The following is a 42154-nucleotide window of genomic DNA, read 5'->3' as shown; positions in this document are numbered from 1 at the left end:
CCCGGGCGGCCCTGGCGGAGTGGCGGGTCCCGGCGGTGCGGCCGGTGCGATACCCGGCGGTCCCAGTGGAGTTGCCGGCCCCGGTGGCGCGGCGGGCTGCATCCCCGGCGTCGGCTGCGGCGCCGTCCCAGCGGGCTAGGACGTCACGGCTCGCGGACCTCGCTGGGGTTCAGCGGCGGTCCGCTGATCGCGCAGTGCCGGCATTCGTCGATCCGGAACCGATCATCGGCGATCGGAGGACGGGTGCGACGAATGCCGGCCGCCGCGATCACCGCGGCCAGCACCATCAGGCCCGCGGAAATGCTCACGGCGACATGGAATCCCGCGTTGAATGCGACAGCGTCGGCGTAGTCGGCGCCACTGATACCGGCGAGGCCCGGCAGGACCGCGACGGCCAGTAGGCCCCCGACGCGGGCCACCGCATTGTTCACCCCGGACGCTGCTCCCGCCATGGTGGGTGGCGCTGCATCGAGGACCGCCGTGGTCAGCGGTGCCACCACGAGCACCATGCCGGCGCCGAAGGTCAGGGCCGCGGGCAGCACGTCACCCACCCAGGTGGCACCCGGCCCGATGCGTGTCATCAGCAGCAAGCCCGCTGAAGACAGCAACGGGCCCACGGTCATCGGGACACGCGGCCCGATACGAGCCGCCAGCGCCCCCGCCCGTGCGGAGAAGATCAACATCACCACGGTGAACGGCAGCAGCGCGGTCCCTGCCGCGACGGGACTGAATCCGGCGACCGTCTGCAGCTGCAACACCAGGAGCAGGAACGCGGCGCCCAACGCGCCGTAGATCAGCAGTGTGATGACGTTGGTGACTCGGAAAATCCTGTCGGAGTACAGCCGTGGTGGGATCAACGGGTGCGGTGAGCGACGTTCCACGACGACGAAGGCGGCCAGCGCCAGCACTCCGACGCAGATCGTCACCGCCGCCGGGACATCGGCGTCATCATTGCCCACCCGGGTCAAGCCGTAGGTGAGCGTCCCCAGACCCAGTGCCGCAAGCAGGGCGCCGGCGATGTCGAGACCCTCCGGCGCAGCGTCGTCCCTGCTTTCGGGCACATGCAGCAGCGTCACCACGATCACCACCGCTGCCAGGGGAACGTTCAGCCAGAAGACGGCACGCCAACTCCACTCCACGAGGAAGCCGCCGACGAACGGTCCGATCGCGCCCGCGATGCCTCCCAGGCCCGACCAGGCGCCGATCGCGGCCGCCCGGTCGGCGCCCTGGAACGAGGCCGATATCAAGGCCAGGCTTCCGGGAGTCAACAGCGCGCCTCCGATGCCCTGCAATGCCCGCGCGCCGATCAGCCATTCGGTGGTCGGCGCCAGGCCACACGCGACCGATGCGAGCGCGAACCACGTGACACCGACAAGGAACACCCGGCGCCTGCCGAAATGGTCGCCGAACGAACCACCCAGCAAAATCAGCGACGCCAGCGACAGCGTGTAGGCGTTGACGACCCACTGCAGCCCACCGAAACCGGAACCGAGGTCGGCGCCGATGTGTGGGAGAGCGACATTGACCACGGTGCCGTCGATCATCACGATGCCCGAGCCGAGAACCGTGGCCAGTAACACCCAGCGCGCGGAGGGAGGTCCGCTCTGGGGCACGCTCAGGACAGTACGCGGCGCAGCGCTCCCTTCGCGACCTCTTCCGGCCGGTACTGCTCGCTCGCGTAGGCACCGATGGCCACCAGCGCACCGGTGGCGGCTGGAACCACCCACTGCAGGGCCTTGAGCTGCTTCTGCGCGGACGCCACCTCAGGGGGCGTCGACGGCGCCGGGGAGGTCGCATCCGCCGCCGGCACCGCGTCATGCGCGGAGACCTTGGCCCCGAGTGCGCGGCTGTAGGCGGTGACCCCCAGGGCGAGGACCGTCAGCCCCGTCTTCACCGCGGCCATGCTCGGCACACCGCTCTGCGCCTTCATGCGGCCGGTATCGTGCTTGACCAGACCGGCCGATCCGATCAGGTGGGCGCCGATCGCGGCGGCGTTGACCGGGGTCCACCGGTCCCAGCCCTCGTTGGCGACGGCGCCGACGTTGCGGTCGGACCCGGCCGACGATGCGGCCCGGTTCAGCGTGACGGCGTTGGCGAGCGTGCCGCCGAACCAGGCGGCCAGACCGACGTCGTGCAGTTGATGGAACAGCGTTGCGCGAGCCATGGTTTCTCCTTCGACTGTGGGGGACCCTCGCCGTGCTACCCCGCGCCGGCATCGGCAAACGTCGTGCCACACCCGGCCGCAAGGATCCGAAGACGTAAGAATTTGCCTGCCCGCGTTCCGGTTTCGACCGCCGGCCACGGTGTATGCCCGTGCCATGCAGCAGCGGCGACGCATCCTCATCACCGGCGCTTCCGGCAATGTCGGCGCCGGCGTGCTGCGTGAGCTGCGCCGCCATGTTCCGCAGGCCGAACTCGTCGGCGTGTGTCGGCGCCCGCCGACGCGTGGTCAGATCTACGATGGCGTCGACTGGTGTCCCGTCGATCTCTCCGCAGCAGATGCGACCACCCGATTGACGGCGGCGATGCGTGGTGTCGACGCGGTGATCCACCTCGCTCTGGCCGTATACCCGGTCGACGACGAGGACTACTTGTATCGTGTCAATGTCGTTGGCACACAGGCGGTTCTCGCGGCGATGACGCTCACCGGGGTGTCGCATCTGATCTACGCCTCGAGCCTGGGCGTCTACGCCCCCAGCGATTCCACGGCACCGGTCCCCGAGACGTATCCGGCGACGGGCCAATCGACGTCGGTGTACAGCAGACACAAGGTCGCCGTGGAGTCCATGCTCGACCAGTATGAACGCGACCATCCCGACGTCGTCGTGTCGCGCTTCCGGCCCACGGTGGTCGTCGCCCGCCACGCTGCCTTCGAGATCCGGTCGCTGTACGTGGGATCGGTGATCCCGCGGGCGGCTTTCACCGTGGCACAGCGTCGCAGGTTGCCCCTGCTGCCGCTGCCTCGCGGGCTCGCACTGCAGTTCGTCCACGCCGACGACGTCGGCGACGCGGTGGTGCAGCTCCTGCGGCGGCGGATGGGTGGCTCGTTCAACGTGGCCTCCGACGTTCTGTCGGGCTCCGCGCTGGCAGGTTTGGTCGGAGCGCGTCCGGTGCGGGTCAACCCGGCGGCGATGCGGTCGGTCGTCATCGCCCTCCATCGGCTGGGTCTGCTGGCCGTCACCCCCGGCTGGTACGACGTCGCGACCCGCTCTCCGGTGATGGACACCACCAAGGCACGCCAGGAATTGCAGTGGCAGCCAAGGCATTCGTCGACCGACGCGGCCAGGGAGCTCATCGACGGACTCGCTGACGGAGCGACGGGCACGAGTCCCGCTCTGGGCGCGATCGATGACGACGCGCCGAGCCGGGAAGCAGCGCTGTCGTCGACGCATGACGTCACGTTGACGCTCTGGTGGGCGATGGCGGTCGCGGCCGCGGCCCGCGGCCGACGACCCGGCGCGATCCACCGCAGTGTCGTTGCGGCGAACCTGGTGTCGGGCACACCAGCTGCGCTGCAACGCCTTCGACAACGTCGCCGCGATCCGGTGGCGGTGCTCGCCCCCGTCACCGTCGCAGCGGCAGTGCTGGCGACGCGACGCGGAGGGTGGCTCGCCGCTGCAGCCACCACCGTGCTCGGCGGCATGGGATGGGCTGAGCGCAGACGACGGAGAGGCCGAGGATGAGTGCACGAGTCGTGGTGATCACCGGGGCGTCGAGCGGTATCGGACGGGAGACGGCGCTGCGGTATGCCGCTCGCGGGGCCCGCCTGGTGCTAGCGGCTCGTTCCGAACGCGATCTGGACGACGTCGCCGAACAGTGCCGCCGGGCGGGCGCGGACGGTGTGCTCGTCGCGCCCACCGACATCGCCGACGCCGACCAGGTCCAGAAGACCTTCGAGCGCGCGAGCGAAACCTTCGGCGGCGTCGACGTGGCGGCCCAATGCGCCGCGATCACCGCGTTCGGTCGCTTCGAAGACATCCCTGCCGAGGTCTTCGACGCGATCATCGCCACCAACTTGATCGGCGCCGCGAACGTCGCCCGCTGCGCACTGGCTCACTTCCAGCCACGCGGTCGCGGTCAGCTCGTGCTGGTCGGCTCACTTCTCGGCGTGACTGCCGTTCCCTACCAATCCGCCTATGTGGCAAGCAAATTCGCACTCTGCGGACTGGTCCGAGCCCTGCGCCAGGAGAATCGGCACCTTCCCGGGGTTCGGATACACGGCATCTATCCCGGGCCGGTGAACACGCCGGTCTATGCGTCGGCGGCCAATTTCCTGGACCAGCAGAGCCCACGGGTGCCGCCGACCTCCGACGCCCCGGGCACGATCGCAGCCGCCATCGTGCGTGCCGCCGAGAAGACGACGTCCACCGAACGTCAGATCGGCTGGTTCAACCGACCGGCGATCGCGACCTACCGCGTGGTCCCGTTCTTGTTCGACGCCCTGGTCGGACCGGTCGTCCGCCGGATGATGTTCACCTCCGAGGCCTCCCCCAACTCCCAGGCGGCATCCACCGGCAACGTGTTCGAGCCACCGCCGGCCGCACTGCGACGGTGACCGCGACGTCCGGCGGCGCGCGCCACGAAATTCGTGCTTGAACTGCGCTTCGGCAACGGAATTCCTAGGATGCGTGAATGCCATCCGGAACGGCGGTGTCGAGACCAGGCGCCGATCCCCTCGACGACGCGGCCGTTCCCCAGATCGAGCTCGTCGGCGTCCGCAAAGAGTTCGGCGATCCGCGGCACCCCGTGGTGGCCGTCGCGGACGCTGATCTGACCATCGCCGACGGGGAGCTGTTCGCGATTCTCGGACCGTCCGGATCGGGCAAGACCACGCTGTTGCGGATGATCGCAGGCTTCGAGGCCCCGACGGCCGGCACGATCAGACTCGGTGGTCGCGACGTCACCCGGCTGCCTCCGGCGCGCCGCGACACGAACACCGTGTTCCAGCAGTACGCCCTGTTCCCGCACATGACGGTCGCGCAGAACGTCGAGTACGGGCTGCGGGTGCGTGGCGTCGACAAGCAGGAGCGCCGCCGCCGTGCCGGGGAGGCGCTCGAGATGGTCAGGCTCTCGGGGCAGTCCGCACGCAAGCCCGCCGAGCTCTCCGGCGGCCAACAGCAGCGGGTCGCGTTGGCGCGTGCGCTCGTCGGTCGACCCCGCGTGCTGTTGCTCGACGAACCGCTCGGCGCGCTCGACCTGAAGTTGCGCGAACAGATGCAGGTGGAGCTCAAGGCCATTCAGCGCGAGGTCGGCATCACGTTCGTGATCGTCACCCACGATCAGGACGAGGCGCTGACGCTGTGCGACCGGCTCGTGGTCCTAAACGAGGGCCGCATCGAACAGGTCGGCGCGGCCCGGCAGGTGTACGAACATCCTGCGAACCGCTTCGTCGCGGACTTCGTCGGAACGTCGAACGTGCTCGACGCCGACAGCGCGCAGGCGGTGCTGGGCCGGCCGGGCACATTCGCGATCCGCCCGGAACGTATCGCGGTGCTCGATCCGGACGCCGCCGCCCCGGCCGGCCAGCCCAGCGTTGCGGCGCGGATCGCCGAGGTCGTCTACGCCGGCCCGATCACGCGCATCGCGGCCACGGTCACCGACCACGACATCCGGCTCACGGCCACCCTGCTCTCAGCGGAGGCCTCGACCGCCCTGACCCACGGCAGCCTCGTCGTTCTCACCTGGCCCCAGGCCGCCGTCCGCGATCTCACCGACCTGTCGACCCATCCCGAGGAGGAGTCATGAAGAATCCGCTGCGCCGCCTGGGCGTCGTGCTTGCCGTAGGTGGCGTGCTGCTCGCCGGCTGTTCGAGCTCCGGGGATTCCGGCGGCACCGCAGAAGGCCCCCCGTCGATGGAACCCGCGGCATCGGTCGGCGCCGGTGAGGGCCAGCTCAACCTGATCGCCTGGCCCGGATACGCCGAGAACGGCTCGAACGACCCTGCAGTCAACTGGGTCACGCCGTTCGAGCAGCAGACCGGGTGCAAGGTCAACGTGAAGATCGGCAACACCTCCGATGAGATGGTGCAGCTGATGCGCACCGGCCAGTACGACGGGGTGTCAGCGTCGGGCGATGCGACGCTGCGGCTGATCTACGCCGGCGACGTCGCACCGGTGAACACCGACCTGGTGCCGAATTATGCGACCGTGGTGCCGTTCCTCAAGGACAAGCCGTGGAACTCGGTGAACGGCCAGATGTACGGCATCCCGCACGGGTGGGGCGCCAACCTGCTGATGTACAACTCCGACGTCGTCAAGAACAACCCGGACAGCTGGGGCGCGGTCTTCCCCGGCGCACCGGAGCTCAAGGGCAAGGTGACCGCCTACGACTCCCCCATCTACATCGCCGACGCCGCGCTGTACCTGTCCAAGACGAAGCCCGATCTGGGGATCAAGGATCCCTACTCGCTGACCACCGAACAACTCGACGCCGCAGTCGATCTGCTCAAGCAGCAGAAGGAGAACATCGGCGAGTACTGGTCCGACTACACCAAGGAAGTGCAGGCGTTCGAATCCGGCACCACGGTGATCGGCACCAGCTGGCAGGTCATCGCCAACACCATCAAGGCCGACAACAAGGTTCCGGTCGCGACGGTGCTGCCGAAGGAGGGTGCCACCGGCTGGTCGGACACCTGGATGCTGTCGGCGAAAGCCGCGCACCCCAACTGCATGTACAAGTGGATGGATTACATCATCTCGCCGAAGGCCAACGCCGAAGTCGCCGAATACTTCGGTGAGGCACCGGCACAGACCAAATCGTGCGACCTCACCTCCGACAAGGCGCACTGCGCGACCTATCACGCCACCGACGAGCAGTACGCGTCGCAGATCCATTACTGGACCACGCCGCAGACGACGTGCGTGGACGGCAGCGGGGACAACTGCACCAGTTATGACCAGTGGGTGGACAAGTGGCAGGAGATCAAGGGCTGATGCTCGCCGCCCCGCGGCTGCGGCAGCGGGTGACGCTGGCCTTCCTGCTCGTTCCGCCGCTGGCCTGGCTGATCGTCGCCTACCTCGGTTCGCTTGCGGTCCTGCTGGTTTCGGCTTTCTGGAGCCGCAGCAGCTTCACCGGCGCGGTGGTGCGCACGTTCACCACCGACAATCTGGTGAGGGTGGCGACCTCCGAGGTGTTCCGGACGACCACGTTGCGCACAGTCGGGGTAGCGTTGACGGTGACCGTGGTGTGCGCGGCGCTCGCGGTGCCGTTGGCGCTCTACATGGCCAAGGTGGCCTCGCCGGCCAAGCGGGTCGCCCTCGTCGTCGCGGTCACCACCCCGCTGTGGGCCAGCTACCTGGTGAAGGCGTACGCGTGGCGGATGCTGCTGTCCCCCGAGGGGCCGATGGACTGGGCGGTCGGCTACTCACCGGGCTACGGGCTGACGGCCACGGTCATCACGCTGACGTATCTCTGGTTGCCGTACATGGTGATTCCGGTGTTCGCCGCCTTCCAACGCGTCCCGGATTCACTCGTCGACGCCAGCTCCGACCTGGGTGCCTCGGATCTGACCACGCTGCGGCTGGTCGTCGCACCGATGGTGTTCCCCGGCATCGCCGCGGGCTCCATCTTCACGTTCTCGCTGTCGCTCGGCGACTACATCGCGGTCACCATCGTCGGCGGCAAGACACAGCTGCTGGGCAACGTGATCTACGGACAGCTCGTCACGGCCAACAATCAGCCGATGGCCGCGGCGCTGTCGCTGATCCCGATGGCCGCGATCCTGCTGTACCTGTTCGCGATGCGACGCACCGGAGCATTGGAGAACGTGTAGATGCTCTCGTCACGCATGCGGGGCGCCACCCGCTTCTGGACGGTGCTGGTGCTGGTCTTCATCTACGCGCCGCTGGCGCTGGTGGTGGTGAATGCGTTCAACGCGTCGAAGACCTTCGCGTTCCCGCCGAGCGGTTTCACGCTGCAGTGGTGGCGAACCGCGCTGGCCAGTGACGGGATGTGGACGGCGCTGGGCAATTCGGTGGTCGTCGGTCTGGCCGCCACGGCGCTGGCTCTGGTGCTCGGCACGATGGCCGCGTTCGCGGTGCAGCGGTACGAGTTCTTCGGCAAGCAGACGGTGAACCTGCTCATCGTCCTTCCGATCACGTTGCCCGGCATCGTCACCGGTATCGCGTTGAATGCGACGTTCACCTCCGCGCTGGGTATCACGTTGGGCATGGCGACGGTGATCGTCGGACACGCCACGTTCTGCATCGTGATCGTGTTCAACAACACCCAGGCACGGTTGCGCCGGCTCGGGACCAGTCTCGAGGACGCCTCAGCCGACCTGGGGGCGTCGTCGTGGCAGACGTTCCGGTTCGTGACGCTGCCGATGATGCGCGGTGCGCTGGTGGCCGGAGCGATTCTGGCGTTCGCACTGAGCTTCGACGAGATCGTCGTGACGACGTTCACCGCCGGCCCCACGGTGCAGACGCTGCCCATCTGGATCTTCGGAAATCTGTTCCGCCCCAATCAGGCGCCCGTGATCAACGTGGTCGCGGCCGCGCTGACGATCATCGCGATCGTGCCGGTGTGGCTGACCCAGCGCATCGGCGGAGACCCCGCAGGGACGCGCATCTGAGCGGTTAGGGTGGCCCCGTGACCGACCTCTTCGATCTCACGGGCCATGTCAGCGTCGTCACCGGCGGCGGGTCAGGCATCGGGTTGGGCATGGCCGACGGGTTGGCACGCGCCGGCGCGTCGGTCGCCATCATCGGCCGTGGTGTCGCGCGCCTGGAGGCGGCGGCAGAGTCGTTGCGCGTCCACGGCAATCCGGTACTTGCCTTGCCGTGCGATGTCACCGACGAAGCGGCGATCACCGCGGCGATGGCCCGCGTCCGCGACGAATGGGGTTCGCTGGATTCGTGTTTCGCCAACGCCGGGGTGGGCGGCCGGTTCACCCCGACGCTGGAGACTTCGCTGGCGGAGTTCCGGTCGATCACCGCGGTCGATCTCGACGGTGTGTTCGTCACCCTGCGGGAGGCGGCCCGGCAGATGGTCGACGCCGGGCGTGGCGGCAGCCTGGTCGGCGTCTCCAGTCTCGGCGCCTTCCAGGGCATGCCCCGTCAGCCCGCCTACGCCGCGTCGAAGGGCGGGGTGATCTCGCTGATCGACAGCATGGCTGTGGAACTGGCGCGCCACGGTATCCGCGCCAACACCATCGCGCCCGGATGGTTCGACACCGAGATGACGGCGGCCGGCCTCGCCGACGAGCGGTTCCGATCCCGGGTGCTGCCGCGGGTGCCCGTGCGGCGGTGGGGAGCCGGGGACGACGTGGCCGGTGTCGCGGTCTACTTGGCCAGCGGGGCGAGCAGGTACCACACCGGGGACGTGTTGAGGATCGACGGCGGCTATCTGAAGTTCTAGTGTGACGCCATGAGCGAGAAGACCACCTGTGTGGTCGTCGGTGGCGGGCCGGCCGGCATGGTGCTCGGCCTGCTCCTCGCCCGCGCGGGTGTGGCGGTCACGGTGCTCGAGAAGCACGGCGATTTCCTGCGCGACTTTCGCGGCGACACCGTACATCCCAGCACGCTGCGACTGCTCGACGATCTCGGGCTGTTCCCTGCCTTCGACCGGTTGCCGCAGAGCAGGCTGCACCACTTCACCGTCGATGCCGTCCCGGGGCACCCGGTCACCGTCGTGGACTTCGATCGGCTTCGACTCCCCCACCGGTACGTGGCGATGGTGCCCCAGTGGGATCTGTTGAACCTGCTGGCGGAGGCCGGCGAGGCAGAACCGTCCTTCACCCTGCGGCTGGATCACGACGTCACCGGACTGATTCGAGAGTCCGGCCGCGTCGTCGGGGTGCGCTACGAAACCCCAACTGGCGCAGGGGAATTGCGTGCGGATCTGACGGTCGGATGCGACGGCCGCAGCTCAGTGGTCCGACAAGCCGCCGGGCTGGCGGTGCGCGAGTACCCGGTGAGCTTCGACGCCTGGTGGTTTCGGCTGCCCCGGAACTCCGCGACCGCTGACTTCAGCCTGTTCCCCCGCATCGGGCGGGGCAAGGCCATCATCGTGATTCCGCGCGAGGGGTATCTGCAGATCGCCCTGCTGATCCGCAAGGGAGCCGACGCTCAGCTGCGCCGCCGGGGATTGGCCGCTTTCCACGCCGACGTCCTCGAACTCCTGCCCGAGGCCGGGGACTCCGTGTCCGCTATCACCTCGCTCGATGACGTCAAGTGTCTGGACGTGAAGTTGAATCGTCTGCGGCGCTGGCACACTGACGGATTGCTGTGCATCGGCGATGCCGCCCACGCCATGTCCCCGGCCGGCGGGGTCGGCATCAACATGGCCGTTCAGGACGGCGTGGCCAGCGCGCGGCTGCTCGCCGGCCCGCTGCGTCGCGGTGCGGTGACCGAGCGGGACCTGGAGAAAGTGCGACGGCGCCGGATCGTCGCCACCGCGCTGACCCAGGCCCTACAGCGTCAGCTCGACGCGCGGCTGCTGGGTCCGGTCGTGCGGGGCGAAGAGGGCGCGACCGGTCCGCCGGCGGGACTGCTGCGGGCGCTGCAACGGGCGCCCTGGTTGTCGGTGATCCCGGCCTACCTGGTCGGCGTGGGTGTGCGCCCGGAGCGCGCTCCATCGTTCGCGCGCCGACGGGCCGGTCAGCGGTAGTAGACCTCGTCGCCGGTCGGGTAACCGCCGCCGTGTGTGGTGATGTGCACGTGGTCGTAGTGCCCGTAGCCGCCGGCGCGTCCGCCGCCCGGGGTGTAGTAGACGCCGCGCCAGATGCAGTCCTGAAGACCGAACCGCTCGGCGTTCTTGAGGGCGAACGCGACGATCTGGTTGCCCAGCGCGATCCCTTCGGCACTGCTCGCATTCGGGATCATCACGTCGATGGCCAGTCCGTTGGGATGCCATGGCAGCGGGTCTTGTCGAACCCCGCCGATGCTGTGGATCTCGGGGAAGATCGCACTGACTGCGCGGGCGACCAGGATCGTCTTCACCTGCAGGCCCTGCTCGGGGGCCCGTCCGACGGGCAAAATCTGAGGTTGGCGAACGGCCGCGCGGGAGCTGGCCACCCACTGCACCCGGCTGCCGGTCGGCCCGCTGTTCGATGCGAATCCCGTCGGCGGCGCGGCCACCAGCTCCATGCAGCACGGCGGTGCCTCTGCAACAGCCGGCTCGACCGGTGGGGTGATCGGGCGTTGCACGTCGGCACCGGCCACGAGCAATGCTGCCGCGGGAAGGCCGAGGGCAGTCAGCACTCGCGCGCGCGAACGCCGCTGTCGAACCTGGGAGTGCCTGCCCACGCATTGCACACTAAGTGGGGACATCACGAAATCACAGACGCATGGCAAACTTTCAATAACAAAGTGCCACGCTGGCACCATCAGCATCATCGGCCACAGGATTCACCGCGCCGATCAGGCGACCTGGTTGTCGGGTGGTGCGGGTCCGCCGGGTTCTGATGGGTCGGCCGATTCCTGGGTGGGCTTCTCGTCCTCGGGTGGGCGCAGCAGGCGTTCGGGGGTGTGGTGGGTGTTGACTTTCGTCTGGCCGGTGTCGAGCTTCGGCGGTGGGGTCCACTCGACTTCGTGGCGGGTGTTCATGGACGTGCTCCAGCCGCCCTCTTTCACCGAGCGGTTGTCGGGTGGGCAGGCCAGGCCGAGGTCGTCGACGTTGGTCAGTCCGCCGTCGGCCCAATCCTGGGTGACGTGGTGGACCTGGCAGCCGTAGGCCCCTACGGGGCAGCCGGGTTTGGTGCAGCCTCCGTCGCGGGCGATCAGCATGATCCGCTGCGCCGCCGAGGCCGCCCTGCGGGTGCGGAACAGGTCCAGGGCGGCGCCGGTGGCCCGGTCGAAGATTGCGAGGTAGTGGCTGGAGTGCGCCCCCATCCGAATCACGTCTTTGATGGGCAACTTTGTGCCGCCGCCGGTGGTGCCGATCCCGGCCCGGGATTCCAGGTCCTGCAGAGTGGTCCGCACGATCACCGTCACCGGCAACCCATTCAGCTGACCCAACTCACCGCTCATCAACGCGATCCGCCCGACTGCGACCAGCGCGTCGTGCTGGCGTTGGGCCAGGCTGCGGTGATCACTGTCGATCTGCGCCTGGGTGGGCGTCCCCGACGTGCACGGCTCGTCATCGTCGGGGTTACACATCCCCGGGGCGGCGTATTTCGCGAAGATCGCCTCCCATATCGCCGCCGCTTCTGGGGTCAGATCCGCCCGCCACGGCGTCATCCCATCGCGCCCCTGCCGCCCCTTACTCAGGGAACGTTTGCGGGTGCGTTCAGTGTCGTCGGGTTCGGGTCCGTCCTGATCCAATAAAAACAGTTCCAGCTCGGCGGCGTCGTGGGTGGCTTTCGGGCCGGCACCGGCGGCGATACGCACGACATCGGCTTCGAACTGCTCCCGAGTTGTCACGTCGACGAAGCCGGGCAGCTTGTCGACAACCTTGCGGATCACCTCGACATGCTCCGGGGTGATCCGCCCCTCGGCCTGCGCCGTCGCGGTCGCCGGCAGGGCTGGCGGGAGGGGTTCTCCGGTCATCGACTGTCGTGGGGCGAGCAGCGCGGCTTCGGTCAGGCGACGGTGCGCTTCGGAGCCGCTGATCCGGTAGCGGATCGCCAGCACGTCTTTCCAGTTTTTGGCGCCCATCTTCTGTGGGGTGGTCTCGACCTGCAGCCGGGCCAGGGCGCGATGTCCGGCGGCGGGCAGCCGGCAGCTCGCGGTTTGCAGCTCATCGAGCAGCTCCACGACCTCGGCGGCGGTGGACAGGTCGAGATCGGCGGCGAGCACGGCATCCACGGCAGCCCGTAGCCCCGCCACCGCCTCCCGCGCCTCCGACATTCCTCGAACATACATTCGATGTCCGACAAACTCAGTCGGGCTGCCACAGATCTCGGATCACGCGACGCGGCGCACAGTCCGCACTAAGGTGACTCCAGCAGTGCGGTCGGCAGTTTTCTGTGAACACGAGTTGCCGATCGGAAAAATTTCTGAAAAATGCTCAGAGGCTCGGACAAGTCTTGGATTTCGGGCCACCCGACCGAGGGGAACACTGTGAACACCGCACGTTCGGTTCGACATGGACTCGCGCTCGTCTGCATCATCGTGCTGGCCGCCTTCGGCGTGGCCGCATGCGGCAACGACAGCGGATCGGGTGGCGGCTCCGGCGGAGGGGGCGGCGGAGACATCACCGTCGCGCTGACGTCGTTCCCTGATTACGTCGACCCCCAGCTGTCCTACACGGTCGAAGGCTGGGAGATCCTGTGGAACGTCTACACGCCCCTGCTGACCTACAAGCACTCCAAGGGCAAGGACGGCACCGAGATCGTGCCGGGGCTCGCCGAGGCGATGCCGGACATCTCCCCGGACGGCACGACCTACAGGCTGAAGCTTCGCAAGAACATGAAGTACTCCGACGGCACCCCGATCAAAGCCTCCGACTTCACCTATGCCGTCCAGCGCCTGTTCAAGGCGGACTCGGGCGGATCGGTGTTCTATGACGTGATCGTCGGCGCCAAGGAGTACGCCGACGGCAAGGCCGACACGATCACCGGCATCACCACCGACGACAACACCGGCGACATCACCATCAAGCTGACCGGCCCCAACGGCACCTTCGAGAACCTGCTGGCGTTGATGTTCGCCGCCCCGGTGCCGCCCACGACCAAGCTGGACGGCGACACCACCAACACGCCGCCGCCCGCGAGTGGTCCGTTCATGATCAGCAACGTCGATGCGCCGCGGACGCTGACCATGGAGCGCAACCCGCAGTTCACGACCGTCAAGGACGCCGGCGCATCCGAGGTCGCCGACGCCAACGTCGACAAGATCACGGTGGTCGAGAACAAGAACCAGAGCGCGCAGGTCACCGACATCGCGCAGAACAAGGTCGATTTCATGGTCGACCCGGTGCCCTCGGACCGGCTGCAGGAGGTCAAGACCCGCTACGCCGATCGCTTCCGGATGGAGGAATCGATCAACACCTACTACTTCTTCATGAACACCCAGAAAGCCCCGTTCAACGACGTCAAGGTGCGCCAGGCCATCAACTACGCCGTCGACCCGGAGGCGCTGAACCGCATCTTCGGTGGCCGTCTGCACCCGACCCAGCAGGTCCTCCCACCGGGCATGCCGGGCTACCAGGAGTACAAGCTCTACCCCGGTCCCGACATGAACAAGGCCAAGCAGTTGCTCGCCGAGGCCAACCCGGCCGACCGTGACATCACGGTGTGGACCGACGACGAGCCGGACCGCAAGCGCATCGGGGAGTACTACCACGACCTGCTGACCCAGCTCGGCTTCAACGCGACGCTGAAAGTGATTGCCGGAGACGTCTATTGGACCACGATCGGCAACCAGTCCACCCCTGACGTGGACACCGGATTCGCCGACTGGTTCCAGGACTTCCCGCACCCGGACGACTTCTTCCGTCCTCTGCTCAACGGCGCCAGCATCCTGCCGACCAACGGCAACAATCTTTCCCGGGCCAACCTGCCAGAGCTCGACGCGAAGATGAACGAGCTGCTGACCAAGCAGATCACCGACCCCGGCGTCGAACAGCAGTACGCCGATCTCGACAAGGCCTACATGGAGCAGGCGGTGTGGGCGCCCTACGGCAACGAGCAGTTCACCACGTTCCTGTCCGAGCGCATGGACTTCGACAAGTCGTATCAGCATCTGTTGTTCAAGCAGGACTTCACCTCGTTCGCGGTGAAGTAGTCGATGGTCGCCTCTGTCCCTGACGTCGACGCCCCCGACGAGCCGCCGCTGCCCGTCGGGGTGCCCAAAGAGCAGATCCAGGGCCGTAATCCGTGGTACCTGGCGTGGCTTCGACTGCGCCGCAACAAGGTTGCCCTGGCCTGCGGTGTGCTGTTCATCCTGATCGTGCTGTTCTGCCTGGCCGCACCCCTGTGGGCGCACTACGTCGCGCAGACCGGACCGAACGACAACCACATCACCGACACGGTCAGCATCAACGGCGTCGACACGGACGTCGTCGCGCCGGACGGCACCCCGCTCGGGCCGGGTCTGCACGGTCGATACCTGCTCGGCGCCGATCAGAATGGCCGAGATGTCATGGTGCGTCTCATGTACGGCGGGCGGACCTCGATCTACATCGGGCTCGCGGCCGCGGCAGTGACCACGGTGCTCGCGGTCGTCGTCGCGTTGCTCGCCGGGTACTACCGCGGGTGGATCGACGCGGTGCTGTCCCGCATCCTCGACGTGATCTGGGCCTTCCCGGTGTTGCTGCTGGGAATCGCGCTGGGCACGGCGCTGGCCATCGGAGGCCTCAAACTGGGCGTCCTGCAGATCGCGGGCGATTCGATCTGGATCCCCATCCTGATCATCGGCCTGGTGTACGTGCCCTACATGGCCAGGCCGCTGCGCGGGGAGATCCTGGCCCTGCGCGAGAAGGAATTCGTCGAAGCCGCCGTCGCGCAAGGGATGGGTCCGCTGCGGATCATGGTCGGCGAGCTGCTCCCGAACATCATCTCCACGATCATCGTGTTCTTCACACTGAACATCGCCAACAACATGCTGCTGGAGTCGGCGCTGTCGTTCCTCGGCGCCGGGGTTCGGCCACCCAACGCCTCCTGGGGCACGATGATCGCCGACGGCTACCAATTGATCTACACCGCACCGCATCTGACGATCGTGCCGGGTCTGCTGATCGTGATCACGGTCCTGGCGCTCAACGTCTTCGGGGACGGCTTGCGCGACGCGTTGGACCCGAAGGCACGTCTGAGGTTGGAGCACTGATGGCACGGTTCGTCCTGCGCCGGGTGCTCGGCATGGTCGCCGTGCTGTTCGCGATCTCGGTGATCGTCTTCCTGATCTTCAACGTGGTGCCGAACTCGGATCCGGCGGCACGGATCGCCGGCAAGAACGCCGATCCAGAGCTCATCGCCCGGGTCAACGCCGACCTCGGACTCGACCGGCCCCTGCCCGTGCAATACCTGACCATGATGAAACAGATCTTCACCGGTGAACTCACGTCCTATGCGAGCGATCGCAATGTGGGCGAACAGATCTGGCACGGGTTACCGGCGACGTTCTCACTGTGCATCGGCGCGGCAGTGATCTGGATGACGCTGGCGGTGCTGTTCGGTTACCTCAGCGCCGTGCACGCCGGCAAGTTCGGTGACCGCGCGCTGAGCATCCTGTCCCTGGTCGGCATCTCGATGCCGGTGTTCTGGCTGGCGGCCATCCTGCTGTACTTCTTCACCTACAAGGTCCAGTTGTTCCCGACGGGCAGTTACGTTCCGCTGACCGAGGATCCCCTGGACTGGGCTTACCACCTCGTGCTGCCGTGGTTCACCCTGGCGGTGTTGTTCATCGGCTTCTATAGCCGGGTGCTGCGGTCGAACATGCTCGACGCGATGAACGAGGACTACGTGCGCACGGCACGGGCGAAGGGCCTGACCGAACGTCAGGTCCGGATTCGACATGTGCTGCGCAACTCCATGATTCCGATTGTCACACTGTTCGGCCTGGATTTCGGCATGGTCGTCGGTGGAGGGGCGATTCTGACCGAGACGGTGTACAACCTCGACGGTGTGGGTCTGTATGCCGGCGAGGCGATCCGCAGCCTCGATCTACCGCCGCTCATGGCGGTGACGATGTTCGGCGCGTTCTTCATCGTGCTGTTCAACACGATCGTCGACATCGCCTACGCCGTGCTGGATCCGCGAATCCGACTGGGACAGGCGGCACCGGCATGAGCGACGCTTGCGAGCGAATCGACAAACCCATGAGCCAAGAACTGCTGGCGGTTGACGACCTACGGGTCAGCTTCGCCACCGAGGACGGTGTGGTGCAGGCGGTCGACGGGGTGTCCTTCTCCCTGGCCCCCGGTGAGATCCTGGCCATCGTCGGTGAATCGGGCTCGGGCAAGAGCGTGACCGCCCAGACACTGACGGGGCTCACGCGGTCGCCGAACAGCCGGATCACCGGATCGGTCACCTACCGCGGGCGGGAACTCGTCGGCCTCGATGACGACGGCTTGAGGGACATCCGCGGCGAGGAGATCGCCATGGTGTTCCAGGATCCGATGTCGTCGCTCAACCCGGTGTACCGGGTCGGCGATCAGATCGTCGAGATGATTCGTGCACACCGCGACGTGCCGAAGTCCGAGGCCGCCCGTCAGGCCGCCGAACTGCTTGCCGCGGTGGGCATCCCGAATGCCAAGGAGCGTCTGCGCAGCTATCCGCACGAGTTCTCGGGCGGCATGCGACAACGCGTGATGATCGCGATGTCACTGGCTCTGGAGCCCGCCGTGCTGATCGCCGATGAACCGACCACCGCCCTCGACGTGACGGTGCAGGCGCAGATCCTGCGGCTGCTGGCGCGACTGAACGCCGAACGCGGCCTGGCCGTGGTACTGATCACCCACGATCTCGGCGTGGTGGCCGAGATCGCCGACCGGGTCGCGGTGATGTACGCGGGGCAGATCGTCGAGGACGGCAGCCTGGACGACATCTTCTACTCCCCACAGCATCCCTACACCTGGGGGTTGCTCGGCTCGTTGGCGCGGTTGGACCGACCACGCTCGGAGCGCCTCGAGCAGATCCCCGGCCAGCCACCGTCACTGCTGGCCCCGCCGCCGGGGTGCCGGTTCGCGCCCCGGTGTGCGTTCGAATTCGACCGCTGCGCGCAGCCGCCCGACCTGGCGGCCACGCAGAGCGGGTCGCATCTGGACCGCTGCTGGCTCGACCTCGAGGAGAAGGCCCGGGTGCGCGCATGACCGAACCGCTGCTCGAAGTCACCGATGTGACCAAGCACTACCCCATCCGCTCGGGTCTGGTCATCGAGCGCGAAGTCGGTACGGTGCGCGCCGTCGACGGGGTGAGCCTGACGTTGAACGAAGGCGAAACCCTGGGTCTGGTCGGCGAATCGGGCTGCGGCAAGTCGACGCTGTGCCGGGCGATCCTGCAGCTGATCCCGCCGACCTCGGGGTCGGTCAAGTTCCTCGGGCAGGAACTGGTCGGGTTGTCGCGACGAGAGCTGCGACCGCTGCGCCGACAGATGCAGATGATCTTCCAGGATCCCTACGCGTCACTGAATCCACGCAAGCGCGTCGGGCAGATCGTCGGCGATCCGATGGATCTGCACGGTCTCGCAAGCGGCGCCGAACTGAAGCGGCGGGTGCAGGACCTGCTGGACCGTGTGGGCCTGCGGCCCGAGCACTACAACCGGTTCCCCCACGAGTTCTCGGGCGGTCAACGGCAGCGCATCGGTATCGCCCGCGCGCTGGCGCTGCAACCGAAGCTGATCGTGGCCGACGAACCGGTGTCCGCTCTCGACGTCTCGGTTCAGGCGCAGATCGTGAACCTGCTCAAGGACTTGCAGGCTGAGTTCGGGCTGTCGTATCTGTTCGTCGCCCACGATCTGGGGGTGGTCCGACACGTCTCAGACCGCGTCGCGGTGATGTATCTGGGCAAGGTCATGGAGAACTCGGACACCGACAGCCTCTACGACCGCCCCGTGCATCCCTATTCGAATGCCTTGCTGTCGGCTGTTCCCATCCCCGATCCGCGCCTCAACGCGGCTCGTGAACGCGTGGTTCTCGAGGGTGACGTCCCGAGCCCGAGTGATCCGCCGTCGGGATGCCGGTTCCACACCCGCTGCCCGTGGGCGACGGAGATCTGCTCCGCCGAGGAGCCGGCATTGGTGCCCTACGAGGCCGGTCACGCGGCCGCGTGCCACCATCCGCGCAATGTAGAGAGGATGCCGGTCTGACGCCGGCCTGGTCCTGAATGACAAACGACCCGATCGGCTGTCCCCTCCGCAGCCGATCGAGTCGATCGTGGTCAAGCTAAGCCGACGCGCGGGCCGCAGCCAATCGGGGAAACCCCTATATCTGCGTGCTCAGGGCTGCGCGGGAACCTGTATCGGAATAGGCACCGGCACGAACGGCACGGTGAGGTAGCTCGTCGTCGTCACCGCTTGCGTGGTCGTCGGCGGTCGCGTCGTCGTCGGTGCGGTGGTGGTGGGGACCGTGGTGGTGGGGACGGTCGTGGTCGTGGTCGGCACCGTCGTCGTGGTGGTCGTGGTCGTCGACGGCGTGGTGGTCGTCGTGGTCGTTGTCGTCGTCGTCGTGGTCGTCGTGGTCGTCGTGGTCGTGGTGGTTGTCGTGGTGGTCGTCGTCGGCACCGTGGTACTCGGCGCCGGTGCCGTGGTCGTGACCACCGGGGCCGGCGGCGGCGCCGCGCTGGTGGGCGGCGCGGCAGGTTGCCCCGGCACTGTGATCGTCTGCCCGGCCGGGTTCGTCGGGGTCAGCTCCCTGCTCAACGGCGCGGTCCCGGGCTTCGGCTTGTCGGGGTCCGAACCTTGCACACTGGTCAGGGCGATCGCGACGCCGCCGACGGCCACCAGAGCGATGGCCGCGACCACACCGAGCAGGGACAGCGGCAGCCGCCGCCACCCGGTGGCCTCGGCGGCGACGCGCTGGTCCTGCGCATCATCGAGGCGATACGGGTTCGGCCGTTGGGCCCTCCCGGTGGCACTGTCGTCGTAGTCGTCGACGACGTAGGTGTCCTCGCCGGCATAGGGCACCACGTCGTCGGCGGACGCATCGTCCTGCGACCACGCGAGCGCATACGTGGAGTCGGTCCCAGCGTCGGCCCCGGCGTCGATTCCGACGGGAGGGGCAGCGGCAGGCGCTGCGCGCGTTGCGGTCTCGGCGGCGCCGCCGAAAGCCGCGAACAGTGCCGCACCGGCGGCCGCATCCAGCGCCGGCCGCGGGGACCACAGCACCCGGCCGAAGTGGGCGGAAAAACGCTGGCGCACAGCCGGAATGGCCGACCCGCCTCCGACCAACACGATCGCCGAGACGCTGGATGCGGCGCTGTTGTTGCGCTGCAGCGTGTCTCGCAGCGCCTCGACCGCATCCTCGAGCGGGCGGGCCAGCAGCGACTCGAGATCGGCGCGCGTGACGACGATGGCGCCGCGATAGCCCGGGACGTCGACATCGATGCTGGCCTCGGTCTGCGCCGAGAGCGTTTCCTTCGCGGCGCGGCACTGTTCCCGCAGCCGCGCGAGCGAACCGACCGCGGCGGTGGCGCCGGTGTCCTCGCCGCTGTGAGGCACCCGCTCGAGGACGTGGGTGAGCAGCGCCTGGTCGATCTGGTCCCCGGCGAACTCGGCGAACCGTTCGGTGCGACCGATCAGCTCCAACGAGCCGGCCGCGGCGAGGCTGATACTGGTCCCGCTGCCGCCGATGTCGACGACAGCAAGCACGCCGCGGCGTTCCAGGCCGGGGTCGGCCACCATCGCCGTCAGCGCAGCCACCGCGTCCGGGACCAGCCGCGGCGGCGGGCCGCCGGGTGCCAGCGGCCCGCTGGCGGTCAGCGCGGCGCGCAGTGCGTCGACCTGCGCCGGCCCCCAATACGCCGGCACCGCGATCGCCACGTCGGTCGGGGAGGCGGAGCCGGCCAGCGCGGCGATGGCTTCCAGTGCCTCGACGACGAGCTGATCGGCCAAGTAGCGCGTTCCGTCGTCGCCGACCAGCGGAACCGGGTCACCGACGCGCTCGACGAAGCCGCTCAGCGTCACCCCGTCGCCACGCCCCGGGGGCAGGCCCACATCCGGCGCGGTGTGGCCGTACACCGTCAGCGCGGAGCGGCGCAGCACCGGCGGCCGCCCCACCCCGGCCGCCACCAGATTGGTGGCACCGACGGACAACCCCAACGCATCGCTCATGACGGGCCACACCTTAATCGTCGGTGCCGCTGCGGCCCATCAGACACTCTGCCGCGCCGAACTGTGCTGCAATGACGCCATGGGTGACATCGACGAGATCAAGACGGTCAAATACCGCTACCTGCGCACGCTCGACACCAAGCACTGGGACGAGTTCGCCGACACCCTCACCGAGGACGTGATCGGTCACTACGGCGAGTCGGTCGGCGAGGAACACCACTTCGCCAACCGCGACGAGCTGGTCGAGTTCATGCGGAACTCGCTGGGCCCGGACATCATCACCGAGCACCGCGTCACCCATCCCGAGATCACCATCGACGGTGACGAGGCGACCGCCACCTGGTATCTGCAGGACCGGGTCATCGCGCCCGCGTTCAACTTCATGCTGATCGGCGCGGGTTTCTACCACGACCGCTATCGCCGCACCGACTCCGGCTGGAAGATCAGCGAGACCGGGTACGACCGCACCTACGACGCCTCGATGTCGGTGGAAACGCTGGGATTCAAGGTCAAGGCCGGGCGAGCCGTCAAACAGTAGACGCGGCAGAGGTGACGGCGATCATGGCGCCGGGACGCAGCCACCGCATGATCTTGACCAGCGTCGCATCGTCGATCGCCACACAGCCGGCCGTCGCTCCGCCGTCGGTGCTGTGTACGAAGAACGCCCCGCCTTTACCGGGGATCCGCTCCTTGTTGACGCCCATCACGATGGCGTGGGCGTACTGCGGAATGGCGAGGTTCTCGGTGCCCGAGCTCGGCGCGGTGTCGAAGCGGCAGTTCTGCTTGTCGCACACCTGCATGGTGTTGTAGGTGGGGCTCTTCATGTCCCCGTCCCACCAGTGGTTGGGCCCGACCCTGATGTAGCGCAGGCCGCCACCGGGGTCGGGTTGGGTGCCGAACGAGAAGTCGAGGGTGTAGATCCCCTCGGGGGTCATCATCGATCCGTCGAAGTGGTTGGGCGACATACCTTTCGCGCCGATCTTGGCGGGAACGCCGACACCTCCGGCGACTGGTTGCCACCCGGTGGCGGTGCGCTGCCAGACGTCGAGGGTGGCGTCGGAGCCACCGGTGCCGGTCACCGCGAGCACCTGGGTGGCCCGCCCCACCGACGCGGAGAACCACGGATTCAGCGCGGCGCGAGCGGTGGCGGGTGCCGTGCCGGCGAGGAGGGTCGCCGCGCACAGCATGGTGAGCAGTCGGCGCATGGGCTTCGATCGTGGCCGCCCGACGCTGCATTCGCGGTCAAGATTCGGACACGATCGGGTCGCAGTACGCGAGGTTTGCGGTTGGGGTCTCTCGGCTACGTTGGCGTGATGGATCTTCTGCCCGCGCGTCTGCGGCGTCCGCGACACCGAGGAATCAGCCAGATCGGCAAGGGGCTGGGCACTCTCGACCGCGAGGTGTTCGAGGCGATCGCGGAGTCGCCCAGCCCCCTCATCGATGCGGTCATGCCGCGGCTGACCAGGGCGGCCGACCATTCCAAGCTGTGGTTCGCGATCGCTGCCGGCCTGGCCGCATTCGGCAATCCCTCGGTCAAACGCGGTGCGATGCGCGGTGTGCTGACCCTGGGGGTGACGAGCCTGGTCACGAATCAAGGTGCCAAGCGGGTGTGGCGACGGGACCGGCCGAACCGGTTGTCGGTGCCGCTGGCCCGTCAGATGCGGCGGGCGCCGACGTCGAACTCCCTTCCGTCGGGGCATTCGGCCAGCGCCGCGGCGTTCGCGGTGGGAGTCGGTCTGGAGAACGCGCCGGTGGGCCTGGGGCTGGCACTGCTCGCCGGGATGGTCGGTATGTCGCGGATCGCGGTCGGTGCGCACTACCCCGGTGACGTGCTGGCGGGACTGGGTCTCGGCGCGGGGATCGCCGTGCTGGGGGCCCGCGTGGTGCCGCCGATCGTGGAGGAGCGGCTGCCCGGGGCGGCGCCTCTGACGGTCGACGCCCCGGTCCGGCCGCGCGGCGCGGGGGTGACCGTGGTGGTGAACCCGGCGTCGGGCAGCGGTACGGGGGCCCGGGTGCTCGACGAGGTGCGCGAGGCGCTGCCGGAGGCGGAGATCGTCGAACTGGGTGAAGACGACGATGTGCCCGCGGTGTTCCGGTCGGCCGCGCAGCGTGCGGAGGTACTCGCCGTCGGCGGTGGGGACGGCACGGTGGCGGTGGCGGCGAGCATCGCGCTGGAGGAGGGAGTACCGCTGGCGGTACTCCCGGCGGGCACGTTCAACCACTTCGCCAAAGACATCGGCTGCGACACCACGGCCAAGACTGTGTCTGCCATCCAGGACGGGCGCGTGTCCTGCGTGGACGTGGTGTGCCTCAACGAGAAGCAGATGGTGGTGAACACCGCGAGCATCGGGGCCTACCCGCAGTTCGTCCGCACACGTGAGAAGTTGGAGCACAAGATCGGCAAACCGCTGGCCGGTATCTACGCCATGTTCCACACACTGCGCCGCGACCAGCCCGTGCGCATCCGGTACGACAACCAGACGTTGCAGACGTCGCTGTTCTTCCTCGGCAATTCGATCTACCTGCCGTCCGGTTTCGCGCCGGCGCGGCGGACACGGATGGACGACGGGCTCATCGACATCCGCATCCTGGAGACGGGCCGGCCGCTCGCGAAGTGGCGAATCCTCGTCGCGCTGTTGTTCGGACGCCTGACGCGCAGCCCGCTCTACCGCGAACTCCGGGTGCCCGAGTTCGCTTTCGAGTCCGTCGACGGACCGACGGTGCTCGCGCTCGACGGGGAGGTCGGCACCGAGGTGACCAAGGCCAGCTTCAGCGTGCGGTACCGCTCACTTCCGGTATTTCGACCGGCTCCCTGACAGGGCGCACCGGCCCCGCCACCAGTAGGCAGAACACCACATAGGCGTAGCCGAGCGCCCACCCGGCGATCACGTCGGACGGATGGTGCACGTTGAGGACTACGCGGCCCACCCCGATCGAGACGACCACCGCGACCCCGACCGCGATCAACCACGGCCGTCGAGCGGCGGGCACGAGCGGTAGCGACACCGTGAGCAGCGCGATCACTGCGACCATGACACCCAACGCGTGCCCGGACGGGAACGACGACGATGCGGCGTGCACCAGCGCGGTGGATGGTCGTGGCCGGTCGACCAGCCTCTTGGCGACCTCGATGACCAGGCCGGACAGCTCGACGCTGACGATCAGGAACACGGCGACCGTCAGCCGTCGACGCGCGAAGGCGATGGCGATCACCACCAGGGTCACCAGACGGAAGGCCGTCGGACCGAGCAGTGTGCAATACACGTCCCAGAACGTGACCCAGCCGGGGTGCCGTTCGCCGATCCGCAAGGTGGCGTCCAGTGCGGCGTCGTCGACGCGCGTCAGCGGTGCCCAGCCGAGGCGGTATCCGAGCAGCATCGCGACGAAGACACCGAGCGCGACCACGGCCGATCCGGCCAGCAGCCCTCTGCGCACGTCCATCCGACCACAAGTACCACGCGTCGCCGGATATCCACTGAGCTACCGTGCGTGCATGGCCGTGTTCCTGCGCAAGTTGCTTCGCATCGGCAAGCTTCCGCGGGAGCTGCGCACCGAGGTCGAGGCCGAGGGGATCGTGTTCATCGCCGAGTACGTGGCGGTGACGCGGCGGTTCCGGGGTGCCGTGCCCGGCCTGCGTTCGGCGGGCAGCATCGCCAGCTACGTCGGGTCGTTGGTGTTGACCGAGCAGAGGGCGCTGGCAACTCTGTCGTCGGTCCCCAAGCTGGCCGGACGCACGATGGATCTGCGCTGGGACGCGCCGCAGACCGGCGCGGTCACCGCGACCTTCGACGAACACGGATTGACCCTCGATGTCGACGTGGCCGCGGTCGATGCGCGTTGCTCGGGTGAGCTGTCGCTGCACTACAAGGAAGACCTGCCCGCCGACGTGCTGGCGCGGTTGCCCCGCCGGTCACTGGCCTACGACGTGCCGCCGGAGTTCGTGTTCCGGGCGGTCGGCGTGCCGTACGACCCGTAGCCCTCAGCCGTCGATGTGCATCGGCGGGTCGTTGAACGCCGGGTCTCCACCGGGGCGACCGGGGCCCATGACCGCGCACTGCTTCACCGGGACCAGATGCGTGCCGAAGCCGCTGGGCACCACCGAGGCGATCCCGACGCATCGCTGCCAGCTACCGTCCGGCTGGAGGGGTTCGTCGCACTTGCTGATGTATCCGCCGCCGTAGATGCAGCCGGCACTGGCCGGCGCAGACGTCGCCACTCCCAGACACGACAACGACGCGCTCAGAAGTCCGGTCGTCACCGCAACGATCGTCGCTCTCATGGACGTCTCCCCTCACCGCCTCCCGACGCTACCGCGTGGCCATCTCGTTCTCGGGGTTTTGTCGTTACCGTTGGCGCGGACGGCGCGTGGGAGCGGATCTCGAGAGGATGCAGTTGTGAGTGAAGGCCGGCGGGACAACGTTCTGCTCGTGCACTGGCATGATCTGGGCCGGTATCTCGGCAGTTACGGGCACTCGGATGTGTCCAGCCCGTGCCTCGACGCGCTGGCCCGCGACGGGATCCTGTTCACCGACGCCTACGCCACCGCCCCGCTGTGCTCACCCTCGCGGGGTTCGCTGTTCACCGGCAGGTATCCGCAGAGCAACGGTTTGGTCGGGCTGGCCCACCACGGCTGGGAGTACCGGCCGGGGGTGCGCACCCTGCCGCAGATTCTGTCCGAAAGTGGTTACTGCAGCGCGCTTTTCGGTATGCAGCATGAGACATCGTTCCCGTCGCGGCTCGGATTCGACGAGTTCGACGTGTCGAACTCGTACTGCGAGTACGTCGTGGAGAAGGCGATCGAATGGCTGGCCGATCCGCCGGACGAGCCGTTCCTGCTCACCACGGGGTTCTTCGAGACCCACCGGCCCTACCCCCACGATCGCTATGACCCCGCCGATCCGAGTTCGGTGACGGTTCCGGAGTACCTGCCCGACACCGCAGCGGTGCGTCAGGATCTGGCGGATTTCTACGGTTCCATCGCGGTCGCCGATGCAGCTGTCGGCCGACTCCTGGACGCCCTCACCGCAACCGGTCTCGACCGGACCACGTGGGTGGTGTTCGTCACCGATCACGGACCGGCTCTGCCCCGCGCGAAGTCCACCCTGTACGGCGCCGGGACCGGCATCGCGCTGATCATGCGTCCGCCCCGGGACGCGAACCTGCCGCCGCGAGTCTATGACGAGTTGTTCAGCGGGGTCGACCTGCTGCCCACGGTGCTGGAGCTCCTCGATGTCGGTATCCCACCCGAGGTCGAAGGATGTTCGCACGCACCACATCTGGTGACGAACAGACAGCACCCCCATCCCGTGCGCACCGCGGTCTACACGACGAAGACGTACCACGACTCCTTCGATCCGATCCGCGCCGTCCGGACCAAGCGCTTCAGCTATATCGAAAACTACGCATCGCGAGCACTTTTGGACCTGCCATGGGACATCGCCGACAGTGCACCGGGTCGGGCCGTCCAACCGCTGATCGATTCACCACGGCCGCAGCGCGAGCTGTACGACCTCGCAGCCGATCCAGGAGAATCCCACAATCTGCTCGTCGCACATCCGACGGACGAGGCGGAGGCCGTCGGCACCGAGCTGGCACTGCTGCTCAACGACTGGCGCCAGAGCGTCGGCGACGTCATCCCCTCCGACTTCGCGGGTACGCGCATCGCCGCGCGCTACACGGAGACCTATCTGCTGGTACAGGATGTTCAATTGCCAAGCCGCGCAGCGGTTGCCGCCGAGCGCGGCATTGCAGAGGACGAGCAGACAGGACAAGACTTAAGCTCACCGTGATCCTTTGCGCAGGTGGTTTCACCTGCGACGATGACGGCTAAGCTCACGGCCATGTCCGCCCCGACCGCCTACCTGGTGCTGGCCTCCCAGCGCAGTGGCAGCACCTTGCTCGTCGAATCGCTGCGTGCGACCGGCGTCGCCGGCGAGCCGGGTGAGTTCTTCCAGTACCTGCCGACCACCAGCCAATCGCCGCAGCCGCGGCAATGGTTCGAGGGCGTGACAGACGAGTCGATCCTGCGCCTGCTCGACCCGCTCGACGAAGGCAAGCCCGATCTGGCACCGCCAGAAATCTGGCGCGACTACATCCGCACGGTCGGGCGCACGCCGAACGGCATCTGGGGTGGCAAGCTCATGTGGAATCAGACGCCGCTGCTGTTGCACCGCGCCGAGGGTCTGCCCGATCGGTCGGGCACCGGGCTGCTCGCGGCGCTGCGCGACGTGATCGGCACCGATCCCGTCCTCATTCACGTCTACCGGCCGGACGTCGTGTCACAGGCGGTGTCCTTCTGGCGAGCGGTGCAGACCAGGGTGTGGCGGGGCCAGCCCGACCCGGTGCGCGACGCGCGCGCCGAATACCACGCCGGCGCGATCGCGCATGTGGTGACGATGCTGCGCGCCCAGGAGGAGGGCTGGCGATCCTGGTTCGCCGAGGAGGGCATCGCGCCGATGGACGTGTCCTATCCGGTGCTGTGGCGCAACCTCACCCAGGTGGTGGCCGCAGTACTGGAGGCGGTCGGACAGGACCCGCGCCTGGCACCGCCACCGGTGTTGGAGCGCCAAGCCGATCAGCGCTCCGACGAGTGGGTGGACCGCTACCGCGCCGACGCGGAGAAGAACGGTCTGCCGACATGAGCACCGCCGACACCTACGACACCGTGCACGTCGATGAGCTGAGGCTGCTGGAAGCCGAGGCTGTGCACATCATCCGCGAGGTGGTGGCCGAGCTCGAGCGTCCGGTCCTCCTGTTCTCCGCGGGCAAGGACTCGATAGTGCTGTTGCGGTTGGCGGAGAAGGCTTTTCGACCTGGTTCGCTGCCGTTTCCGGTGATGCACGTCGACACGGGGCACAATTTCGACGAGGTCATCGAGTTCCGGGATCGGCGCGTCACGGGCCAGGGTCACAAGCTGATCGTGGCCTCGGTCCAGGAATCGATCGACGCGGGTCGAGTACCCGATCCGGGTCCTGGCGCCTCACGGAACCGCCAGCAGACCCGCACACTGCTCGATGCATTGGAGGCGGGTGGCTTCGACGCAGCGTTCGGTGGAGCGCGGCGCGACGAGGAACGTGCCCGCGCCAAGGAGCGCATTCTGAGTTTCCGCGACGAGTTCGGGCAATGGGATCCCCGAGCACAACGACCGGAACCGTGGTCGCTCTACAACGGCAGGATCCGCCGGGGCGAGCAGGTGCGTGTGTTCCCGCTGAGCAACTGGACGGAACTCGACATCTGGCGCTACATCGCGCTGGAGGATCTCGAGCTCCCGTCGATCTACTTCGCGCACGAACGCGAGGTGTTCGAACGCGACGGAATCCTGCTGGCGGTCTCTGACTACGCCCGTCCCGCCGACGGTGAGACCGCCGCGCTCGAGTGGGTGCGCTACCGCACGGTAGGCGACCTGACGATCACCGGTGCCGTCCGATCCCATGCGACCACGATCGACGGGGTGATCGGCGAAATCTCCGCAGCCACTGTCTCCGAGCGGGGCGAGACCCGGGCGGACGACAGGACGTCGGCCGCGGCGATGGAAGACCGCAAGCGCGAGGGGTATTTCTGATGGGCAAGACTCGGCAGCTGCTGCGGATCACCACCGCGGGATCGGTCGACGACGGCAAGAGCACCCTGATCGGCAGGCTCCTGCACGACACGGACAGCCTGCCGCTGGATCATCTCGAGGCGGTCACCGACGAGGAGGGTGTGGCCGACCTGGCGGCGCTGTCCGACGGGCTGCGCGCCGAGCGCGAGCAGGGCATCACGATCGACGTCGCCTACCGGTTCTTCTCGACCGATACCCGCAGCTACATCCTCGCCGACACCCCCGGCCACGAGCGCTACACCCGCAACATGTTCACCGGGGCCTCCAACGCCCATGTCGCGGTGTTGCTGGTCGACGCCAGGGCCGGGGTGCTGCGGCAGACCAATCGGCACGCACGCATCGCAAACCTGTTGGGCATCAGACACTTCGTGGCCGCAGTGAACAAGATCGATCTCGTGGATTTCGACCGGGAACGCTTCGGAGAGGTCGACCGCCAGCTGCGTACGGTGACGGCGCGACTGGGCGGCGCTGATCTGACCGTGATCCCGATCGCCGCCAAGCACGGCGACAACGTCGTGCACCACTCGGACCGCACCGGCTGGTACGAGGGGCCCACGCTGCTCGAGTACCTCGAATCGGTGGAACTGTCGGCGCCGCAACCGGAATCGCGCAAGCTGCGGCTACCTGTGCAATGGGTGTCGCGGCCCACGGCCGAGCAACGCCGCCGCTACACTGGCCGGCTCTCGGGCGGCACCCTCCAGGTGGGTGACTCGATCGTCAGCCTGCCGGCCGGCACGCGGTCCACCGTGACCGTGGTCGACACCCTCGACGATGATCGTCCTGTTGCGGTTGCGCCGCTCTCGGTGTCGATCGAGCTGGCCGATGACATCGACGTCGGTCGCGGCGATGTCTTCGTCAGCGGCGACGACGACGCGGTGGTGCCCGTCCTGGCCCGAGAACTCGACGCCACGATCTGCTGGTTCCGCGACGCCCCGATGCGGGCCGGTGACCGTTTTGCGTTGAAGCAGGGCACCCGCACCGTCCGCGCCACGGTGCAGGCTCTGCATTCACGGCTCGACCCCGAGACCCTGGACGATCTCGACAACCCGGTGGAGTTGGCGCTCAACGACATCGGGGCGGTCACCCTGCGCACCAGCTCCGTGGTGGTCGCCGACAGCTACACCGACAACCGGGACAGCGGCGCGTTCATCCTGATCGACGAGACCACCAACGACACGGTGGGCGCAGGCACCGTCACCGAGCCGCGCGAAGTGAAGCCGGGCGAGCAGACGCGTAACGACATCCGTTGGCATCCCTCATCGTTGGAGAGGGAGTACCGCCGGGCGGCCACCGGGCAACGCGGTGCGACGATCTGGTTCACCGGGCTCCCCGCCTCGGGCAAGTCGACCATCGCGGTCGCCGTCGAACGAGCGCTCGTCGATGCCGGGCAGGTCGCCTACCTGCTCGACGGCGACAACATCCGCCATGGACTCTCGGACGACCTGGGTTTCTCGGCGGGTGACCGGGCCGAGAACATCCGCCGCGTGGGTCATCTCACCCGACTGTTCGCCGACGCCGGCGTGGTCGCGCTGGCATCGCTGGTCTCCCCGTTGAAGTCCGATCGGGAGATCGCACGAGCGCTCAACGACGCGGCGAAGCTGCCGTTCATCGAGGTCTACGTCGCGACTCCGCGGGAGGAGTGCGAGAAGCGGGACCCCAAGGGGTTGTACGCGAGGGCCCGCGCCGGCGAACTGAAGGGTCTGACCGGCGTGGATGCCCCGTACGAGCCGCCCGAGGACGCCGACCTGGTGCTGGACACGACCGGCGCGGATATCGACGCCCTGGTCGCGCAGGTCATCGCCCTGCTGGATCAGCGCCGCTGACCCACCTGCGCCACCACGAAGATCCGCCGGAACGGGAAAAACGTGGTGCCGTCAGCCCGCTGCGGATAGGCCTCGGCGAGCACCGGCGCCAATTCGGAGCGGAACTGCTCCCACTGCCCGCCGCTCAGCGCGCTGCGCACCGGCCGCAGCGCGGTGCCGTGAATCCATTCCAGCACCGGATGCTCACCGGTCAGCTCGTGGACGTAGGTGGTCTCCCAGGCATCCGTCGTGGTGGCGCCTGCATCGCGCAGCAGAGCAGCATAAGTCTGCGGTGACTCGACCACCTCAGCACTCCGAAACGGAAAGTCACGCAACAGTTCTGCCCACTGCGGCTGGGCGGCGAGGTCACGGACCGCGCGATGCGACGGCGCGTCGAAGTTGCCGGGCACCTGAAACGCGAGCCACGCGCCGCGCGGCAGGTGAGCGGCCCACCGCACGATCAACTCGGGGTGTTCGGGCACCCACTGCAGCGTCGCGTTGCTGATGAGGACGTCGGTGTCAGGGGCCGGCGCCCAATCCCGCACGTCACCGACCTCGGCGGCCACCCCTCGCTCGCGTGCTGCGGCGACCATCTCCGGCGACGAGTCCCACGCTTCGATCGTCGCGCCGGGCCAGCGAGTGGTCAGTGTCTGCGTCAGATTCCCCGGACCGCAGCCCAGGTCGACCACTCGCCGCGGCGCCGTCGCGGCCACGCGCGAGGTCAGATCGTAGAACGGCCGGCCCCGGTGGTCGGCGTAGGCCAGATAGACCTCGGGATTCCACATGTGGCCAGTCTGGCAGGCGCGGGCGGCTAGATTGGCAACCGTGGAATCCGTCGTCGCGACCGAGGAGCCCGACGAGTTACCGCTACCGGTGCCCGATGTGCCTGGCTCCGACGCCACGGCGCGCGGCCTGCCCCGCCGAATGGACCTCACGCTGCGGCAGCGGCTGATCGTCGATTCCTCCGCGGTCGCCGACCTCGCCCTGCGGACCTCGATCGCGTCGCTGCTCAGTGTGACCATGACGCCGTCGGTTGTCGGCGCGCTACGGGGGGCACGCTCGGCGGCCGAACAGGAACAGCTGGAGTTCTACGCCGAGCTCGCCGCGATGCAGGACCCGACCGTCGCGTTCCCGGCCCCGGAGTCACCGCCGCGGGTGTCGTCCCGGCCGGCCAATCCGGTGGCGGAATGGGTGGCCCACGGCAACGTCCGCAACATCCGATTCGCCAGCAGCTTCACCGCCGTCAACCCCGCGCTGCGCGAGCAGTGTGCCGGTTTCACCCGCAACAACGTCGTCCATGCACAGCACTGGCGCCACGACGACGGCCCCCGCCCGACTCTCTGTCTGATCCACGGGTTCATGGGGTCGGCCTACCTGTTCAATGGGCTCTTCTTCGCACTTCCGTGGTTCTACCGTTCCGGCTACGACGTCATGCTGTACACACTGCCGTTCCACGGCCGCCGCGCCGAGCAGTACTCACCGTTCAGCGGACACGGCTACTTCGCACACGGGTTCTCCGGCTTCTGCGAGGCGATGGCCCAGGCGGTCCACGACTTCCGGTCGATACTGGACTATCTCGAGTACACCGGTGTCGATCGCATCGCGTTGACGGGCATGTCGCTCGGTGGGTACACCTCGGCGCTGATCGCCAGCGTCGATGACCGCATCCAGGCCGTGATCCCCAACGTTCCCGTGGTGACGCCCGATCGCACGGTCGACGAGTGGTTCCCGGCGAACAAGGTGGTCGCACTGCGGAATTGGCTCTCCGGCGCGGACAGCGGGTTGATCGACGCGGCGACCATGTACTCCTCGCCACTGAACTACCGCCCCCTCCCGGCCAAGGAACGACGACTGATCATCGCCGGCCTCGGCGACCGGCTCGCACCTCCGGAGCAGGCCGAGATGCTGTGGAACCACTGGGACCGCTGCGATTTCCACTGGTTCCCCGGCAACCACGTGTTGCACGTCAGCCAGCCGGACTACCTGCGGCGCATGACGCGCTTCCTCGGCCCGGTCATGTTCGACTGACCAGACCTCAGACCAGCGGCCGTCCCGTTCGGATGCGCCAGTCGACATCGGCGAGCAACAGGTTGAACGGGAATTCCCGCACGACGCGGGGCGAGCAGATGTTGGCCACCCGCAGTACCCGGATGATTCGGTCGAACCGCTTCTGCTGCTTGGCATCCCAGCTCAACTGCATCTCGTCGCGGAATCGTTGCGGCAGGAAGCCGGTGGTGATCAGCAACGCCGCCTGCTCGGCCAGGCGCTGCAGCGGCCCGGGCAGCCGGACCCCGCGCACCCGGGACACCGCGATCGGGTAAAGGTACTCGCGAACGGTGTCGTCGATGTGCACCTTGTCCAGCGACTCCTGCCAGTACCGATCGAAGGCCGCCGGATCGGCCGGCCACATGTCCTCGGGCACCTGCAGCATCGTGCCGAGTTTGCGGCCCTGCTCGAAGAGTCTCGCCTCGGTCTCGGCGTCCATGTCGCCGACGAAGAGGCGGTACACGTCGACCACACCCTTGTACAGGCAGGCCCCCACCCACAGCTGGAGGTCCTTGTCGAAGGCGTTGTAGGCGACCGGGCTGTCCTCGAGCGAATAGACCTGCGCGTGAGCACGGTTCACCGCACGCCGGAACGCATCCTTCTGCGCCTCGGTGCCATTGGTGGAGACCGCCAGATACGTGAACGTGGTCCTGGCTCGCTTGAACGGGTGCAGGTCGACCCGACCACTCTCGACGCGGCTCTCCAGGACGCCGTAGCCGACGCCCGGCCGGGCCAATTGCATGATCACGTTCGCGGGGCCGGCCAGCAACCCCAGCCCCAGCATCCCCTCGTCGGGCTTCGTGCTTCCCGCCGCACTACCCGACGACGACGCTGCCGGTGAGTCCTGTACCGCCATGGACCGCTCCTCTCGCGCCGCCGCCCAAAGTTGCGAACGTGCGTTTCCTGATTGTGTTGCCGAGCCGAGCGGGTGTCAAGATGGGGTATGGCTCAGGTCCGTCCGTATCGCGGCGTCGACGCGTCGCAACGGATGGCCCAGCGACGCCGCCGTCTCCTCGAAGCGGGTCTCGACCTGCTCGGCGGCACACCTGTGCCGGCCGAGCTCACGGTGCGTGCCCTGTGCGCCCGCTCCGGGCTCGCGGCCCGGTACTTCTACGAGAGCTTCGCCGACAAGGACGCCTTCGTCGCCGCACTGTTCGACCAGGTCGTCGCCGACATCGCCAGCACCACCGAGGCAGCGATGGCGGCCGCGGTGCCCACAGAACAGACCCACGCCGCGATGGCGAACATCGTCCGGGTGGTGTCCGAGGATGCCCGGGTGGGGCGCCTGCTGTTCAGCGTCCACCTGACCAATCCCGTGGTGGTACGCAAGCGAGCGGAGTCCGGCGCACTGTTCGCCCTGCTCTCCGGCAGGCATGCGCGGGCCGCGTTACAGCTGGATGACAACGAAAGAATCGCCACGGCAGCGCATTTCGTGGTCGGCGGGGTGGCACAGACATTGAGCGCATGGCTGTTCGGAGAGTTGCGGATCACTCCCGCCGAACTGGCGGCGCAGCTCGGCGCGTTGATCGATCAGCTCGGCGACCCGCGTCTGTATCGCTCGGACGGCTGATCTTCCGGCTAGCGGTAATCATGCTGGCGGGCAGCTTCCATGACAGAAGCCGTCTCATCGGTGACAGTAGGTGTCGCACGCTCACCGACGCAGGAGGACACCATCATGAGCACCCTTCCAGGAGTGGCACCGTTCACCACATCGCTGCACGACGGGGAGATCGTCGAGGAGAACGACTTCGGCTCCATGCGGCGGGTCACCGCAGACAACCTCCCTGTGCTCGAGAATCTCTCGATCAAGCGGGTGGTGCTCGCGCCGGGTGCGATGCGCACTCCGCACTGGCACGCCAACGCGAACGAACTCACCTACTGCGTCGCGGGCACAGCGCTGGTCTCCGTTCTCGACGACCACAGCCGGTTCGCCAACTTCATCGTCACCGCCGGCCAGATGTTCCACATCGACTCCGGCGCACTGCATCACATCGAGAACATCGGCGAGGAGACCGCGGAGTTCATCATCGCGTTCCGGAGTGAGCGCCCCGAGGACTTCGGCCTCGGAGCGACCTTCGGGGCGTTCACCGATGCCGTGCTGGGCAACACGTACGACCTGCCCGCCGCGGACTTCTCGGCACTCCGGCGCAGCACCGTCGACCACAAGCTCGCCGGCCGCACCGGCGACCCGGAGATCCCCGCCTCGGCGTACTTCAGTGATCCACACAAGTTCGACGTCGAGGCGCAGGCTCCCGGGCTGAACTACGCCAGCGGCAACGCACGCTTTGCTCGCGATCAATTCTGGCCGGCTCTGAAGGACATCTCGATGTACAGCCTGCGCGTCACCGAAGACGGTATGCGCGAACCACACTGGCACCCGGTGACCGCCGAGATGGGGTACGTGCGGCACGGCAAGGCCCGGATGACGATGATGACCCCCGATGGCCGCCTCAACACGTGGACGATGTCCGCCGGCGACATGTACTTCATCCCGCGCGCCTACCCGCACCATATCGAGAACATCGGCACCGACCCGTGGCACTTCCTGATCTTCTTCGACCAGCCCTTCCCCGCCGACATCGGCTACAAAGCCTCCGCGAGCGCCTACAGCCGCGAGGTGCTGGCCGCGACGTTCCAGACCCACGTCGACGACCTCCCAAAGTTCCCCTTCACCCCGGCCGATCCGCTGATCGTCAGCCGCGTGAATCCCGTCGACGCCTGAGAGCTCATCACGCCGGTCTGATCACAGGGTTGCGCACGTGTTCGAAGACCACCTCGCTGCGGACGCCGGCCACCTCACGGCGTCCGGTCAGCGAGTCGAGCACGAAGTCGCGCAACGCTTCGGTCGACGCCACGGCGACGTGGACGATGAGATCCTCGGCGCCGGTGGTGACGAACACCTGCAGTGTCTCGGGCAACTGCCGGACGAAATCACGGAAGCCCTGCACGACCTGGCGGGACTGCGGGCGCAACCGCACGGTGATCATCGCCTGTACCGGCCGGCCCAGCGCAGCCAGGTCGACGGTGTAGTGCACGCCACTGAGGACGCCGCGCTCGCGCAGCGCGCGCACCCGCTCGAGCGTGGTCGACGGGGACAGCCCGATCTGGGCCGCCAAGTCCCGATTGCTGCGCCGACCATCTGCCTGCAGCGCGGCCACGATCGCCGAATCCCATTCGTCCACGACCGGATTATCGCACCATAATTCGCACGACGTTCGGGCAAAGCACCGTTAGACGCCCACGATCATTAACTTCGAGGGCTATGACCGAACTTATGGAATCCGGCATCGCACCGGCACGAACCCGTCACGAGACCAAGATCGCCGTCGTTCTACTCGACACCTTGCCGACATGGCAGAAGCTCAACGTCACCGCGTTCCTGGCCAGTGGCATCGCGGCGACCGCCGGCGAATCGATCGGGTTGACCTATCGCGACGCAGACGGCACCCCCTATTCCCCCATGTTCGGTCAGCCCGTGTTGGTGTTCGCGGCGACACAGGCACGGTTGAACCGCGCATTCGACAGGGCGATCGCGCGGGGCGTCACGCCGGCCATCTTCTCGGACGTGTTGTTCTCCACCGGAGACGACGAGACGAACAGGGCGCAGGTGTCGGCGAGGACCAGAGACCAGCTCGACCTGGTCGGTATCGCGGTGAGGGCCGAGCGCAAGGTGGTCGACAAGATCGTCGACGGGCTCTCACTGCACCGCTGAAACCCGTAGGCTCGATCCGTGCCCGAAACCAAGATCACGGTCGTCTACGACAACCCGACAGATCCGACGGAGTTCGAATCCGCCTATCCGGAACAGCAATTGGAGGCCGCCAAACGCATTCCGGGGTGGGTCCGGATGGAGACCTCGCGCGTCTGGCCGAAGGAGGACGGCAGCCCGACACCCGCCTACCGGATGATCGATCTGTACTACCCCGACTACGACGCCGCGAGCGCTGCAGTCACGACGCCTGAGGCAGCCGCGTTCTTCGAGGCCATGGCGCGGGTGTCCACCGGCGGTGTGCGAGTCCTGTTCTCCGACATCGAGATCGCGCAGCACTAGGGGCGGGCACCGTGGCGCCGATCAAGGTTCTGGCGCACTTCGTCCCGGGTGAGCGGGTAGCGGCTTTCGTTGCTCCGCACAGCGATTGGCTCGACGTCACGTTCTGCGCGGAGGACGACGACGAGACGTTCTATCGCCTGCTTCCCGAGGCCGAGGTGCTCTGGCATGTGTTGCGGCCGCTGTCGGCACGCGATATCGCGCTGGGCGACAGGTTGCGCCTGGTCCACAAACTGGGAGCAGGGGTGAACACGATCGCCGTCGACGCCGCCACCGAACGCGGCATCGCCGTGGCCAACATGCCGGGTGCGAATGCACCCTCGGTCGCCGAGGGCACCCTGTTGCTGATGCTCGCCGCGCTGCGCAGGCTGCCCGAGCTCGACGCCGCCACCCGTGCCGGCAGGGGCTGGCCGCCGGACCCCGGCCTCGGCGACACCGTGCGCGACATCGGCGGCTGCACCGTCGGGCTGGTCGGCTACGGCAACGTGGCCACCAGCGTCGAGCGCATCGTCTCGGCGATGGGCGCCCGGGTCGTGCACACCAGTACGCGCGACGACGGGACGCCCGGCTGGCGCACATTGACCGACCTGCTGGCCGAAAGCGACATCGTGTCGTTGCACCTGCCACTGACCGATGCCACGCGCGGCCTGCTCGGCCGCGAAGCGCTGGCGGCGACGAAGCCGGGCGCGGTGCTGGTCAACACGTCTCGGGGGCCGATCGTCGACGAGTCCGCACTGGCCGACGTGTTGCGATCGGGACACCTGGCGGCTGCCGGTCTCGACGTCTTCGGAGTCGAACCGGTGCCGCCGGACAATCCGCTGCTGACGCTGCGCAATGTCGTACTCACCCCGCACGTCACCTGGTACACCGCGGACACCATGCGCCGCTACCTCGAGGTGGCTCTCGACAACTGCGAACGGCTCCGTGACGGGAGGGACCTAGCCAACCTGGTGAACCAGGTCCCGGGGTAACCTCGACCCAACCAACCGGTTAGCCAGCCCAACGGAGGGTTCTCCCCATGCCCATCGCCATTCTTGAAGAACACAACGACCTGGCCGATTCGGTGCGGTCCTTCGTCGCGCGCGTCGCGCCGTCGGAGGCATTGCACGAAGCGCTGGAAACCCCGATCGCGAACCCGCCGTCCTTCTGGCGTGCCGCCGCGGAGCAGGGCCTGCAGGGCGTCCACCTCTCCGAAGACGTCGGCGGACAGGGCTTCGGCATCCTCGAACTGGCGATCGTCGCGGCCGAGTTCGGCTACGGCGCCGTTCCCGGCCCGTTCGTGCCGTCGGCCATCGCGAGCGCACTCATCGCCGCGCACGACCCCAAGGCCGAGGTGCTCGGCGGCCTCGCCGCCGGCGAGGTGATCGCCGCCTACGCCATCGACTCGGGGCTGACCGCCACCCGGCAGGGCAGCGGCCTGGTGGTCCGCGGCGAGGTGCGTGCAGTGCCCGCCGCCGCGCAGGCGTCGGTGCTCGTGCTGCCGGTGGCGATCGAGTCCGGCGAAGAGTGGGTCGTGCTCGACGCCGCCTCCCTCGAGATCGAACCGGTGCCCTCCGTCGACCCCCTTCGTCCCATCGCCCACGTCCGCGCCAACGCCGTCGAGGTCAGCGACGACCGGGTGCTCAGCACTGTGAGCCGGGATCTCGCGCGCGCCATCATCACCACGGTGCTGTCCGCCGAGTGCATCGGGGTCGCCCGTTGGGCCACCGACACCGCGTCGGCGTACGCCAAGATCCGCGAGCAGTTCGGCCGGCCGATCGGTCAGTTCCAGGCGATCAAGCACAAGTGCGCCGGGATGATCGCAGAGACCGAGCGGGCCACCAGCGCGGTGTGGGACGCCGCTCGCGCGATCGACGAAGAGCGCCACGGCGATGCAGAGACGGTCAGTTCCTTCCAGTTCGCTGCTGCCGTGGCCGCCACACTCGCACCCGTCGCGGCGCAACACTGCGCACAGGACTGCATCCAGGTGCACGGCGGGATCGGCTTCACCTGGGAGCACGACACCAACGTCTACTACCGGCGGGCCATCGTGCTGGCAGCCGCGTTCGGTCGACACGCCGACTACCCGCAGCAGGTCGTCGACACCGCGACGACGACGGGGATGCGCTCGATCGACATCGACCTGGATCCGGACACCCAGAAGCTGCGCGAAGAAATACGCGCCGAAGTGGCTGCACTGAAGGCGATTCCGAGCGGAACGGAGCGCAACACCGCGATCGCCGAGGGCGGCTGGGTCCAGCCGCATCTTCCCAAGCCGTGGGGCCGGGCGTCCAACCCGATCGAGCAGATCATCATCGCCCAGGAGTTCTCCACCGGTCGGGTCAAGCGACCGCAGATGGGGATCGCGGCCTGGATCATCCCGTCGATCGTCGCGTACGGCACGGAGGCCCAGCAGCAACGCTTCCTCCCGCCCACGTTCCGCGGCGAGATGATCTGGTGTCAGCTGTTTTCCGAGCCGGGCGCCGGTTCGGACCTGGCGAGCCTCACCACCAAGGCCACCAAGGTGGACGGCGGCTGGCGCATCACCGGTCAGAAGATCTGGACCACCGGGGCGCAGTTCTCCGCGTGGGGTGCACTGCTGGCGCGCACCGATCCGAGCGCTCCGAAACACCAAGGCATCACGTACTTCCTGCTCGACATGAAATCCGAAGGCGTGGAGGTCAAGCCGCTGCGAGAGCTGACGGGCAACGCGATGTTCAACACGGTGTTCATCGACGATGTGTTCGTGCCCGACGACATGGTGCTCGGCGAGGTCGACCGCGGCTGGGAGGTCAGCCGCAACACGCTGACCAACGAGCGCGTCTCGATCGGCAGCAGCGAACCCCCGTTCCTCGCCAGTCTCGACCAGTTCGTCGAGTTCGTCCGTGACGGCCATTTCGACCAGATCGAGCAGAACGAGGCGGGCCGCCTGATCGCCGAGGGCCACGCGGCCAAGCTGCTCAACATGCGCTCGACGCTGCTGACGCTGGCGGGCGGCGATCCGATGCCGGCCGCTGCGATCTCGAAGCTGCTGTCGATGAAGACCGGCCAGGGGTACGCCGAGTTCGGGGTGTCCTCGTTCGGCACCGACGCCGCGATCGGCGACAAGGGCCAGCTGTCGGGCAAGTGGGCCGAATACCTGCTGGCCGGACGCGCGACGACGATCTACGGCGGTACTTCCGAGGTGCAGCTCAACATCATCGCCGAGCGCCTGCTCGGGCTGCCCCGCGATCCGTAGGCCCGGCGTTTTCCGGCTGCCCGGCCGGGAACCCCACCGACATGAGCAACGACCGGGACTTCGCCGAGAAACGGCTCGACAAGCCGGGCACGGCGCGCGCGGCGGTCACCTACACCGCCGTCGTCGTCGCCGTGGCCGCGCTGGCGTTCGCGTTCTACGCCTTCGGCGCACGCGACTCCGTGTACGCCGCATCGCTGGTGCCGCTGTTCCTGTTCCTCGGCGGAGTGGGCGCGTTCGTCCGCACCTACCGGGAGTGGAAGGCCGAGCGCGGATGGGCGGCCTGGCAGGCGGCCGGCTGGTTCCTGATGCTGGTGATGCTCTTCACGCTCGCGGTGCCCGGCTCGGCGATCATGACCGGAGCCGTGGAGTAACCGGTCAGGGCAGGATGGCGTCGACGTAGCCGCCGTCGACCCGCAGCGCACCGCCGGTGGTCGCCGACGCCAGCGGCGAGGCGAGATAGACCACCATGTTGGCGATCTCCTCGGGTTCGATGAGCCGCTGGATCAGTGATTGCGGGCGGTGCAGCCGCATGAATTCCCGCTGCGCCTCGTCCCACGGCAGGGACTTGTCGACGAGTTGGTAGACGAAGTCCTCGACCCCGGCGGTGTGCGTCGGCCCGGCGATCACCGAATTGACCGTCACCCCGGTACCGGCCGCGTCCTTGGCGAATCCGCGCGAGAGCGCCAGCAGTGCCGTCTTGGACACGCCGTAGTGGATCATCTCGGCCGGCGTGACGATCGCCGAGTCGCTGGCGATCTGCAGCACCCGGCCCCAGCCGCGGTCCACCATGCCGGGCAGGTAGAGCCGGATCAGCCGCGCGGCGGCCAGCACATTGACCTCGAAGTAGGTCCGCCATTGCTCGTCGGTGATCTCCCGCGCCGGGACCGCTCCGAAGATCCCGAGGTTGTTGACCAGGATGTCGACACCGGGCACCTCGTCGACCAGGGCCTGGACACCGTCGGCGTCGGCGACATCAGCCGCGACACCGACGACGTCACCGACGATGCCGGCAACCGCCGCGTCGACGCGGTCCCTGCTTCTGCCGTTGACCACCACACGTGCGCCCGCAGCCGCGAGCCCCCCGGCGATGGCCAACCCGATGCCCTGAGTCGAGCCGGTGACGAGTGCGGTCTTACCAGTCAGGTCGATGTTCACGCAGGGGTACTACCACCGCGGAGCGCCCACTATTCCGCCGATCAGCCCGTCCTAATCGATGTCCATCTCCCGCAGCTCACGCTTGAGGATCTTGCCCGTCGGGTTGCGCGGCAGTTCGTCCAGGAAGATGACCTCGCGCGGCACCTTGTACCGGGCCAGGTTCTCCTTCACATAGGCCTTGATCGCGTCCTCGTCGATCGAGGCACCTTCGGCCTTGACGACGAAACACCGCAGCCGATGGCCCCACTCCTTGTCCTCCACCCCGAGCGCGGTGGCCTCGACCACCTCGGGATGACCACTGACGAGATCCTCGACCTCGGCGGGGAACACGTTCTCCCCGCCCGAGACGATCATCTCGTCGTCTCGGCCGCTGACGTAGAGCAAGCCGTCCTCGTCGAAGTAGCCGACGTCGCCCGAGGACAACAGCCCGTCGATGATCTGCTTGCCGCCGCCGCCGGTGTACCCCTCGAACGGGAAGAAGCTGCCCACGAAGATTCGGCCGACCTCGCCCTGCGGCAGCTCGTTGCCGTTGTCATCGAAGATCTTGACCTTCATACCCTTGACGACGGGGCCGACCGTCGACGGATTCTTCGAAAGATGTTGCGGCCCAGCGATGGTCGCAAACGACACCTCGGTCGATCCGTACAGGTTGTAGATGACCGGGCCCAGCGCCTTCAGCGCGCGGGTGGCGAGTTCGGCGCCGAGCTGCGAGCCGGACACGAACACGATGCGCAGCGACGACAGATCGGGTTTCGGGGAGGTCTTGTCGAGCTCGTCGAGCATGCGGGACAGCATCACCGGCACCACGACGACAGCGGTGGCCTTGTGCTTCTCGATGTCGGCGAGCACGGTCGCCGGCTTGAAGCGCCTGCGCAGCACCAGAGTGGTGCCGAGCATCATCGCGACCGTCGCGTGCAGGAAGCCCAGCGCGTGGAACATCGGGGCGGGCAGCGACGTGACCTCCCCGCCCTTGAACGGAACCGAGGACAGGACGCCGCCGATGGGTGCCAACGACGGCGGAGCACTGCGGTTGGCGCCCTTCGGCGTTCCGGTGGTGCCGCTGGTCAGGATGATGATCGACGAGTGCTTGGTGACCTTCGGCGGTGGTGTCGATCCGGTGCGGGCGATCAATTCCTCGAGCGTTTCGTCGGTGCTGCCCGACGGCTCGTCCTTGTCCGGGTTCACACCGAGCGCGCGCAGCTTCCCGAGCGCGGGTTCGGCCTGTGAGACCGCGGCGGTGTACTCGTCGTCGTAGATGACCAGCTTGGCGCCCTCACGCTCAGACACCTCTTTGATCTGCGGCCCGGAGAATTCGCTGTTGAGCAGGATGATGCGCGCACCGGTCTTCGCCACACCGAACCATGAGACGAGGAACCAGCGGTGATTACGGGCCAGGATCGCCACACCGTCTCCGCCCTTGACCCCCTTGGCGAGCAGTCCGTTGGCGACCGCGTTGGCCGCGTCGTCGAGCTCTTTGAACGTCATCTCACCGAAGTCGTCGATCACCGCGACGGCGTGCGGCGTGCGTCGGGCATTGAGCGCAGGGATCATCCCGATCTCACCCCAGCGGCGGATGTCGGCCAGGAATGCGGCGATGTCCTGTGGCGGGTTGGGGTTTTGCGCACCCCCCCCCCACAT

Annotated in this window: 41 protein-coding genes; 28 read left to right on the top strand and 13 right to left on the bottom strand. The window is 67.7% G+C overall.

The window, feature by feature from the left end; all coding sequences use genetic code 11:
- Positions 1 to 143 precede the first annotated feature (143 nt).
- Positions 144 to 1613, bottom strand: coding sequence for an MFS transporter (locus tag MHN84_RS28545; protein WP_308192998.1), 1470 nt, complete (start codon positions 1611 to 1613; stop codon positions 144 to 146).
- A gap of 2 nt (positions 1614 to 1615) precedes the next feature.
- A complete protein-coding gene (locus MHN84_RS28540; protein WP_241207835.1) occupies positions 1616 to 2164 on the bottom strand; it encodes a hypothetical protein in 549 nt (182 codons plus the stop codon).
- A 154-nt stretch (positions 2165 to 2318) separates the two neighbouring features.
- On the opposite strand from MHN84_RS28540, the gene MHN84_RS28535 reads away from it, so the two are divergent.
- The 8 genes from MHN84_RS28535 (at position 2319) to MHN84_RS28500 (ending at position 10608) form a co-directional block, all read left to right on the top strand.
- Positions 2319 to 3683 (top strand): NAD-dependent epimerase/dehydratase family protein, encoded by a 1365-nt coding sequence (locus MHN84_RS28535; protein ID WP_241207834.1) that lies wholly within the window; start codon positions 2319 to 2321, stop codon positions 3681 to 3683.
- The gene (locus tag MHN84_RS28530) at positions 3680 to 4555 is read left to right on the top strand and encodes an SDR family oxidoreductase (RefSeq protein WP_241207833.1); all 876 of its coding nucleotides are present in this window, start codon (positions 3680 to 3682) and stop codon (positions 4553 to 4555) included. Before MHN84_RS28535 ends, MHN84_RS28530 begins: the two co-directional genes overlap by 4 nt.
- Before the next feature lie 77 nt (positions 4556 to 4632).
- Positions 4633 to 5745: an ABC transporter ATP-binding protein gene (locus MHN84_RS28525; RefSeq protein WP_241207832.1), complete on the top strand. Its 1113-nt coding sequence runs from the start codon at positions 4633 to 4635 to the stop codon at positions 5743 to 5745.
- Positions 5742 to 6932 (top strand): ABC transporter substrate-binding protein, encoded by a 1191-nt coding sequence (locus MHN84_RS28520; protein WP_241207831.1) that lies wholly within the window; start codon positions 5742 to 5744, stop codon positions 6930 to 6932. The genes MHN84_RS28525 and MHN84_RS28520 overlap by 4 nt, the downstream gene beginning before the upstream one ends.
- Positions 6932 to 7771: an ABC transporter permease gene (locus MHN84_RS28515; protein ID WP_255731087.1), complete on the top strand. Its 840-nt coding sequence runs from the start codon at positions 6932 to 6934 to the stop codon at positions 7769 to 7771. Before MHN84_RS28520 ends, MHN84_RS28515 begins: the two co-directional genes overlap by 1 nt.
- Positions 7772 to 8572 (top strand): ABC transporter permease, encoded by an 801-nt coding sequence (locus MHN84_RS28510; RefSeq protein WP_241207829.1) that lies wholly within the window; start codon positions 7772 to 7774, stop codon positions 8570 to 8572. It abuts the gene before it with no gap.
- A gap of 17 nt (positions 8573 to 8589) precedes the next feature.
- Entirely contained in the window at positions 8590 to 9357 is a 768-nt protein-coding gene (locus MHN84_RS28505) for an SDR family NAD(P)-dependent oxidoreductase (protein ID WP_241207828.1), read from the top strand.
- A 9-nt stretch (positions 9358 to 9366) separates the two neighbouring features.
- Positions 9367 to 10608: an FAD-dependent oxidoreductase gene (locus tag MHN84_RS28500; protein ID WP_241207827.1), complete on the top strand. Its 1242-nt coding sequence runs from the start codon at positions 9367 to 9369 to the stop codon at positions 10606 to 10608.
- Here MHN84_RS28500 and MHN84_RS28495 read toward each other — a convergent pair.
- On the bottom strand, positions 10599 to 11246 hold the full coding sequence (locus MHN84_RS28495) for a hypothetical protein (protein WP_241207826.1): 648 nt from the start codon (positions 11244 to 11246) through the stop codon (positions 10599 to 10601). The genes MHN84_RS28500 and MHN84_RS28495 overlap by 10 nt on opposite strands.
- A gap of 114 nt (positions 11247 to 11360) precedes the next feature.
- On the bottom strand, positions 11361 to 12803 hold the full coding sequence (locus MHN84_RS28490) for an HNH endonuclease signature motif containing protein (RefSeq protein WP_241207825.1): 1443 nt from the start codon (positions 12801 to 12803) through the stop codon (positions 11361 to 11363).
- Between the two features lie 249 nt (positions 12804 to 13052).
- On the opposite strand from MHN84_RS28490, the gene MHN84_RS28485 reads away from it, so the two are divergent.
- The 5 genes from MHN84_RS28485 to MHN84_RS28465 are packed head-to-tail and all read left to right on the top strand — an operon-like array spanning position 13053 to position 18686.
- Positions 13053 to 14666 (top strand): ABC transporter substrate-binding protein, encoded by a 1614-nt coding sequence (locus tag MHN84_RS28485; RefSeq protein ID WP_374238440.1) that lies wholly within the window; start codon positions 13053 to 13055, stop codon positions 14664 to 14666.
- Between the two features lie 3 nt (positions 14667 to 14669).
- The gene (locus MHN84_RS28480; RefSeq protein WP_241207823.1) at positions 14670 to 15707 is read left to right on the top strand and encodes an ABC transporter permease; all 1038 of its coding nucleotides are present in this window, start codon (positions 14670 to 14672) and stop codon (positions 15705 to 15707) included.
- Positions 15707 to 16669: an ABC transporter permease gene (locus MHN84_RS28475; protein ID WP_241207822.1), complete on the top strand. Its 963-nt coding sequence runs from the start codon at positions 15707 to 15709 to the stop codon at positions 16667 to 16669. Before MHN84_RS28480 ends, MHN84_RS28475 begins: the two co-directional genes overlap by 1 nt.
- A 29-nt stretch (positions 16670 to 16698) precedes the next feature.
- Positions 16699 to 17691: an ABC transporter ATP-binding protein gene (locus MHN84_RS28470; protein WP_241207821.1), complete on the top strand. Its 993-nt coding sequence runs from the start codon at positions 16699 to 16701 to the stop codon at positions 17689 to 17691.
- Positions 17688 to 18686 (top strand): ABC transporter ATP-binding protein, encoded by a 999-nt coding sequence (locus tag MHN84_RS28465; protein ID WP_241207820.1) that lies wholly within the window; start codon positions 17688 to 17690, stop codon positions 18684 to 18686. Before MHN84_RS28470 ends, MHN84_RS28465 begins: the two co-directional genes overlap by 4 nt.
- Before the next feature lie 129 nt (positions 18687 to 18815).
- Here MHN84_RS28465 and MHN84_RS28460 read toward each other — a convergent pair whose 3' ends face one another.
- Entirely contained in the window at positions 18816 to 20648 is a 1833-nt protein-coding gene (locus MHN84_RS28460) for an Hsp70 family protein (protein WP_241207819.1), read from the bottom strand.
- A gap of 79 nt (positions 20649 to 20727) precedes the next feature.
- Here MHN84_RS28460 and MHN84_RS28455 point away from each other — a divergent pair, with 79 nt between their 5' ends.
- Positions 20728 to 21186 (top strand): nuclear transport factor 2 family protein, encoded by a 459-nt coding sequence (locus MHN84_RS28455; RefSeq protein ID WP_241207818.1) that lies wholly within the window; start codon positions 20728 to 20730, stop codon positions 21184 to 21186.
- On the opposite strand, the gene MHN84_RS28450 is transcribed toward MHN84_RS28455, so the two are convergent.
- Positions 21176 to 21853, bottom strand: coding sequence for a L,D-transpeptidase (locus MHN84_RS28450; protein WP_241207817.1), 678 nt, complete (start codon positions 21851 to 21853; stop codon positions 21176 to 21178). The two genes, MHN84_RS28455 and MHN84_RS28450, sit on opposite strands and share 11 nt — an antisense overlap.
- Positions 21854 to 21961: 108 nt before the next feature.
- Here MHN84_RS28450 and MHN84_RS28445 point away from each other — a divergent pair, with 108 nt between their 5' ends.
- Positions 21962 to 23464, top strand: a complete 1503-nt coding sequence (locus MHN84_RS28445) for a bifunctional phosphatase PAP2/diacylglycerol kinase family protein (RefSeq protein ID WP_241207816.1) — start codon at positions 21962 to 21964, stop codon at positions 23462 to 23464.
- Here the strand turns inward: MHN84_RS28445 and MHN84_RS28440 are convergent.
- Positions 23418 to 24089: a phosphatase PAP2 family protein gene (locus MHN84_RS28440; protein WP_241207815.1), complete on the bottom strand. Its 672-nt coding sequence runs from the start codon at positions 24087 to 24089 to the stop codon at positions 23418 to 23420. The two genes, MHN84_RS28445 and MHN84_RS28440, sit on opposite strands and share 47 nt — an antisense overlap.
- Before the next feature lie 52 nt (positions 24090 to 24141).
- On the opposite strand from MHN84_RS28440, the gene MHN84_RS28435 reads away from it, so the two are divergent.
- Positions 24142 to 24624 (top strand): hypothetical protein, encoded by a 483-nt coding sequence (locus MHN84_RS28435; protein ID WP_241207814.1) that lies wholly within the window; start codon positions 24142 to 24144, stop codon positions 24622 to 24624.
- A gap of 3 nt (positions 24625 to 24627) precedes the next feature.
- Here MHN84_RS28435 and MHN84_RS28430 read toward each other — a convergent pair whose 3' ends face one another.
- Positions 24628 to 24927, bottom strand: coding sequence for a hypothetical protein (locus MHN84_RS28430; protein WP_241207813.1), 300 nt, complete (start codon positions 24925 to 24927; stop codon positions 24628 to 24630).
- Between the two features lie 115 nt (positions 24928 to 25042).
- Here MHN84_RS28430 and MHN84_RS28425 point away from each other — a divergent pair, with 115 nt between their 5' ends.
- From MHN84_RS28425 to cysC, 4 genes are read left to right on the top strand one after another with little or no spacing between them, the layout of a single operon-like run.
- The gene (locus MHN84_RS28425; RefSeq protein ID WP_241207812.1) at positions 25043 to 26437 is read left to right on the top strand and encodes a sulfatase; all 1395 of its coding nucleotides are present in this window, start codon (positions 25043 to 25045) and stop codon (positions 26435 to 26437) included.
- 51 nt (positions 26438 to 26488) lie between these two features.
- Entirely contained in the window at positions 26489 to 27289 is an 801-nt protein-coding gene (locus MHN84_RS28420; protein ID WP_241207811.1) for a Stf0 family sulfotransferase, read from the top strand.
- Positions 27286 to 28209: a sulfate adenylyltransferase subunit CysD gene (gene cysD / locus MHN84_RS28415; protein ID WP_241207810.1), complete on the top strand. Its 924-nt coding sequence runs from the start codon at positions 27286 to 27288 to the stop codon at positions 28207 to 28209. The genes MHN84_RS28420 and cysD overlap by 4 nt, the downstream gene beginning before the upstream one ends.
- Positions 28209 to 30071 carry an adenylyl-sulfate kinase gene (cysC, locus tag MHN84_RS28410; protein ID WP_241207809.1) on the top strand — a complete coding sequence of 621 codons (1863 nt, stop codon included), beginning with the start codon at positions 28209 to 28211 and terminating at the stop codon, positions 30069 to 30071. Before cysD ends, cysC begins: the two co-directional genes overlap by 1 nt.
- On the opposite strand, the gene MHN84_RS28405 is transcribed toward cysC, so the two are convergent.
- Positions 30059 to 30835, bottom strand: coding sequence for a trans-aconitate 2-methyltransferase (locus MHN84_RS28405; RefSeq protein ID WP_241207808.1), 777 nt, complete (start codon positions 30833 to 30835; stop codon positions 30059 to 30061). The two genes, cysC and MHN84_RS28405, sit on opposite strands and share 13 nt — an antisense overlap.
- Before the next feature lie 40 nt (positions 30836 to 30875).
- On the opposite strand from MHN84_RS28405, the gene MHN84_RS28400 reads away from it, so the two are divergent.
- On the top strand, positions 30876 to 32078 hold the full coding sequence (locus MHN84_RS28400; protein WP_241207807.1) for a S9 family peptidase: 1203 nt from the start codon (positions 30876 to 30878) through the stop codon (positions 32076 to 32078).
- A gap of 7 nt (positions 32079 to 32085) precedes the next feature.
- Here the strand turns inward: MHN84_RS28400 and MHN84_RS28395 are convergent, their stop codons facing one another.
- Positions 32086 to 32952 (bottom strand): oxygenase MpaB family protein, encoded by an 867-nt coding sequence (locus MHN84_RS28395; RefSeq protein WP_241207806.1) that lies wholly within the window; start codon positions 32950 to 32952, stop codon positions 32086 to 32088.
- An 87-nt stretch (positions 32953 to 33039) separates the two neighbouring features.
- Here MHN84_RS28395 and MHN84_RS28390 point away from each other — a divergent pair, with 87 nt between their 5' ends.
- Together MHN84_RS28390 and MHN84_RS28385 are read left to right on the top strand one after the other, a co-directional pair.
- On the top strand, positions 33040 to 33666 hold the full coding sequence (locus MHN84_RS28390) for a TetR/AcrR family transcriptional regulator (RefSeq protein ID WP_241207805.1): 627 nt from the start codon (positions 33040 to 33042) through the stop codon (positions 33664 to 33666).
- 105 nt (positions 33667 to 33771) lie between these two features.
- Positions 33772 to 34818 (top strand): cupin domain-containing protein, encoded by a 1047-nt coding sequence (locus MHN84_RS28385; protein WP_241207804.1) that lies wholly within the window; start codon positions 33772 to 33774, stop codon positions 34816 to 34818.
- Between the two features lie 7 nt (positions 34819 to 34825).
- Here MHN84_RS28385 and MHN84_RS29930 read toward each other — a convergent pair whose 3' ends face one another.
- Positions 34826 to 35278, bottom strand: a complete 453-nt coding sequence (locus tag MHN84_RS29930; RefSeq protein ID WP_241207803.1) for an Lrp/AsnC family transcriptional regulator — start codon at positions 35276 to 35278, stop codon at positions 34826 to 34828.
- 80 nt (positions 35279 to 35358) lie between these two features.
- Between MHN84_RS29930 and MHN84_RS28375 the strand changes: the two genes are divergently transcribed.
- From MHN84_RS28375 to MHN84_RS28355, 5 genes are read left to right on the top strand one after another with little or no spacing between them, the layout of a single operon-like run.
- The gene (locus MHN84_RS28375) at positions 35359 to 35808 is read left to right on the top strand and encodes a DUF2000 domain-containing protein (RefSeq protein ID WP_241207802.1); all 450 of its coding nucleotides are present in this window, start codon (positions 35359 to 35361) and stop codon (positions 35806 to 35808) included.
- An 18-nt stretch (positions 35809 to 35826) separates the two neighbouring features.
- Positions 35827 to 36147, top strand: coding sequence for an EthD family reductase (locus tag MHN84_RS28370; protein WP_241207801.1), 321 nt, complete (start codon positions 35827 to 35829; stop codon positions 36145 to 36147).
- Positions 36148 to 36167: 20 nt separating this feature from the next.
- Complete coding sequence (locus MHN84_RS28365) at positions 36168 to 37115, top strand: 2-hydroxyacid dehydrogenase (RefSeq protein ID WP_241207836.1); 948 nt, start codon at positions 36168 to 36170, stop codon at positions 37113 to 37115.
- 47 nt (positions 37116 to 37162) lie between these two features.
- Positions 37163 to 39361, top strand: coding sequence for an acyl-CoA dehydrogenase (locus tag MHN84_RS28360; protein ID WP_241207800.1), 2199 nt, complete (start codon positions 37163 to 37165; stop codon positions 39359 to 39361).
- Between the two features lie 41 nt (positions 39362 to 39402).
- Positions 39403 to 39732, top strand: a complete 330-nt coding sequence (locus MHN84_RS28355; protein ID WP_241207799.1) for a hypothetical protein — start codon at positions 39403 to 39405, stop codon at positions 39730 to 39732.
- A gap of 4 nt (positions 39733 to 39736) precedes the next feature.
- Here MHN84_RS28355 and MHN84_RS28350 read toward each other — a convergent pair whose 3' ends face one another.
- Together MHN84_RS28350 and fadD2 are read right to left on the bottom strand one after the other, a co-directional pair.
- A complete protein-coding gene (locus MHN84_RS28350) occupies positions 39737 to 40516 on the bottom strand; it encodes an SDR family NAD(P)-dependent oxidoreductase (protein WP_241207798.1) in 780 nt (259 codons plus the stop codon).
- Between the two features lie 51 nt (positions 40517 to 40567).
- Positions 40568 to 42154, bottom strand: a 1587-nt coding sequence (gene fadD2 / locus MHN84_RS28345; protein ID WP_241207797.1) for a long-chain-fatty-acid--CoA ligase FadD2, incomplete at its 5' end; no start/stop codon positions are given.

The sequence above is a fragment of the Mycobacterium sp. PSTR-4-N genome (assembly GCF_022348085.1).
Classification (GTDB): Bacteria; Actinomycetota; Actinomycetes; order Mycobacteriales; family Mycobacteriaceae; genus Mycobacterium.
The sequence above is the reverse complement of the archived record's forward strand: the minus strand, read 5'-3'. Positions and strand labels throughout refer to the sequence as shown.

Excerpts from the sequence above, each read along its gene's own strand:
- MHN84_RS28375 (WP_241207802.1), top strand. The coding sequence starts at position 35,359 with ATGACCGAACTTATGGAATCCGGCATCGCACCGGCACGAACCCGTCAC.
- MHN84_RS28445 (WP_241207816.1), top strand. The coding sequence starts at position 21,962 with ATGGATCTTCTGCCCGCGCGTCTGCGGCGTCCGCGACACCGAGGAATC.
- MHN84_RS28390 (WP_241207805.1), top strand. The coding sequence starts at position 33,040 with ATGGCTCAGGTCCGTCCGTATCGCGGCGTCGACGCGTCGCAACGGATG.
- MHN84_RS28435 (WP_241207814.1), top strand. The coding sequence starts at position 24,142 with ATGGCCGTGTTCCTGCGCAAGTTGCTTCGCATCGGCAAGCTTCCGCGG.
- MHN84_RS28360 (WP_241207800.1), top strand. The coding sequence starts at position 37,163 with ATGCCCATCGCCATTCTTGAAGAACACAACGACCTGGCCGATTCGGTG.
- MHN84_RS28510 (WP_241207829.1), top strand. The coding sequence starts at position 7,772 with ATGCTCTCGTCACGCATGCGGGGCGCCACCCGCTTCTGGACGGTGCTG.
- MHN84_RS28430 (WP_241207813.1), bottom strand. The coding sequence starts at position 24,927 with ATGAGAGCGACGATCGTTGCGGTGACGACCGGACTTCTGAGCGCGTCG.
- MHN84_RS28525 (WP_241207832.1), top strand. The coding sequence starts at position 4,633 with ATGCCATCCGGAACGGCGGTGTCGAGACCAGGCGCCGATCCCCTCGAC.
- MHN84_RS28500 (WP_241207827.1), top strand. The coding sequence starts at position 9,367 with ATGAGCGAGAAGACCACCTGTGTGGTCGTCGGTGGCGGGCCGGCCGGC.
- MHN84_RS28385 (WP_241207804.1), top strand. The coding sequence starts at position 33,772 with ATGAGCACCCTTCCAGGAGTGGCACCGTTCACCACATCGCTGCACGAC.
- MHN84_RS28475 (WP_241207822.1), top strand. The coding sequence starts at position 15,707 with ATGGCACGGTTCGTCCTGCGCCGGGTGCTCGGCATGGTCGCCGTGCTG.
- MHN84_RS28440 (WP_241207815.1), bottom strand. The coding sequence starts at position 24,089 with ATGGACGTGCGCAGAGGGCTGCTGGCCGGATCGGCCGTGGTCGCGCTC.
- MHN84_RS28395 (WP_241207806.1), bottom strand. The coding sequence starts at position 32,952 with ATGGCGGTACAGGACTCACCGGCAGCGTCGTCGTCGGGTAGTGCGGCG.
- MHN84_RS28450 (WP_241207817.1), bottom strand. The coding sequence starts at position 21,853 with ATGCGCCGACTGCTCACCATGCTGTGCGCGGCGACCCTCCTCGCCGGC.
- cysD (WP_241207810.1), top strand. The coding sequence starts at position 27,286 with ATGAGCACCGCCGACACCTACGACACCGTGCACGTCGATGAGCTGAGG.
- MHN84_RS28355 (WP_241207799.1), top strand. The coding sequence starts at position 39,403 with ATGAGCAACGACCGGGACTTCGCCGAGAAACGGCTCGACAAGCCGGGC.
- MHN84_RS28455 (WP_241207818.1), top strand. The coding sequence starts at position 20,728 with ATGGGTGACATCGACGAGATCAAGACGGTCAAATACCGCTACCTGCGC.
- cysC (WP_241207809.1), top strand. The coding sequence starts at position 28,209 with ATGGGCAAGACTCGGCAGCTGCTGCGGATCACCACCGCGGGATCGGTC.
- MHN84_RS28540 (WP_241207835.1), bottom strand. The coding sequence starts at position 2,164 with ATGGCTCGCGCAACGCTGTTCCATCAACTGCACGACGTCGGTCTGGCC.
- MHN84_RS28405 (WP_241207808.1), bottom strand. The coding sequence starts at position 30,835 with ATGTGGAATCCCGAGGTCTATCTGGCCTACGCCGACCACCGGGGCCGG.
- MHN84_RS28530 (WP_241207833.1), top strand. The coding sequence starts at position 3,680 with ATGAGTGCACGAGTCGTGGTGATCACCGGGGCGTCGAGCGGTATCGGA.
- MHN84_RS28535 (WP_241207834.1), top strand. The coding sequence starts at position 2,319 with ATGCAGCAGCGGCGACGCATCCTCATCACCGGCGCTTCCGGCAATGTC.
- MHN84_RS28480 (WP_241207823.1), top strand. The coding sequence starts at position 14,670 with ATGGTCGCCTCTGTCCCTGACGTCGACGCCCCCGACGAGCCGCCGCTG.
- MHN84_RS28465 (WP_241207820.1), top strand. The coding sequence starts at position 17,688 with ATGACCGAACCGCTGCTCGAAGTCACCGATGTGACCAAGCACTACCCC.
- MHN84_RS28470 (WP_241207821.1), top strand. The coding sequence starts at position 16,699 with ATGAGCCAAGAACTGCTGGCGGTTGACGACCTACGGGTCAGCTTCGCC.
- MHN84_RS28420 (WP_241207811.1), top strand. The coding sequence starts at position 26,489 with ATGTCCGCCCCGACCGCCTACCTGGTGCTGGCCTCCCAGCGCAGTGGC.
- MHN84_RS28490 (WP_241207825.1), bottom strand. The coding sequence starts at position 12,803 with ATGTATGTTCGAGGAATGTCGGAGGCGCGGGAGGCGGTGGCGGGGCTA.
- MHN84_RS28520 (WP_241207831.1), top strand. The coding sequence starts at position 5,742 with ATGAAGAATCCGCTGCGCCGCCTGGGCGTCGTGCTTGCCGTAGGTGGC.
- MHN84_RS28460 (WP_241207819.1), bottom strand. The coding sequence starts at position 20,648 with ATGAGCGATGCGTTGGGGTTGTCCGTCGGTGCCACCAATCTGGTGGCG.
- MHN84_RS28515 (WP_255731087.1), top strand. The coding sequence starts at position 6,932 with ATGCTCGCCGCCCCGCGGCTGCGGCAGCGGGTGACGCTGGCCTTCCTG.